Genomic DNA, 56,995 nt, shown 5'->3' on the forward strand with positions numbered 1-56,995 from the left:
GGGGGGAGGGGAGGGGAGGGGAGGGGGCGGGGGTCAGCCGTTTACGCCTCGGAGGGCCATCCCCACCGCAGCCTCCGTGATCGTCTCCGGGTCCTCGGCCGCGCCGAGTTCGATGCGGCGTACGGCGGCGTCGACGATGCCCTGGAGGAGCATCGCCGCCATGCGGGGCTGTTCATGGCCGAGCGCTTCGAGTGCTTCGCCGATCATGGCGACGAGGCCGCCGTGTGCGGCGCGGATCTTCTCGCGGGCGCCCGCGTCGAGTTCGCTGGACGAGATGGCGACGACGGCTCGGTGGCGGCGGTCGCCGACGAGGGCGAGTTGGGCCCGTACGTACGCCTCGACCTTGTCCTCGGGTCCTTCCGCGGCCTGCATCGCCGATTCGACCTCGGCGGCCCAGACGGGAAAGTCGACTTCGCAGAGCTCCTCGACGACGGCGGCGCGGGAGCGGAAGTACTCGTAGACGGAGGATCTGGCCAGCCCGGTGCGTTCGGCGAGCGCGGGGAAGGTCAGCGCCTCCGTTCCGCCCTCGGACAGCAGGGACCGGGCGGCGTCAAGGAGGGCGCCGCGCTGCATCGACCGGTGCTCGGCCACTGAGGCCGCTCGAATCCTTGGCACGTACCCACTGTACGGAGCGGACGTCCCGTACGGGAGTCGGCTCGGGCGGGTATCCGCCGGGTGCGGGGTGGTCGTGGGCGCGTTGTCCGTGTGTGCGTCGTTCGTACGTCGTGTCGCCGCTGCCGCGGTCCGGCCGGCCGGGTGGGGGCTGTTCGGCGTGGTCGTGGGGGCAGGACCGATTCAGCGTCCGAAGCCGGCGAGCTTGGCGCGGAGCTGGAGGACGGACTTGGTGTGGATCTGGCTGACGCGGCTCTCGGTGACGCCGAGGACGTTGCCGATCTCGGCGAGGGTGAGGCCTTCGTAGTAGTAGAGGGTGACTACGGTCTTCTCGCGTTCGGGCAGCGTGTTGATGGCGCGGGCGAGGAGTCGGCGGAGTTCGCGGTCCTCGGCGATCTCGACGGGGTTCTCGGCGGCGGTGTCCTCGAGGGTGTCCATGAGACTGAGCCGGTCGCCGCTCTCGCCGCCGACGTGGAGGAGTTCTTCCAGGGCCACGACATTGGCGAGGGACAACTGGCTGAAGACCGCGTGGAGTTCTTCGAGTGCGATGCCCATCTCCGCGGCGACTTCGCTTTCGGAGGGTGTGCGGCGGAGTTGGGCTTCGAGGGTCGCGTAGGCGCGTTCGACGTTGCGGGCCTTTTGGCGTACGGAGCGTGGGATCCAGTCGAGGGCGCGGAGTTCGTCGATCATGGCGCCGCGGATGCGGGTGATGGCGTACGTCTCGAATTTGATTTCGCGGTCGATGTCGAACTTCTCGATGGCGTCGATGAGTCCGAATACACCGGAGGAGACGAAGTCCGCTTGTTCGACGTTGGGTGGCAGGCCGACGCTGACGCGCCCGGCGACGTATTTGACGAGGGGCGAGTAGTGGAGGATCAGCTGTTCGCGCAGTCGTCCGTCGCCCGTTGCCTTGTACGACCTCCAGAGTTCGTCGAGCGACGAGGGTGCGGGTGGCCGCGCGCCGTCACGTGCGGCGGGGGGGATGGCCGCTGCCCGGTCGGACCCTGAGGTGTGCTGGGGCATTCGTTGCCTTGAGCCGTTCTGCTGTGGATCGAGTACGTGCGCATCGGAGTCGGAAGCTTTGTGAGCGTAGCGTGACTGGAGTGTCGCAGTGTGCGAAGAGTAGGGGATCTCGTGGCCGCTGGATGTTCAGTTGGGGTTGCCGTACCTCGTTCTCGTCGGGTGTGCGAGTGCCGCTTCCGGGGTCGAAATCACAGAATCTGCCAAGGTCATCGGGGATCGTCCGGACGGCGCAACGTGACGGTTCAGGTGTCTTCGGGTTTGCCTTCGCGTCGCGGAAAGTCGGTTCGGGTGCTCTGGCGTGTCAACTTCCAGTTGTCGCCGTGTCGTTCGACGAATCCGAGGGATTGAAGTTCGTACAGGCCGGCGACGGTGTCGTCGGTGGTGGTGGCCGCGTCGGTGGCGATGGTGGCCACGGGTACGGGGCGGCCTGCGGGGAGTGCGGCGAGTACGCGGGCGGCGAGGGGTTTGAGGAGGTCTCTGGGGATGACGGGCCCGCGGTGTTCGGGGGCGAGCTGGCCCATCTCCCCAATGAGCTCGATGACTTCGGCCGCGTCGGTGACGAGGGTGGCTTCGCCGCGCAGGAGTTGGTGGACGCCCGCTGACTGACTGCTGGTGGCGGGGCCGGGGACGCCCATGGTGTGGCGGCCGAGGCGGGTGGCGTTGCGTGCGGTGACGAGGGCGCCGCTGCGGTGGGCGGCTTCGATGACGAGGGTGCCGCGGGTGAGGGCGGCGATGATGCGGTTGCGCTGGATGAAGCGGTAGGCGGTGGGGTGGGCTCCCGGGGGTAACTCGGCGAGGAGCAGGCCTTGTTCGGCGATGCGTTGGAGCAGTCCGGTGTGGCCGCGCGGGTAGGCGGTGTCGACTCCGTTGGCGAGGATGGCGGCGGTGGCGCCCCCTGCGGCGAGGGCGGCGCGGTGGGCTGCTCCGTCGATTCCGTAGGCACCGCCCGAGACGACGACCCAGCCGTGTTCGGCGAGGCCGGTGGCGATCCTGGCGGCCATGTGTGCGCCGTACTCGGTGCAGGCGCGTGCGCCGACGAGGGCGACGGAGCGCAGGGCCCATATGCGCAGGTCGGCGTTGCCGCGGACCCAGAGGCCGACGGGTTGGGTGTCGCCGAGGTCGCGGAGTTGGCCGGGCCATTCGGGGTCGCCGGGGATGAGGAAGCGGGCTCCGGCGGTGTGTGCCGCATGGAGGTCGGCGTCGGGGTGGGTGGTGGTGGCGCGGTTGCGGAGCCCTGCGAGGCGTTGGGCGGTGACACCGGGCAGGGCGGTGTCTTCGTGGGTGAGGCGGTGGAGGAGGCCGGTGGCGCCGTAGGTGCGGAGCCAGCGGCCGGTGTTGTCGTCGCCCGGTTCGAGGATGCGGGTGAGGGCGATGCGGGCGCGGCGCTCGTCTTGCGAGGGCGAGGGCGAGGACGGGGTCGGGAGCGGGGGCGGGGGCGGGTTGGTGGTGGGCATGGGTGGGGGCTTCCTGCCAAGGGGGTCGTGGCGGTGGGGAGTTGAGGGGCGGTGGTCAGGGCGCGATGGCCATGGGGGTGCCGCGGGGGATGCCGGTGCGGAGGTGCAGGGCGAGGTTGACGTCGTTGGCGTCGGGGCGGTCGCGGCCGCTGAGGTCGGCGACGGTCCAGGCGATGCGGAGTACGCGGTCGAGGCCGCGGGCGGTGAGCAGTCCGCGTTCCAGGTCGTGTTCGGCTTCGTGGAGGGCGCCGGGGGCGGGGTGCCAGCGGGTGCGGAGTTCGTGTCCGGGGATGTGGCTGTTGGTGGTCCAGGGTGTGCCGGTGAGGCGTGCGGCGGCGCGTTCTCGGGCTTGGCGTACGCGGTCGGCGACCTGGCGGGTGGATTCGCCGCGGTGGACAGTGGCGGTGAGGTCGGCGCGGGTGACGGGTTCGACCTCGACCTTGAGGTCGACGCGGTCGAGGAGTGGTCCGGAGAGTCGGCCTTGGTAGCGCCGGATGGCTCCGGGTGTGCAGCTACTCGTCTCGCCGAGGAGGGTGCAGCGGCCGCAGGGGCAGGGGTTGGCGGCGAGGATCAGCTGGAATCGGGCGGGGAGTTGGACGACTCCGGCCGCGCGGGCGACGACGATGTGCCCGGATTCGAGGGGTTGGCGTAGGGCGTCGAGGGCTTTGGCGCTGAACTCGGGGGCCTCGTCGAGGAAGAGCACGCCGCGGTGTGCGAGGGAGACGGCGCCGGGGCGTGGGAGGCCTGGGCCGCCGCCGACGAGGGACTGCATGGTGGCGGAGTGGTGGGGTGCGCAGTAGGGCGGGGTTTCGACGAGGGGGCGGCCTGGCGGGAGGGTTCCGGCGACGGAGTGGACGGCGGTGACTTCGAGGGATTCCTTCTGGGTGAGGGGCGGCATGATCGAGGGCAGGCGTTCGGCGAGCATGGTTTTGCCGGCGCCTGGTGGGCCTTGGAGGAAGAGGTGGTGGCCGCCGGCCGCGGCGACTTCGAGGGCGGTGCGGGCGGCGATCTGGCCGACGACTTCGGAGAGGTCGTGGTGGGCGGCTGTGGTGTCGGGGGCGCCGATGGTGGCGAGGGTTCCGGCGAAGCCGCCGGGGTTGGTGTGTGTGGTCCGGTCGGTGTCGGGGTCTTCTTCGGGTACGGGTTCGTCGGTGAGTACGGCGATGAGCTGGCGCAGGCTGCGGACGCCGAGGACGGAGATGCCGGGGACGAGTGCGGCTTCGGCGGCCGCGTGTTCGGGGACGACGACCTGGTCGTAGCCGGCGTCGGCGGCGGCGAGGACGGCGGGCAGGACGCCTCGTACGGGCAGGACGCGTCCGTCGAGGCCGAGTTCGCCGATCATGACGACGTCGGCGAGGGTGCGGGGGTCGATGCGTTCGGCGGCGCCGAGGACGGCGCAGGCGACGGCGAGGTCGAAGCCGCTGCCGCCCTTGGGTACGGAGGCGGGGCTGAGGCCGACGGTGAGCTTTTTCTGGGGCCAGGCGTTGCCGGAGTTGACGACGGCGGCGCGGACGCGGTCGCGGCTTTCGGTGAGGCTCTTGTCGGGAAGGCCGACGAGAGTGAAGGCGGCGACGCCGGGTTCGAGGTCGGCCTGGACTTCGACGACGACGCCTTCGACGCCGACGAGTGCGACGGAGCAGGTGCGGGCGAAGGCCATCAGGCCACCCCCTGTGCGTATTCGACGACGGGGGCGCCGCGGCTGGGCAGGAGGACGCCGACGAGGTCGATGCGGACGCCGCCGGGTGGTGGGCCTCCGTGTTGGTGGAGCCAGCGTTCGGCGAGGGTGCGCAGGCGGTCGGCCTTGGCGGGGGTGATGGCCGCCATGGGGTGTTGGAAGGGCCGGTCGGCGCGGGTGGGGTCGGGGTGTCCTCGGCGGGTTTTGACTTCGCAGAGGACGAGGGTGTCGTGGTCGAGGGCGACGATGTCGATCTCGCCGCCGGGTCCGGATCGCCAGTTGCGGTCCAGGATCGTCATTCCTGTGGCGGCGAGTTGTCGGGCGGCGAGGTTTTCGCCGTACTTGCCGAGTGCTCCGCGTGCGTTCATGGGGCACCACCTCCGGGTTCGAAGGTGGCGTATCAGCGTCGCGGTTGTGGATCTTGGTGGATAACCGGCCGGTTGTGGATAACTCCGTCACCCACAGGGGTCACTCCCCCACCACACCAGGGCACGCGGGCGCCTGGCCCACGGGACGGAGGCCGGGCGTGCAGCAGGCCCGCGCCGCCGCTCCGGTCTAGCTTCCCGGCAGTTCGAGGTCGCTCTTGTTGAGCTCCTCGATGTTCACGTCCTTGAAGGTGAGGACGCGGACCTGCTTGACGAAGCGGGCGGGCCGGTACATGTCCCAGACCCAGGCGTCGGCCATGGACACCTCGAAGAAGACCTCGCCCTGGACGGAGTGCACCTGCATCTCGTAGTCGTTGGTGAGGTAGAAGCGCCGCTCGGTCTCGATCACGTATTTGAACAGCCCGACGACGTCGCGGTACTCCCGGTAGAGCTTCAGCTCCATCTCGGTCTCGTACTTCTCGAGGTCCTCGGCGCTCATGGCATGTTCCCCTTCAGCCGTGCGTCCCCCTATTGTGCGCCAGTCCGGTCCGTCGCTAGACGATTTCTGTGTCGAGGACGGTGGGACTGGCCGGAGGTCCTTCGTCGAGCAGCGTCTTCAGCAGCCCGGCGAGCTTGGTCGGATACACCGTCTCATGGGTGGCGGAGAGTTCTTCACAGGTCCACCACCGCATTCCGGACACGCTCCGCTGTTCAAGCTCGGTGAGGCCCGGCATGTCCGCCGCGGTCCCTGCGGTGGGGGCGAGTTGTCCCGTACGAGCGAGGAAGTACCACTCGTCCTGGTTCCAGCGGCGGCCGGCGAACGGGAACGAGCAGCTGCGCCGCCACAGCACCGGGCCGAGTGCGGCGTCGGTGATGCCGGTCTCCTCGGCGAGTTCGCGCAGTGCGGCCTCTTCGCGGGTCTCGTCGCCCTCGAGGCCGCCACCCGGCGTGAACCACCAGGTGTCGCCGGAGGCGTCCGGGTCGTCGGGCTCGTGCCCGTACAGGAGCAGGATGCGGTCCTCGGGGTCGAGGAGTACGACGCGGGCGACCTTCCGCACCTCGTCCGCTGCGGGAACGGCGTCAGTGGACACCGGCGGGCTCCCTGCGCCGTCCCTGCTGCTTGCGGGAGGTGCCGCGCTTGGCGAACGAGCCGGATGCCGCGCCGCCGAGGATGAGCACTGCTCCGAGGCCGATCGCGCCGACGACGAGCCGCAGCGGTCCGGGTTCGGAGAGCCCGCCGGGCAGGTCCGCGAAGCCGCTGGGCCGCTGCAGCATGCCGTCCAGGGGCCAGGCGACGGCGTCGACGCGGGCGGCGACCGCGTCACGCGGTACGGAGCCCTTGCCGGCCTCGTCGAGGTGGACGCTGGAGTCGAGCGACGTGCTGCGTTCGTCGCCGAGGAGGAAGAGGCGGCCCTTGGGCACGGTCGTCGGCGGGATGCCGGTGTCGGAGGCCTTGACCCCGTCGGGGAGGTACGGCTCGTCGATGGCCTTGCCGTTGACGGTGAGGCGGCCCTGGTCGTCGCAGCAGGCGATCTTGTCGCCGCCGACGGCCACAACGCGCTTGACCATGGGCAGGTCGCCCCAGGACTCCTCGTTGAAGACGACGACGTCGCCGCGGTGCACCTCGCTGCCGTCGATGCGTTCGGCGAGGACGCGGTCACCGGCGCCGATGGTCGGGGTCATCGACTGGGTCGGCACGGTGTACGGCTGGTAGAGCAGCGCGCCCCAGGCGAAGCCGCCGAGGAAGAGCACACAGCCGAGGGCCACGGCCAGGTTCGACAGTCTGCTGCCGAGCCCGCCGCGGCCCTCGTCCGTACGTCGTGTTCTGCTCATCCCAGCCCCACCTCGGTGAATCGACCCGGTGCCGATCGGTCACGCGTGGGCGTGACCGGTCACACACAGAAGATCGGTGATCTGGGACCGCACCCTACCGGGCGGTACTGCCGCCAGAAACCCTGGAGTTGCTGCCGTCGGAAACCTTGGAGTTGCTGCCGCCGGAAACCTTGGAGTTGCTGCCGTCGGCAACCCTCCGCCGCCGCCACAGCACCAGGGGCACGGCCCCGGCCACACCGAGCGCACCCGGAACCGCCGCCGCCGCGGAGTTGAGGCCCGGCTGGTCGAAGGTGTCCGGGACGGGCAGCGTGCCCCAGCGGTTGATGGGCCAGGCCTTGACGAAGGCGCGCCCCACGACGTTGTCGACGGGCACGAAGCCGCCGCCGGGGTCCTGCTGGTGGTAGCGGGAGTCGAGGGAGTTCTGGCGGTTGTCGCCCATGACCCAGATCTTGCCGTTGGGCACGGTGACCTTGAACTGGCCGCCCTGGTCGTCCTCGCTGCAGGGCGTGGCCTTGAACTCGCCGAAGCTGTGGTTGACGTAGCTCCGCTCGTCGAGCGCCTTGCCGTTGACCTTCAGCGGGCCGGTGCCGTTGCACTCGACCGTGTCACCGGCGACTCCGACGACGCGCTTGATCAGGTCCTTCTCCTCGGCGGACGGCATGAGGCCGATGAAGCTGAGGGCCTGCTGCAGGAAGTTCGGCTGGGGGGTGGGCTCGCCCTGCAGCCAGTTGCCCGGGTCGTGGAAGACGACGACCTCGCCGCGCTCGGGCTCGGAGCCGAACCAGGGGGTCAGCTTGTCCACGAGCACCCGGTCGCCCTGCTGCAGGGTGTTCTGCATGGAGTCCGAGGGGATGGAGAACGCCTGCACGAGGAACGTCTTGATCAGCAGGGCGAGCACCAGCGCGATGCCGATGAGGAGCGGGAGTTCCTTCCAGAACGAGCGGTGCCTGCTCTGGCCCGGGCGGCCCTCGCCGGAATTCCGCTCGGAGCTGTCCTCGGGGTCCGTCGCGCCTGGGTCGGTGCCTCCGGAGCCGCCGTTGATCACGTCGCGTTCATCCTCGGGTTCGTCGTGTCCGGATCGTGCGCCGACGGCCAAATCCCCCACATCCACTCCTCGTTCCGTGCCGCCGCCTGATTCGTACGAGATGTCGTACGCGATGCAGGCCTACCACTCCCATAACGAGCGGGAGTTCCGCAGGGCTCGGGAGGGGGACATTCGCGTTCAGATTGTCGGGGGCCACCCTATGCGACCTGCTGTCCGCGGCATCCGAGCCGCCTTGCGGGTCCACAGCGTCGGGAACGGAGGCGTAGGTCTCGCGCTGCTCCAGCCCGCTCCAGTGGTCGACGGGCCAGGCGATGACCTTGGCGGTGCCGACGACCTCCTCCTGGGAAACGGTGCCCTGGTGGGGGCTGTCGAGGTGGTAGCGGGAGTCGGCGGAGTCGGAGCGGTGGTCGCCCATCACGAAGAGGCGGCCTTCGGGGACCTTGACGTCAAAGCTCCGCTGGGAGGGTTTGTTGATGTCGTCGGGGTGCAGGTAGGGCTCGTTGAGGGCGACGCCGTTGACGGTGACCCGGCCGTCCTCGCCGCAGCATTTGACGCGGTCCCCGCCGACGGCGACGACGCGTTTGATGAGGTCCTGTTCGTCGGCGGAGGGCAGCAGGCCGATGAAGGTGAGCCCCTGCTTGAGCTGTTTGACGCCGACGGGGTCGTCCTGCGTTCTGGGCTGCTGTTCGGCGCGCAGCCAGCCGCCGGGGTCCTTGAAGACGACGACGTCACCGCGCTGTGGTTCGGCGCCGAACCAGGGGGTGAGTTTGTCGACGAGGACACGGTCGCCGATCTTGATCGTCTGCTCCATGGAGCCGGACGGGATGACGAAGGCCTGGACGAGGAACGTCTTCAGGACGAGGGCGATCAGCACGGCGACGCCGATGAGGAGAGGTATCTCCTTGATCGCCGAGCGCCGCCTGCGGCGTTTGACCTTACGGGCCAGCTTGCGGCGTTCGGCCCGGCCGGGGCTGGGCGGGCCAGGGGTGCCGGTGGCGGAGCGGGTGCCGGTGGTGGAGCGGGTGCCGGTGGTGGAGCGGGTGCCGGTGGTGGGGCGGGTGCCGGTGGGCAGGCCGGTGTCGGTGCGGGCGCCGCCTTTCGGCAGGCCGTGACTGCCCTTCGGTATGCCGCGCCTACCCATGGGCACCGCCCGGCTCCGGCACCTTGGCGAAGACGTCGGGCCGTCCGAGGGAGCCGGACCGGTCGAGGGGCAGCCCTATCCAGTCGGCGCGGCCGATCACGCTCTCGACGGGGACCATGCCGCCGCCGGGTGAGCCGAGGTGGTCGCGGGAATCGCTGGAGTCGCTGCGGTGGTCGCCGAGGACGAACAGGGTGCCCTCGGGCACGACCACGTCGAAAGGCACCGTGGACGGTGCGTCCCCCGGATACAGATAAGGCTCGTCCACCGGCTCCCCGTTCACCTGAATCCGCCCCTGCTCGCCGCCTCGCCCGCCGCGCCCGGCCACCCGGTCACCGCCGACGCCGACCACGCGCTTGATGTAGTCGGAGTCGCCGAAGTAGCCACTGCCGTCGAAGACGACGACATCCCCGCGTTGCGGCTCGTTGCCGAAACGGTACGCCAACTTGTTCACCAGGACACGATCCCCGGTGCTCAAGGTGGGCTCCATGGAGCCGCTGGGGATGAGGAACGGCTGCAGTACGAAGGTGCTGACGAGGAGCAGGAACACCAGACACAGCGCGACGAGCACTCCACCGCGGCGCCAACGCCGGCCGGAAACAGCCGCGGAGCGCGACCCCTCCTCCTCCCGCTCGGTGTCGGCGGGGTGGGAGGAGCGATCGCGCTCCGCGTTCTGTGCTGCTTCGGTGTCCATCGGGGTCAGAGCCTATCCGGCCCGCCCCGAGGCGCCGGATCCGCGTGGGGATCCGGTACGCGAGATCAGTTCTCGCGCTTCTCCTTGATCTTGGCGGCCTTGCCGCGCAGCTCACGGAGGTAGTACAGCTTGGCGCGACGCACGTCACCCTTGGTGACGAGCTCGATCTTCTCGACGATCGGGGTGTGCACCGGGAAGGTGCGCTCGACGCCGACGGAGAACGAGACCTTGCGGACCGTGAAGGTCTCGCTGATGCCCGCGCCCTGGCGGCGGATGACTACGCCCTTGAACTGCTGCACACGGGAGCGGTTGCCCTCGATGACGCGCACGTGGACGTTGACGGTGTCACCCGGGCGGAAGGCCGGGACGTCGCTGCGCAGCGAGGCGGAGTCGACGGAGGCGAGCAGGTTGCTCATGATCGTCTGCTTTCTTCGCCGATGCCACAGGTCATCGGCGGGAGGTATGCGATGAGTTTCGGTAGCTGATCGCGTCGGGCCTAGCGTCTTTCCCCCTGTGGCAGGGGCGCAGGCTGGACGTACAGCAGCGGCCTATTGTTCCACGGCCTCGGGCGTTGGCCCAAATCGCCCGTCGGGGCCGGGCCGCCAGCCCAGGATCGAGAGCATTTCGCGGTCCTTCTTGTCGAAGGCGGCGGGGTCGGTGCGCTCGATGAGGTCGGGGCGGTTGCGCACGGTGCGGCGCAGGGCCTCGTCGCGGCGCCAGCGGGCGATCTTGCCGTGGTGGCCGCTGAGCAGGACGTCGGGGATGTCCCGGCCGCGCCACTCGGGGGGCTTGGTGTAGACGGGTCCTTCGAGGAGATCGGCCATGGCGCCGGGGGCGAAGGAGTCGTCCTGGTGCGAGGCCGCGTTGCCGAGGACGCCGGGCAGGAGGCGGGCGACGGCCTCCGTCATGACGAGGACGGCGGCTTCTCCCCCGGCGAGGACGTAGTCGCCGATGGAGACCTCGTGGACGGGCATGCGGGTCGCGTACTCGTCGATGACGCGGCGGTCGATGCCTTCGTAGCGGGCGGGCGTGAAGATCAGCCAGGGCCGCTCGGAGAGTTCGACGGCGAGTTCCTGGGTGAAGGGGCGGCCGCTGGGTGTGGGGACGACCAGGGCGGGGCCGTGCGCGCCGTTCTCGTAGCCGTCGGCGAGCGCGTGGTCGAGGGCGTCGCCCCAGGGCTCGGTCTTCATGACCATGCCGGGTCCGCCGCCGTACGGGGTGTCGTCGACGGTGTTGTGCCGGTCGTACGTCCACTGCCTCAAGTCGTGGACGTGGACGTCGAGTTGGCCGCGGGCGCGGGCCTTGCCGACGAGGGAGACATGCAGCGGTTCGAGGTACTCGGGGAAGATCGTGACGACGTCGAGGCGCATTACGAGTCCTCGCGGTCCTCGCGCGAGGAGGCGATCTCGGCGCGGTCGTCGATGAGGCCGGGCGGCGGGTCGATGGTCGCGCGCTGTTCCTCGAGGTCGATCTCGGTGACGATCTCCTCGACGAACGGGATCATGACCTCGGTGCCGTCGGGCCGCTCGACGATGAACAGGTCCTGCGACGCGAGGTGGGAGATCTCCGTGATCCGGCCGACCTCTTCGCCGTCGACGGTGACCACGTCCAGGTCCATGAGCTGGTGGTCGTAGTACTCGTCGTCGCCCTCGGGGAGTTCCTCGGGGTCGACGTCGGCGATGAGCAGGGTGTTGCGGAGGGCCTCGGCGCCGGTGCGGTCGCGTACGCCCTCGAAGCGCAGCAGCAGCCGTCCGCTGTGTACGCGGCCGGTGGCGATGGTGAGGGGCCCGGTGGTGGCCGGGTCGGTGGCGAGTACGGCACCGGGGGCGAGGCGCAGCTCGGGTTCGTCGGTGCGGACCTCGACGGTGACTTCGCCCTTGATGCCGTGGGCGCGGCCGATGCGTCCCACTACCAACTGCACGTTGCGTTCTCCTTCGTACGACGACGGGCCGGGGCGGGCCAGAAGCCCTCCCCGGCCCGTGCCGGTGTTGCCTTGCGGTTCAGCGAACCTGGTCGACGTCGACGAGGTCGACGCGGACTCCACGGCCGCCGATGGCCCCTACGACGGTGCGCAGGGCACGAGCGGTGCGGCCGTTGCGGCCGATCACCTTGCCGAGGTCGTCGGGGTGGACCCGGACCTCGAGGACGCGCCCTCGGCGCAGGTCGCGGGAGGCGACCTGCACGTCGTCGGGGTTGTCGACGATGCCCTTCACGAGGTGCTCGAGAGCCTCCTCGAGCATGCTCAGGCCTCGGTCGACTCGGCCGCGGACTCAGCCGGAGCGTCGTCCTTCTTCTCGGCCTTCTTCTTCTGCGTGATGGCCTCGCCCTTGGGCTCGTCCTCGGCGCCGACGGCCTCGAAGGTCGGGCGCGCGGCCTTCGGCTCCGGCTGCAGCAGCGGGGCCGGGGCGGGCTCGCCCTTGAACTTCTGCCAGTCGCCGGTCTTCTTCAGGATGGCGAGCACGGGCTCGGTCGGCTGCGCGCCGACACCCAGCCAGTACGCGACACGCTCGGCGTCGACCTCCATGCGGGAGGGGTTCTGCACCGGGTGGTACAGACCGATCTCCTCGATGGCCCGGCCGTCACGGCGGGTACGGGAGTCGGCGACGATGATGCGGTAGTGAGGCGCGCGGATCTTGCCCAGACGCTTCAGCTTGATCTTGACTGCCACTGGAGTGGTGTCTCCTGGTCTTGACGTGGGTGGGCACAACGAAGATGCCGCGTGGGGTTGCGGTACTCGAGTGCCCGATGGACGCGTCAGCCGGAGGAGAGAGGGGTCCTGTGCGGCTGTCGAGTACAGCTAGCCATTGTGCCATACCTCGCTGGGGCGGGGTTCCTCGGTCCTGGTCCCCGGCTTGCAGGTGGGCGTCGACCCGCTCAGGACTCGGGGGCCAGCCCCCGGACCCCCGCTCCTCAAGCGCCGGAGGGGCTGATTTTAGACGCCGGAGGGGCTGAGTTGCGCCTCCGGGATGCGGAACGGCTTGCCGCAGCCGCCGCACATGATGGGGGCCTGGGCGAGGACCGAGGGGACCACGCGGACGTTGCGGCCGCAGTCGCAGACCGCCTTGACGCGGACGCCGCCGCCGGACGAGCCGTGCCGGGCGGCGGGGCCGCGGAAGCTGCGGGCCGTGTCGTGCGCGGTGGCCGCGGTGTGGGCCTTGAGGGCGCCTTTGAGGCGTTCGATCGTCGCGCGGTACCGCTTTCTCGCCTCCGGGTTGAGCGTCACCAGCGAGAAGCCGCTGCTGGGGTGCGGCTCCTCGGGGTGGTCCAGGCCCAGCTCCTCGGCGATCGCGAGGAAGCGGCGGTTGTGGTAGCGGCCGGCGCGGGAGGTGTCGCGGATGCCGCGGGCGGCGGCGATTCCGTGGACTGCCTCGTGCAGCAGGCGCTCGAAGGAGAGCTCGGCGCCGCAGGCGGACGAGGACTCTCCGATCAGGGACTCGGGCGCGGCAAGGCTCGGCAGCTCGGGGTGGTGCCGTTGAATGTCGGCCCACGCCTGCGCCAGCTCTGCGGCGAGTACAGGTGGTGTCGTGCTCACGTCGTGACAACGAGCCGGGGGCCCTCGGTGTTCCTATTACGGGGCATCCCAAATAATTTGCACGTACCAGTCAGTTGCCGCTGATACGTCCCGACGAGGGCGGGTGCGCTGATCTGCGGCGGAACACACACAGCTCACGCCAAGGTGATACACAGCGGCACGTATGTCGCAGGACGGCCGGGTCCGCCCTGATGCGTAGCGAGGTCCGTACGGCGAGGGTGACGGCGAGGGTGACCGTACCGCGTCAGTCTGTGTGCTTGGTGAGGCGGGTGATGCCCGCCGCGCGGTACGCGTCGGCCTCCTCCAGGGTCTCGTTGGCCAGGAGGGCCTCGGCGAGGGCGTCCAACTGGTCGCGGTGGTCGCGGAGTTGGCGGCAGGCGCTCTCGTAGCACTCGTCGACGATGCGGCGCATCTCGCCGTCGATGGTGTCGAGGGTCTCGGGTGCCGCGGAGAGGCCGTAGGCCTGCTGCGCGTCGCCCGGGAGGGCGGAGAGGCGGCCGACGCGTTCGCTCATGCCCCAGCGGCCGACCATGCCGCGGACGATGCTGGTGACCTGTTCGAGGTCGCTCTCGGCGCCCGTGGTGATGACGCCGAAGACGACCTGCTCGGCCGCCATGCCGCCGAGCGCGCCGATGACGCGGCCGCGCAGATACTCCTCGGTGTACGCGTACCGGTCGGCGTCCGGGGTGGAGAGGGTGACGCCGAGGGCGCGGCCGCGGGGCACGATGGTGATCTTGCGGACCGGGTCGGCGCCGGGCTGGAGCATGCCGAGCAGGGCGTGCCCGGACTCGTGGTAGGCGGTCCGGCGGCGCTCCTCCTCGGGCATCACCAGGGGCCGTTCGGCGCCGAGTTGGACCTTTTCCAGGGCGTCGGAGAGGTCGGATCCTGTGACCTCGGGCTGCTGGCGTTTGACGGCGAGGAGGGCGGCCTCGTTGGCGAGGTTGGCGAGGTCGGCGCCGGTCATTCCGGGGGTGGTACGGGCGACCTGGGCGAGGTCGACGTCGGGTGCGAGCGGAATGTCCCGGGTGTGGATCTTCAGGATGGCCTCGCGGCCGTTGCGGTCGGGCGGGCTGACCATGACCGTGCGGTCGAAGCGGCCCGGCCGGGTGAGGGCGGGGTCGAGGACGTCGGCGCGGTTGGTGGCGGCGATGACGACGACGCCCTCGGAGCCGGTGAAGCCGTCCATCTCGGTGAGGATCTGGTTGAGGGTCTGCTCGCGCTCGTCGTGGCCGCCCATGCCGGAGCCGCCGCCGCGGGCCCGCCCGATGGTGTCGATCTCGTCGATGAAGATGATCGCCGGGGCCACCTTGCGGGCCTCGGCGAAGAGTTCCCGTACGCGGGAGGCGCCGACGCCGACGATCATCTCGATGAACTCGGAGGCGGAGGCGGAGAAGAACGGCACCCCGGCCTCGCCCGCGACGGCCCGCGCGAGCAGGGTCTTGCCGGTGCCGGGCGGGCCCGCGAGGAGGACGCCGCCGGGCATGCGGGCGCCCATCTTCCTGTAGTTGTCGGGGTTCTTGAGGAAGTCGACGACGTCGTTGAGTTCGCCCTCGACCTCGTCGATGCCCGCGACGTCCGCGAACGTGGTGCGCTTGCCCGCCTCCAACTCGACCGGTTTCGGCGGCTGTTTGCGCCCGAGCATGCCGCCCGCGCCGCCGCCCAGGCCGCCCGCCGCCATCCGGCGGGCCATGAACACCCACAGGGCGACGAGCAGCAGGATCGGCAGGAGGGAGATCAGCAGGTTGGTGAGGAGGCTGGGCTCCTTGTAGACGGGCTCGGCGGTGACGGTGACCTTCGCCTTGGTGAGCTCGTCCCAGAGCTGGTCGTCGGCGAAGCTGGGCCGCTGCGTGGCGAACTTGTCGTACGTGCCCTTCTCGCCCTCGGGTGCGTCCACCGCCTTCTTCAGGTCGCCCTGGATCTGGTCGCCCTTGGCGTAGATCTTGGAGACGTTGCCGGCCGTGACCTGCTTGCTGAACTCGGTGTACGAGATCTTGGTGGGCGGCTCGTCCCCGAAGAGCGACAGCAGCAGGTTGGTGAGGAGGAAGACGAGTAGCGCGGTCCAGATCAGGCCGCGCCAGCTCACCTTCTTCTTCGGTGGCGGGGGCGGCGGTGCGCCCTCCGAGCGCCACGGCTGGTCGGTCCGGTCGCGGGGAGGCACAGGGCTGGTCACGCTGGCCATTATTGGCGGAGCGGACTTACCGGGCATGTCGAGCTTTCCGCCCGCAAGAGCCGGGGTTTCCGGGATCCTGGCTGCCGTCGCGCTTCCGCCGCATCACTGGGGGCTTCATGGACGAACCGCTCGCGCTCCGCATCCGGTTGTTCCGTGACACCGGCCAGGTCCGCCCCGAGGTGGCGGAGTTCGTGACGGCCGAGCTGGCGGGGCTCGCGGCCGAGGGCCACACCGTGAGCGAGGAGAGCGCGGGGCTGCTCACCAGCCATCTGCTGCTCGCCCTGACCCGGCTTCTCGACGGCGAGCCGATCGCGGAGTTCCCCACGGACGAGCAGGTCGCGGCGGAGCTGGCCGCGCACCCCGAGGCGGTCGCCCTGGCCCGTGCCGTCGGCGTGCGCGCACAGCGGGAACTCGGGGCCTGCCTGCCCGAGTCGGAGGTCAACTTCCTGGGGCTGCACCTGGCCGTGCTCGCCCGGCACTCCATCCACCGATCGTGAAGGGGCTCCCCATGGCGAAGATCCTCACCGGCGGCGTCGGCAAGACCGAGGTGGCCGAGGCGGTACGGCGGCTCGGCCTGGACGGTGTGGAGGTGACCGTATCCAGCGACATGGACGCCGCGCTGCTGCTGCGGGCCGGCCGCGCCGACTACTACCTCGGCACCTGCCACACCGGCGCCGGCGCCTCCCTCGGCGTGCTCGTCGGCCTGATGGGACGGCCCGCCTGTCACACGTTCGGCCGTGGCGTGCCGAGCGCGGACGAGGTGGCGGCGCTGCTCGCCGAGGGCAAGCGGGTCTTCGGGTTCGCGCTCGACCGGATCGATGCGGTGGCCCCGGTCCTGGCCCGCGCGCTCGCCGTACGACCGGTGTGATCCGTGGCCACCGTGACCGCGGCCGGCCTCGCCCTCTCGCTGCCGCAGCAGCTCACGGTCGTCGCGCTCTGTGCGCTGACCGCGTTCGTCGCGCATCTGGCGCTCGCCGTGTTCAACGACGGCGTACGCCCGTTCCTGCTCGACTTCGTCCAGGGCCGCAGCACCCGCGCCGCGACGACGGCGGTGGCGTTCGGCCTGTCGGCGGGGTTCGTGTTCGGGCTCGGGGCGCCGATGGCGCTGGCGTCCGGGGTGCTCAACCCGTGGCTGCTGTTCCTGCCCACCGACGTCCTCGGCATCCTCGCGCCGAAGAAGTGGCTGGCGCCGCTGCTCGGGGCGGGCTGGGGCGCGGTGGTCGTGTTCGGTCTGGGCGGCGCGAACGAGTGGGCGCACGATCTGCCCGTCGACTTCCTGACCGCGATGCAGGAGATGTCGACGCCGATCCTGTTCCTGTTCACGCTGTTCCCGGTGCTCGCCGTGACCCGGCAGTTCGGGCGGTGGCGCGGCGCGGTGGTCGGGGTGGTCGAACTCGCCCTCGTCGTCCTGACGTTGAAGCTGTGGCCGGGCATGTTCGCCGGTGCGCTCGCGATGGCGGTGGGGGTGCTGCTGCTGATCGGCTTCGCCGTCGCCAAGGACGTACGGGAGAGGGGAGCGCGGGAGGCGCACACGGGCGCCGCCGACGACCCCGTGGCCTCGCTGTTCAGCGCCGGTGCGGCCCGGCTCCGCCGCCATCTGCCGCTGTTCATGCTGCTCGGCGCCGGGATCTGCGTGCTCGCCCAGCTGAAGGTGTTCGGCGGCGGCGAGGCGACGAGTTTCCTGATCGCGAAGGGGCAGTACGCGGAGGCCGCGCAGGTCGACTTCTACCGGGCGTTCGGCTTCGTCCCCCTGATCGCGACGACCGCGCTCGCCTCGGGTGCGTACGGCATCGCCGGGTTCACGCTCGCGTACCCGATCGGCTATCTGATGCCGAACCCGCTGCTCGCGGCGGTGGCGGGGGCCGCGGTGTTCGCCGTCGAGGTGCTGGCCCTCGCGTCGATCGGGCGGGTGCTGGGGCGGCTGCCGAGCGTGCGGGACTCCTCCGAGCAGGTGCGGGCCGCGATCGGGGAGGCGCTGGGGCTCGCGATCCTCTTCGGCTCGCTGCTGGCCGCGCACACGATGGGCGGCGGGCTCGGCATCCTCGTCTGCGGCGGGCTCTATCTCCTGAACGAGGCGATGGGCCGCCCGGTCGTACGGATGGCGGCGGCGCCGGCGGCGGTGATCGTGGGCGGTGTGCTGCTCAATCTCCTGTACTGGCTGGATCTGTTCACGCCCCTCGCCCGGGTCAAGGGGTGACCGGCGCCGTGCGGCCCTTGCTGCGGACCGTCCTCGGCCCCCTCTCCCCCGCCGACGTACGCGGCCCCGTCCTGCCGCACGAGCATCTCGCCGTCGACCTGGACCGCGCCGGTGACCGCGCCGCCGTCCTCGACCCGGCCGCGCACGGCCCGTACGTCACCGCCGAACTGGCCTCGCTGCGCGCCGAGTTCGGGCTCGGTCTGGTCGTGGACCTGAGCTGCCGCGGGATGGGCCGGGACCCGCGGGCCCTCGCCCGGATCTCGACGGCCGCGCAGGTGCCGGTCGTGGCGGCCACCGGCTGGTACTACGAGCCGTTCCACCCGCCGGAGGTCGGCGGCTACGGCGTCGAACAGCTCACCCGGGTCCTGCTCCAGGAGATCGACGAGGGGATCGGCACCCGCGCCGAAGGAACCCCCGCCGAAGGAACCCGTCCCGACGGAACCCGCGCCGCCGGAACCCTCGTCCTCCCCGGTGTCATCGGCGAGGTGGGCAGTCACGGCGACTCCCCGAGCCCGCCCGAGGCCCGCTGTCTGCGCGCCGCCGCCGCGGCCGCCCGTGCGCGGGGCCTGTCCGTGGCGACCCACGCCCAGCTGGGGCGCGGCGGCCCCGCCCAGCTGGAGCTGCTCACCGGCGCGGGCCTCGACCCGCACCGCGTCGCGATCGGCCACCAGGACCTGCTCGACGAGCCTTCCGTGCACCGGGAGTTGGCGGCGGCGGGTGCGTACGTCGCGTTCGACACCGTCGGCAAGGAGCGCTACCGCAGCGACAGCGACCGGCTGCGGCTGCTGCTCGCCCTGCTCGACGCCGGGTACGCGGACCGCGCACTGCTCAGCTGCGACATCTCCCGGCACGCGTACCTGGAGTCGGCGGGCGGGCACGGCTACGGGCACCTGTTCCGGTCGTTCCTCGGCCGGGTGCGGGCGGCGGGCGTAGGCGAGGAGCTGATCGATCTGATGACCCGGCGCAATCCGCTGCGGTTCCTGACCGGGGAGAGGGGTGGGTCGAGAAAATGACGACACACGGTGACATCACTTTTCCGAAAGGGCTCCGGCTCCCGGCCACGCACCCCCTCCCCACGATCCCCCTGGACGACGCGATCGCCCGCCAGTTCCGCCTGCTGGAGTGCACGGCCGCGCACTTCGACGGCCGGGAGCTGTTCGCGTCCGACGTCGGAGTCGTACCGGAGCTGGGGCGTCCGCGTACCACCGCGCGCGTGGAGGCGGTGCTCGCGGACTTCTTCGGCGCCGAGGACGCGGCCCTGGTGCAGGGCGCCGGTACGGGCGCGATCCGCGCCGCGCTCTCCCAGGTCACCGGCCCGCTCCTGATCCATGACGCGCCGCCGTACCGCACCACCGAGGTGACCCTGCGCGCCCTCGGCACCGAGACGGTACGGGTCGACCTCAACGACCCCGGCGCACTCCGACTCGCCCTGTCCGGCTCCCGGTTCACCTGGGCGTACGTCCAGCACACCCGGCAACGCCTTGCCGACTCGTACGATCCGGGAGCGGTGCTCGCGGCGTGCCGGGCGGCCGGGGTGCGGAGCCTGGTGGACGACAACTACGCCGCGCTCCGGGTGCCGCGCTGCGGGGTCGAGCTCGGCGCGGACGCCTCCTGCTTCTCGCTCTTCAAGCTGCACGGGCCCGAGGGCGTGGGGCTCGTGGCGGGGGCGGGCGACCTGGTCGGGAAGGTGCGGCGCGACAACTACTCGGGCGGCGGCCAGGTCCAGGGCCACCAGGCGCTCGACGCGCTGCGGGCCCTCACCCACGTACCGGTGATGTGGGCCCTGCAGTCGCAGGTCGGCGCCGAGGTGGCGGCGCGGCTCGCGGCGGGCGAGGTCGAGGGGGTCGCCGAGGTGCGGATCGCCAACGCGCAGGACCGCTGCCTGCTGGTCCGGCTGACGGCTCCGGTGGCCCGCGCGCTGCCGGAGACCGCGGCCCGGCACGGGGCGGCGCCGCATCCGGTGGGCGCCAACTCCCGTTACGAGATCGCCCCGTTGTTCTACCGCCTGTCCGGCTCGTCCCTGGCCGACGCCCCGGAGCTCGCCGACTGGACGGTCCGCATCAACCCGATGCGCGCGGGCGCGGACCTGGTCGTGGACATCCTGCGCCGCGCCCTGGCCGAACTCATCACCTAGCCGCGCAGGAGGCCGCCCGTGTTCCTGAACTCCGTGCTCGCCCGCAACCCGGCCCTGGTGGACGCCGCCGTGGAGCTGCACGGCGGGGGTGCGATCCCGCCGGACACGTATGTCGTCGACCTCGACGCGGTCGAGGCGAACGCCGCGCTGCTCGCCGCCGAGGCCGGGCGCCTGGGGCTCGGGCTGTGGTTCGTGGTCAAGCAGGTCGGCCGCAACCCCGAGCTGATCAGGGCGATCGCCCGGCACATCCCGCGGTACGCGGCCATCGACGCGCCCGAGGCCGACGCCCTGCACGCGGCGGGCGCCCGCGCGGGCAACCTCGGCCATCTCGTGCAGATCCCGCGCCGCGCCCTGCCCGCGCTCCTGCCCCGGCGGCCCGAGGCGGTCACGGTCTACGACCTGGACAACGCCCGCGCGGTCGCGGACGCGGCCCGCGAACTCGGCTTCGTCCAGGACGTGTTGGTACGGATCGCGGGTACGGAGGACGCCACGTTCCCCGGCCAGGAGGGCGGTGTTCCGCTCGCGGGGCTTGAGGCGTTCGCTGCGGCGGTGGAGCACCTGGACGGGCTGCGGATCGCGGGCGTCACGGCCTTCCCGTGCGTACGCTGCGACCTCTCGTCCGGCACCCCCGCTCCGACTCCGAATCTCCAACTGGCCCTGGAGGCACGGACGTTACTGTCCGCGCGAGGCCATCACCCACTCAAGCTGAGCGCCCCCGGTGTGACCTGCGCGGCCACGCTCCCCCTGCTCGCCGCGCACGGCGCCACCCACGGCGAGCCCGGCCACGCCCTGACCGGCACGACCCCGCTGCACGCCGCGGACCCGCACCAGCCGGAACGGCCCGCGTACGTGTACGTCACCGAGGTCGCGCACACGCTCGCCGACGGCCGGCCCGCCCTGTTCGGCGGCGGCTTCTACCCGCGCGGCGGCGTCGAGTCGGCCCTGCTCCCGCGCACCGGGGAACGTCTCACGGTCCTGGACGCGCCGCCCGGGCACATCGACTACTACCGGCTGCTCGCCCCTGGTCGCGCCGCGTCCCGCCCCCGCCTCGGCGACACGGCGGTCCTCGCGTTCCGCACCCAGATGTTCGTCACCCGCAGCACGGTCGCGGTCGTCGCGGACCTGTCCCGTGCCGCGCCCCGCCTGGTCGGGCTCTACGACTCCTACGGGCGCCGCGTCGCGTACGGACGACAGAGTCCGGGCCGCCGTGCAGGCGACCCGGACCCGTAGGACTGAACTGTTCAGTGGGCTCAGCCCATGAACTTCTTGAACTCGTCGGGCAGTTCGAAGTCCTGACCGTCCTGGCCGCCGGCCGGCAGGCCGAACGCGCCGCCGCCCTGCTGCGCCTGCTCGCGCCGCGCGGCGGCCTCCTGCTCCTCCTGCTTGCGCTTCATCGGGTTGCCCGACTTCCGCTTGCCCTTGGCCTGCTTCTGCTTCTTCTTCTGCTTGCCGGGGCCGCCGCCCATGCCCGGCACGCCCGGCATCCCCGGCATGCCGCCGCCCTGGGCCATCTTCGACATCATCTTGCGGGCCTCGAAGAACCGCTCCACGAGGTTCTTCACCGCGCTGACGTCGACACCCGAACCACGTGCGATACGGGCCCGGCGCGAGCCGTTGATGACCGTCGGCTCGGCGCGCTCGTGGGGCGTCATCGACTTGATGATCGCGGCCGTGCGGTCGACGTCCCGCTCGTCGAGGTTGTTGATCTGGTCCTTGATCTGGCCCATGCCGGGCATCATGCCGAGCAGCTTGGAGATGGAGCCCATCTTCCTGACCTGCTCCATCTGGGCCAGGAAGTCGTCGAGCGTGAACTCCTTCGGGCCCTTCTGGAGCTTGGCCGCCATCTTCTCGGCCTCGGCCTGGCTGAAGGTCTGCTCGGCCTTCTCGATCAGCGTGAGCATGTCGCCCATGCCGAGGATGCGGGACGCCATGCGGTCCGGGTGGAACGCGTCGAAGTCGTCCAGCTTCTCGCCGTTGGAGGCGAACATGATCTGCTTGCCGGTGACGTGCGCGATGGACAGCGCGGCACCGCCGCGGGCGTCGCCGTCGAGCTTGGAGAGCACGACGCCGTCGAAGCCGACGCCGTCACGGAAGGCCTCCGCGGTGTTCACCGCGTCCTGACCGATCATCGCGTCGACGACGAAGAGGACCTCGTCCGGCTTGACCGCGTCCCGGATGTCCGCGGCCTGCTGCATCAGCTCCTGGTCGATGCCGAGGCGGCCGGCGGTGTCGACGATGACGACGTCGTGCACCTTCTGCTTGGCGTACTCGACGGAGTCCTGCGCGACCTTGACCGGGTCGCCCACGCCGTTGCCCGGCTCCGGGGCGTAGACCGCGACACCGGCGCGCTCGGCGACGACGCTCAGCTGGTTCACGGCGTTGGGACGCTGCAGGTCACAGGCGACGAGCAGCGGCGAGTGGCCCTGGCTCTTCAGCCAGAGGCCGAGCTTTCCGGCGAGCGTGGTCTTACCGGCACCCTGCAGACCCGCGAGCATGATCACGCTCGGCGGGTTCTTGGCGAACCGGAGGCGGCGGGTCTCGCCGCCGAGGATGCCGACGAGCTCCTCGTTGACGATCTTGATGACCTGCTGGGCCGGGTTCAGGGCCTGCGAGACCTCGGAGCCGAGGGCCCGCTCCTTGATCTGCTTGATGAACGCGCGGACGACGGGCAGCGCGACATCTGCCTCGAGGAGGGCGATGCGGATTTCCCGTGCCGTGGCGTCGATGTCCGCCTCGGAGAGACGCCCCTTGCCGCGGAGGTTCTTGAAAGTCGCTGCGAGGCGATCGGAAAGAGTGTCGAACACGGCGGTCGCAGATCCTCAGGGTCGGGGGCGAAGACAGTCGCCCTCCAGGGTATCGGGCTCGGCAAACTGCTCCGGCGGGCGACTGTGTTTTCCGTCCTGCCGGACGGGCCTCCGCAACCGCCGGAGGGGCCGAATTCTCAGCCCCGCAGCGCCTCCTCCACCCCCCGAGCCACCTCCAGCGCCGCCCGCGCGGGCAACGGCTCCCCGTCCACACCCGTCACATAGAACGCGTCCACCGCATTCGCCCCGAGTGTCGAGGCGTGCGCGCTCCGTACCCGTACCCCCGACGCCTCAAGCGCCCGCCCGATGCGATGGAGCAGGCCCGGCGCGTCCTGGGCGCGGACCTCGATGACCGTGGCGCGGCGGGACCCCGCGGCCGCGACCGTCACCCGGGGCGGCGGGGCCGGTGCTCCGCGCCTGCGCGGGTACGCGGCGTCGCGCTCGGCGAGGCGGGCCGGGATGTCGAGTGTGCCGTCGAGGGCCCGGACCAGGTCGGCGCGGAGCCGGGCGGCCTGCGGCAGGGAGCCGAACTCGGTGGCGACCCGCCAGTCCAGGAAGAGGAGGGAGCCGTCGGCCGGCACCTCGTCGGGCAGGTCGAGGATGCTGACCTCGGCCGTACGGACGGTGAGCCGGTGCAGGGCGAGCACCCCGGCCACGGCGGGCAGCACGCCCGGCTGGTCGGGCACGGCGATCTGCAGCTCGACGCCCAGCGGCTCCTCACCGTCCGCGTCGGCCCCCTCCGTCTGCGCGCGCAGCGCGAGTACGGGCCCGCCCGTGCGGTGGGCCTCGACGACGAGGCGTTCCTGTTCGGCGGTGGTGGGCGCGGCGGCGGGCTGCGGCGGCGGATCGCCCGCGAGGACGGCGCCGACGCGGGCGACGAGGTCGGCGACGAGCGAGGCACGCCACGCGGACCAGGCGGCGGGCCCGGTGGCGAGGGCGTCGGCCTCCGTCAGGGCGTGCAGCAGTTCAAGGGCCGAGGCCGAGCCGACGGACTCCGCGACGGACTCGACGGTCGCCGGGTCGTCGAGATCGCGCCGGGTCGCCGTCTCGACGAGCAGCAGATGGTGCCGTACGAGCCGGGCCAGTACGGCCACGTCGTCCGTGTCGAAGCCGATCCGCGCGGCCACGTCCTTGGCGATCACCTCGCCCGCCACGGAGTGGTCACCGGGCCAGCCCTTGCCGATGTCGTGCAGCAGCGCGGCGACGAGCAGCAGGTCGGGGCGGCCGACGCGGCGGGTGAGGGCGGCGGCCCGTACGGCGGTCTCGACGAGGTGGCGGTCGACGGTCCAGGTGTGCACGGGGTTGCGCTGCGGCCGGCAGCGGACGCGTTCCCAGTCGGGCAGGAGCCGGCTGATCAGGCCTTCGGCTTCCAGGGCCTCCCACACGTCGACGGTCGCGGGACCCGCGCCGAGCAGCGTGACGAGCTGTTCGCGCGCCTCGGCGGGCCAGGGCGCGGGCAGGGGTTTCGCGGCGGTGGCGAGGCGGCGGACGGCGTGCAGGGAGAGCGGGAGTCCGGCCTGGGCGGCGGCCGCGGCGGCGCGCAGCGGCAGCACGGGGTCGCGGTCGGGCCGTGCGGTGCGGGCGAGGACGACCTCGCCGTCCTGCTCGACGACGCCCTCGGCGAGCGGGGTGCGCTCGGGCGCGGGCTTGCCGCCGCCGCGCCCGCCGAGGAGGGAGCGCAGGCGGGGCCGGGCGGAGCGGGCACGCAGCACCCGCCCGACCTCGCGCCAGGTCACGTCACTCGCGTACGAGAGGGTGCGGGCCGCCTCGTACACCTGCCGGAGCAGTGCGTCGGAGTCCAACAGGCCGAGTTCTTCGGCGACTTGGGTCTGTTCCTGGAGGGCGAGGCGGTCGGTGGCGCGGCCGGTGGTGAGGTGCAGGGCGTCGCGTACGTCGAGGAGCCTGCGGCGGGCCTCGGCGAGTCCGGCGCGCGGGGCGTCGGCGAGCCAGGAGGCGGCGACGGCGCGCAGGGCGGTGGCGTCGCGGAGGCCGCCGCGGGCCTCCTTGAGGTCGGGTTCGAGGAGGAACTGCAGCTCGCCCTGGCGGGCGGCGCGTTCCTCGCAGAGTTCGCGGAGCTGCGGGAGGCGCCCCGGCGCCTGGTTGCGCCAGTCGGCGAGGACGGCGGTGCGCAGGGACGCGGTGAGGCCGAGGTCCCCGGCGACGTGCCGGGCGTCGAGGAGGCCGAGCTGGACCTTGAGGTCCTCGGCGGCGGTCTTGCGGGCCTCGGCGGGGGTGCGTACGGAGTGGTCGAGGTCGAGGCCGAGGTCCCAGACCGGGTACCAGAGGCGGTCGGCGAGGGAGGCGACGGCGCCCGGGGCGGCGCTGCCGTCGTGCAGCAGGAGCAGGTCGAGGTCGCTGCGCGGGGAGAGCTCGCCGCGCCCGTACCCGCCGACGGCCACCAGCGAGACCCCGCGCAGCTCGGCAGCGGCGGCCCCGAAGAGCCCGGCGAGCCAGTCGTCCGTCAGCTCGGCGAGGGCCGCACGGCGCGGCGGCCCGGACCGCGCCTCCCCGTCCTGGAGGAGGCGCAGCCGGGCCGCCGCATAGCCGCTGGGTCCGGAGTCTTCCGCTTCGACTGGAACATCCACACTCGTCACCCAGCAGCTCCTTGCCTGTTCGGTCCGTCTCAGAGTGCGTCGGGTCCGCGCTCGCCGGTGCGCACCCGTACGGCCGTGTCGACCGGGACGCTCCAGACCTTGCCGTCGCCGATCTTTCCGGTGCGGGCGGCCTTCACGACGACCTCGACGAGCTGTTCGGCGTCGTCGTCCTCCACCAGGACCTCGATCCGGATCTTGGGGACGAGGTCGACGGTGTACTCGGCGCCCCGGTACACCTCGGTGTGCCCGCGCTGCCGGCCGTATCCGCTGGCCTCGGTCACGGTGAGTCCGTGGACCCCGAAGGCCTGCAGGGCCTCCTTGATCTCGTCGAGCCGGTGCGGCTTGACGACCGCGGTGATGAGCTTCATGCGTCCACCTTCTTGTTCTGCGCCGCCTCTGCGGTCTTGGCGAGGGGTGCGGCCTGGGCGGTACGGGGGGCGGTGCCGCCGCCCGCGCCGCTGAAGTCGTAGGCCGTCTCGGCGTGTTCGATCTGGTCGATGCCGGAGACCTCGTCGTCCTCACTGACGCGCATGCCGATGGTCTTGTGGATGACCCAGGCGAGGATGGCAGAGACGATCAGGGAGTACGCGAAGGTCACGATGACGCCGAGGGCCTGCTTGCCGAGCTGGTCGAGGCCGCCGCCGTAGAAGAGGCCCTTCGCGTCGGACTGGACGCCGCCGGTGGCGAAGAAGCCGACGAGCAGCGAGCCGATGACGCCGCCGACGAGGTGGACGCCGATCACGTCGAGGGAGTCGTCGTAGCCGAACTTGAACTTCAGGCCGACGGCCATGGCGCACAGCACACCGGCGATCGCGCCGACGGCGATGGCGCCGAGCGGGGAGACGGAGCCGCCGGCCGGGGTGATGGCGACGAGGCCCGCGACGGCGCCGGAGGCCGCGCCGAGGGTGGTGAACGCGCCGTGCCGGATCTTCTCGTAGGCGAGCCAGGCGAGCATCGCGGCGGCGGTGGCGACCTGGGTGTTGACGAACATCACGGCGCCGACGCCGTCGTTGTTGCCGAGCCAGGAGCCGGCGTTGAAGCCGAACCAGCCGAACCACAGGAGGCCGGCGCCGAGCATGACGAGCGGCAGGGAGTGCGGCCGCATCGGGTCCTTCTTGAAGCCGACGCGCTTGCCGATGACGAGGATCACACCGAGCGCCGCGGCACCCGCGTTGATGTGCACGGCGGTACCGCCGGCGAAGTCGATGACGCCGAGCTCGAAGGCCCAGCCGCCCTCGCCCCACACCCAGTGCGCGACGGGGAAGTACACGACGGTCGCCCACAGCGCGACGAACAGCGCCCAGGCGGTGAACTTCACCCGGTCGGCGAGGGCACCGCTGATCAGCGCGGGCGTGAGGACGGCGAACATCAGCTGGAAGACGGCGAAGACGTAGACGGGGATGTCGTACGTGCCCCACAGTTCGGTCAGTCCGATGCCGCTGAGGCCGACGAAGTCGGACTCCCAGCCGATGAGCGAGCCCTTGTCGGTACCGAAGGCGACGCTGAAGCCGTAGAGCACCCAGAGGATCGTGACGATCCCGAGGCTGATGAAGCTCATCATCAGCATGTTCAGGGTGGACTTGACTCGGACCATGCCTCCGTAGAAGAAGGCCAGTGCCGGAGTCATCAGCATCACCAGGGCGGAGCAGATGAGCATGAATCCGGTGTTGGCGGCAGAGAGCTGCGGGGCTTCTGCGGCGATCGTGATGCCTGGAGGCATCGGCGTCTCCTCGTCGTGTGCGGCCCGTGCGGGCGGAGCCTGAGCGGTCATGAGGGGTGGGCCGGTTATGCGCCATGAGATTGGCGCAGCGCGGTTTCCGTCGATGCCCCTCGGTGTTTCACCGCAGTGACGAAGAGGTCGTGCGTGTTACGCGTACATGAACTGCCGGATCGTACGGGCGGGGGTTTCTCCCCTGTGGTACGGGCCTGGGCGGTACGGGGACCCGGGAACGGGAGCCGGCCGCGGCGGGCCATCCGGCTGACCTGGCATGGGGGGAGCCGAGTCGGGCAGTCGTGGATGGTCCGGCCGCGGCCGGGGCTGGTGGGTGCGGTCGGCTCTCGTCAGACCGCCTCTGCGGATTCGGGCAGTTGCGCGGCGAGCTCGTCGGTGAGCCGCTCGACCTCGCTGACCTCGCCGAAGGACCGCATCGCGGTGTCGACGGTCTTGCGGAGCCGGTTGTTGACCCGCTCGGAGCGCACCTTCTTGGCGATGCCGAGGGCCTGCCCGGCGAGCACGCAGCTCTGCTCGGGCTCCTTCTGCAGCAGGTGCACGGTGGCCATGCCGATGAGGTTCAGTGCGTACGACCGCTGGTGCTCGGGGTCCTTGCCGAACAGCTCGACGGCGCGTTCCATCACGGGCTGGGAGAGCGAGGCGTAGGTGGGGCTGCGGCCTGCGACGTAGGCCAGGTCGCGGTACGAGTGGGCGTTCTCGCCGTTGAGCTCGGCCTCGGAGAAGAAGCGGATCCAGTCGGGCTCGCGCTCCTCGATGTCGTCCACGTCGGCGAAGGTGTCCTCGGCCATGCGGGCGGCCCGCTTGGTCTTGCTGGGCTGGCCCATGTTGGCGTACGCGCGGGCCTCCATCGCATACAGCATGGCCTGGGTGCGGGCGGTGGCGCAGTCCCGGCTGCCGTACTGCGCGAGGTGGATGAGCTCCAGGGCGTCGTCGGGCCGCCCGAGGTGGATCATCTGGCGGCTCATCCCGGACAGGATGTACGAGCCGAGGGGTTTGTCGCCCGCTTCCTTGGCGGCGTGCAGGGCGAGCACGAAGTACTTCTGGGCGGTGGGCTGGAGTCCGACGTCGTAGCTCATCCAGCCGGCCAGCTCGGCCAGCTCGGCGGCGATCTTGAAGAGGCGGCGCTCGGTGGCGGGCGGCTGGGGCTCCTGGAGCAGGTCGGTGACCTCGTGGAGCTGGCCGACGACGGCCTTGCGGCGCAGCCCGCCGCCGCACTGGGCGTCCCACTGCCGGAACATCGCGGTGGTCGACTCGAGGAGGTCGAGCTCCGGCTTGGAGAGCCGGGTGGCGCGGCGGATCGGGACGGCCGCTTCGGCGGCGCCGGGAGCCGCCCCGGGGGTGGGCACCAGCCAGCGCTGCATGGGCTCGATCAGGGAGGGCCCGGCGGCGAGGGCGAGCGAGGTGCCGAGGAAGCCGCGGCGGGCGAGCATCAGGTCGCTGCGCGAGAACTCGCTGATCATCTCGACGGTCTGGGTGCCCGTCCACGGCAGGTCGACTCCGGAGAGCGAGGCCGACTGGTGGGCGGAGCGGAGGCCGAGGTCCTCGATGGCGACGACGGCGCCGAAGCGCTCGGAGAACAGCTCGGAGAGGATCCGCGGGATCGGCTCACGCGGCTGTTCGCCGTCGAGCCAGCGCCGGACCCGTGAGGTGTCGGTCGAGATGTGGTTGGCGCCCAACTGCCGCGCCCTGCGGTTCACTTGACGGGCGAGCTCGCCCTTGGACCAGCCACTGCGCACGAACCACGAAGTCAGCTGTTCGTTGGGGCGCTTGTCAGCGTTCGCGCCGCTGCCGCCGTTGCCGCCCACTGGAGCGCCCCCATCCCTCAAGCCAGTTGTGCGCCTCATTGCGCCAAGCCCTAACAGAATGCCGTGAGTTCGGGCTGCCGGTCCGCGGATCCTCACCCATCGAACAAGAAACCGAGTTGCCTCCGGCATACCCATGAACGCGAGCGTTCCCGGGCTTCGTGTACTGAAAGTAGTCCTACGATCACCCTCCCGGCGAGGGCGTTCTCAGAAACGCCACCATTCGCCACCCCTTTGAATGAACTCAGGGATCGCTCCACACGATTGACTTGACATCGAACAGCCGGGAGCGGGCGGAACGGAGCGCGCCGGGGCGCACCGATCCGCCCGCACCACCCCCGTACCACCTCTCGCGCCACCGCCGAACGACCAGGCGGAGCCCGCGAGTTCAGGGGGCGGCACGACGGCGACACAGAGTCGCAGTTCCACTGCGCTTCGTAACCAGCGACGCGTCGAACCCGTTGGAGGGGGCATGGGCTTCACGATCGGCAGCAGCCGGGGCATCCGCGAGATCCGGCCTGTGCGCACCGGTTCACGGCGCCGCGGGCAGACGTCCGACTGCACGGCGGTGGCGGAGTTCACCGGCCTGTGGGGCTGGGACGTGAGGCCAGGCGCCCGCGCCGCAGACGGACAGTGCTCCTGCGGCAAGGCCGACTGCCCGGCCCCCGGAGCGCACCCCCTGGACTTCGCCGCCCACGTTCCGGCCGGCGCAACCCTCGGCCAAGTCACCCGCGCCTGGGGCGAGTTCCCCGGCGCCGCGGTGCTGCTGCCCACGGGCCGCACCTTCGACGTCCTGGACGTGGCGGAGTCCGCCGGCCGCCGCGCCCTGGTCCGCATGGAGCGCATGGGCATCCCGCTCGGCCCGGTCACGGCGACGCCCGACGGCCGCGCCCAGTTCCTCGTCGCCCCCGGCTCGGCCGCCGAACTCCCCGCGCTGCTCTACCGCATGGGCTGGGACGACGCCGACCTGGATCTGCGCGGCCTCGGCCCCGGCGCGCACATCACGGCCCCGCCGTCCGACCACGCGGGCCTCGGCCCGGCCCACTGGCTCCGTGCGCCCGCCCTCGACTCGGCGACGAACCCGCCTCCGGCGCGACTCCTCCTCGGCACCCTGGCCTACGTGAGCCACCGCTCGGGCCTGTAGCCCACCCCTCACCCACACCGCGCTCCGCGCTCGTCCTCAAACGCCGGACGGGCTGAAAGATGCGGGCGAGGCCGCAAAATTCAGCCCCTCCAGCGTTTGAGGAGCGGGGTCTGGGGCGGAGCCCCAGTTCGGGAAGGGGCGGGTAGGGGAAAACAGCCGGGCCCGGACGACGCAAGCCGTCCGAGCCCGGTAGCGGGTTCCCGCCGCGACGGGAGCCCCCCGTCAATCCCCGATCAACGCATCCACAAACGCCTCAGGCTCGAACGGCGCCAAATCATCCGCCCCCTCACCGAGCCCGACCAGCTTCACCGGAACCCCCAGCTCCCGCTGCACAGCGACGACGATGCCGCCCTTCGCCGTGCCGTCCAGCTTCGTCAGCACGATGCCCGTGATGTCGACCACCTCGGCGAAGACCCGGGCCTGGACCAGGCCGTTCTGCCCGGTCGTCGCGTCGAGGACGAGCAGCACCTCGTCGACCGGACCGTGCTTCTCCACGACCCGCTTGACCTTCCCGAGCTCGTCCATGAGCCCGGTCTTGGTGTGCAGGCGGCCCGCGGTGTCGATGAGCACCACGTCGACGCCCATCTCCTTGCCCTCCTTCACCGCGTCGAAGGCGACGGAGGCGGGGTCGCCCGCCTCAGGGCCGCGCACGGTGTAGGCGCCCACACGCTCGCCCCAGGTCTGCAGCTGGTCGGCGGCGGCGGCGCGGAAGGTGTCGGCGGCGCCGAGGACGACGGTGCGGCCGTCGGCGACGAGGACGCGGGCGAGCTTGCCGGTCGTGGTGGTCTTGCCGGTGCCGTTGACGCCGACGACCATCACGACGCCGGGGACGCCGCCCGCCTGGTGCCCGGTCTCGGTCTTCACCTCACGGTCGAAGTCCGTACCGACCAGGGTGAGCAGCTCCTCGCGGAGCAGACCGCGGAGCTCGTCGGGGGTGCGGGTGCCGAGGACCTTGACGCGCTCGCGGAGGCGCTCGACCAGCTCCTGGGTGGGGGCGACGCCGACGTCGGCGGTGAGGAGGGTGTCCTCGATCTCCTCCCAGGTGTCCTCGTCGAGGTGCTCGCGCGAGAGCAGCGTGAGCAGGCCCTTGCCGAGCTGGTTCTGCGAGCGGGCCAGGCGGGCGCGCAGCCGGACCAGGCGGCCGGCGGTGGGCTCGGGCACCTCGATCTCGGGCGCCGCCTCAAGAGGCTCGGCCTCCTCGACGGGAGCCTCGGGGGCGGGCGCCTGCGCCTCGGGGAGTTCGACCTCCTCGATGGTGCGGCGAGGTTCTTCGTGTGGCTCCTCGGCCTCTTCGCCGACGTGCGGCTCGGCCGGGGGCTGGGTGATGGTCGGCGTGCTCGACGGGGCCGACGGGGGCAGCTGCTTCTTCTTGCGGCCGCTCACCACCAGGCCGCTGATCGCGCCGATCACGACTACGGCGATGACTACAGCAAGGATGAGGATGTCCATAACCCTGCCAGTATGCGGGAGACGCCCGGCGGGCGTGCGGGTGCGGACACGGGCGGCTGAAGCCCGTAGTACTCGTAGGTTCGACCAAGGGACCTTGGGCCCTATTTGCGATTTTTAGGGCGAACGTACGATAGTTGCGGTTCCCCCTCCCCTCCCCCCACGGAGCTACCGCATGCCCGCGTCCCCCCGTGCCTCCGCCGAGGCAGCCGTCATCGAGACCGAGAGCGCGATAGAGACCCGCGGTCTTGAACCGGTTCCCGACAGCGAGCGCACCGGCAAGGTCCGGGAGCTGTTCCCGACCTGGGTCGCCGCCAACATCAGTGTGCTGCTGCTCACCATGGGCGCGGGCCTGGTGGTCTTCAACGGCCTGAACATCTGGCAGGTGCTGCTTGTCGCGACGGTGGCTCCCATCGTCGCGTACGGGATCGTGGGCCTGATCTCCATCGCGGGCAAGCGCGGAGGCGCTCCCGGTATGGCGCTGTCGCGGGCGGTCTTCGGGCAGCGCGGCAACCTCTTCCCGGGCTCGCTGATCTGGGTGGCCCGCTGGGGCTGGGAGACGATCAACGCGGTCACGGGTGCGTACGCGATCCTGACCGTGCTCGACCTGCTCTTCGGTGTGAAGTCGAACACCGTCCTGATCGTGGTGACGCTGCTGCTCTTCGTGACCGGCACGTTCCTGGTGTCGGGGCTCGGCATCAACGCGCTGCGGGTGTGCAGCAAGTGGTCGACGTACCTGTTCGGCGCGTTCAGCGTGCTCGTGCTCGGCTATCTGATCGCCGAGACCGACTGGTCGGCGGTCCTGGACAAGCCCGCGGGCTCGGCCGCGATGGTGGTCGCGGGCATCGGCATGATCGGCGCGGGCGGCATCAGCTGGGTGCCCTCGGGCCCGGACTTCACGCGCTATCTGCCGCGTACGGCCTCGTCGAAGAAGCTGGTCGGCACGGCGGTCGGCGGCGCCGGCATCGTCGTCCTGCCGATGGTCCTGATGGGCGCCGTGATGGCGGTGTCGACGCCGAACCTGGCGCGTGCGCAGGACCCGGTGGCGTTCATCGGCGAGCTGCTCCCGACCTGGATCGCGGTGCCGTACCTGCTGATCGCGCTGATCGGCATGCTGCTGATCAACTCGATGTCCATGTACTCGGCGGGCTTCACCGCGCAGACCCTCGGCATCAAGGTGCCGCGCGCCGCGGCGGTCAGCGTGAACGCGGTGATCAGCCTGGTCTTCGGCTTCCTCCTGATGGTGGTGGCGACCAGCTTCATCGGCTCGTTCATCTCGTTCCTGACGCTGCTCGCGGTGGCTTTCTCGGCCTGGATCGGCGTCTTCGGCGTCGACATGCTGCGCCGCAAGACGTACGACGGTCAGGCGCTGCTCGACACCACGCGCACCTCCGCCTACTGGTACAAGGCGGGCTTTGCCTGGCAGGCCATGACGGCGTGGGCGGTCGCCCTCGTCACCGGGCTGCTCTTCACCAAGGTCGACTGGTTCGCGGGCCCGCTCGCCACGTCCTGGATCGGCAAGCACGGCCTCGGCTGGGTGACGGGCATCGCGGTGTCGGCACTGCTCTACGCGGTGCTGCCGCGTTCCAAGTCCCGTGCGGTGGAAGCCGATTCGCCCGCGGCGGCCGAGGCGGAGCGCGAGACCGTGTCCGTCTGACCCGACCCCTGTCTATCTGACGCTGCGTCAACTACCGTCCCCCTTCGCAAGGCCACGGTTCCCGTAGTCCGTGTTCCCGGTGAAGGGGGACGTCGTCTGTCATGACCGTCACCGTCGTACGTTTCAATCTGGTCGATCCCGCGGCGACGCCCGAGGCGCTCGCCGCCCGCTATCGCGCCGCGGTCGAGATGGCCGCGTACTGCGACGACCGGGGTCTGGCCACGATCCAGACCGAGGAGCACCACGGCGCCGCCAACAACTGGCTGCCGTCGCCGTTCACGTTCGCGGGGGCGGTGTTCGGGGCGACGCGGCGGATCGCGGTCACGGTCTCCGCGATCATCGGCCCGCTGCACGATCCGCTGCGGCTCGCGGAGGACATCGCCGTACTGGATCTGATCAGCGGCGGCCGTCTGGTGACCGTCGCCGGAATCGGCTACCGGCGCGAGGAGTACCAGGCCTTCGGCGTCGAGTGGGCGCGGCGCGGGGCGCTGCAGGACGAGCTCCTGGAGACGCTGCTCAAGGCGTGGACCGGGGAGCCCTTCGAGTTCCGCGGCCGTACGGTCCGGGTGACGCCGAAGCCGTACACAGAGCCCAATCCGCTGCTTCTGGTGGGCGGTTCGTCGAAGCCCGCGGCGCGGCGGGCGGCCCGGCTCGGCCTGCCGTTCTTCCCGAGCGCGCATCTGCCGGAACTGGAGGCGTACTACCAGGAGAAGCTGCGCGAGTACGGCACCGAGGGCTGGACGATGATGCCGGGCGCCGAGACGCCGCTGCTGCACATCTCCGAGGACCCGGACCGCACCTGGGCCGAGTACGGCGAGCACTTCCTGCACGAGGCGCGGACGTACGCCTCCTGGCAGAACAAGGACATCCACTCGGCGGTGCGCTCGGGCGCGGGCAGCGTGGCCGAGCTGCGGGCCGAGGGCGTGTACCGGGTCCTGACCCCGGACGAGTGCGTGGCCCTGAACGAGGGCGGCCACGACAACCTGATCCTGCACCCGCTGTGCGGCGGCATGCCGCTCGACGAGGGCTGGCGCTCCCTGCACCTGTTCGCGGAAAGGGTCATGCCCCGGCTCAAGGACTGAACCGGGGCACGACCGATCTGGGGAGAGGGGCAGCGGGGGTTAGCCCATCTCCTCCAGAGTCTTGCCCTTCGTCTCGCGGACGAACTTCAGGACGAAGGGGATGGAGAGCGCCGCGAAGGCGCCGTAGATGATGTACGAGCCGGTCAGCGACCACTCGGACATGCTCGGGAAGGTCTTGGTGATCGCGAAGTTGGCGAGCCACTGCGCGGCCGCGGCCACACCGAGCGCGGCGGCGCGGATCCGGCCGGGGAAGATCTCGCCGAGCAGCACCCAGACCACGACGCCCCAGGAGAGCGCGAAGAACAGCACGAAGGCGTTGGCGGCGATGAGCGCGATGATGCCCTGGGCGTCGGGCAGCGAGACGTTGTCACCGGCGCCGGCGCGGTACGAGAACGCCCAGGCCATGGTGAACAGGGCGATCGCCATACCGGCGGAGCCGATCAGGGCCAGCGGCTTGCGCCCGATCCGGTCGACGAAGATCATCGCGATGACCGTACCGATGATGTTCACGATCGACGTCTCGAACGAGTACAGGAACGAGCTGGTCGGGTCGTGCCCGATCGACTGCCACAGCTGGTTCGAGTAGTAGAAGATCACGTTGATGCCGACGAGCTGCTGGAACACCGACAGGCCGATGCCGATCCACACGATGGGCAGGAAGCCGACCTTGCCGAGCAGGTCCTTGAAGGACGGCTTGTGCTCGCGGCGCATGGCGTCCTCGATCTCGGTGGCGCGCGCCTCAGCGTCGATGCCGGTGCCCTCGACCTCGGTGAGCACCTTCTTGGCGTCGGCCACCCGGCCCACGGAGATCAGGTAGCGCGGCGACTCGGGGATCGCGAAGGACAGCAGGCCGTACAGGACGGCCGGGACGACCATCACGCCGAGCATCCACTGCCAGGCCTCCAGGCCCGCCAGCTGTCCGCGCTGGTCGCCGTCGGCCAGGGTGAGGATGCCGTAGTTGACCAGCTGCGAGACGGCGATGCCGATGACGATCGCGGCCTGCTGGAACGAGGCGAGCCGGCCGCGGTACGCGGGCGGGGCGACCTCGGCGATGTAGGCCGGGCCGATCACCGAGGCCATGCCGATGCCGACGCCGCCGATCAGGCGCCACATGGTGAGGTCCCAGGCGGCGAAGGGCAGGGCCGAGCCGACGGCGCTGGCCGCGAAGAGCACCGAGGCGATCTGCATGCAGCGGATACGGCCGATCCGGTCGGCGATCCGGCCCGCGAGGGCGGCGCCAAGGGCACAGCCGAGGAGCGCGGTGGCGATGATCCAGCCGAGCATGTCCGCGTTGACGTCGAACCGGTGCTGGATGGCCACGGTCGCGCCGTTGATCACGGAGCTGTCGTAGCCGAAGAGGAAGCCGCCCATCGCGGCCGCAGCCGTAATGAAGATGACATGGCCGAGATGGTCCGGACGTGGACCCTTGGCCGCCTGCGGGGCCTGCGATGTGCTCGTCACTTGTACTCCTCGGGCGCCACCGGCCACAGCGCCGGGGTGGGGGTAGAGGCACCTTCCAGTGGCGCACAACTTCTTGTCACTCACCACTTGAAGGTAAAAACAACGTTGCAGAGACTATTCCTTCAAGTGTCGAAGTCAATAGGTCTGGAGCTATGACTTTCTGAGCATGCGAAGACAGCAAGAGTTCAATGCTTGAACTTATTAAGGGAGAAACGGGCGGAACGGGTCAGCTCGGCCGCCGGCCCCGGATCAGCTCAACCGCTGGCTGATGACCTTCGAGACCCCGTCACCCTGCATGGACACCCCGTACAGCGCGTCCGCGACCTCCATCGTGCGCTTCTGGTGCGTGATCACGATGAGCTGCGAGGACTCCTGCAGCTCCCGCATGATCCGGATCAGCCGCTGCAGATTGGTGTCGTCGAGTGCCGCCTCGACCTCGTCCATCACATAGAACGGGCTGGGCCGCGCCTTGAAGATCGCGACCAGCATCGCCACCGCCGTGAGCGACCGCTCGCCGCCCGAGAGCAGGCTGAGCCGCTTGACCTTCTTGCCCGGCGGCCGCGCCTCGACGTCCACGCCCGTGGTGAGCATGTTGTCCGGATCGGTCAGGATCAGCCGGCCCTCGCCGCCCGGGAAAAGCCGCGAGAAGACCCCCTCGAACTCCCGGGCCGTGTCGTAGTACGCCTCGGTGAAGACCTGCTCCACCCGCTCGTCCACCTCCTTCACGACCTGAAGGAGGTCGGCGCGGGTCTTCTTCAGGTCCTCCAGCTGCTCGCTGAGGAACTTGTGCCGCTCCTCCAGCGCCGCGAACTCCTCGAGGGCCAGCGGGTTGACCTTCCCGAGCTGCTGGTAGGCCCGTTCGGCCGCCTTGAGCCGCTTCTCCTGCTCCCCGCGCACATACGGCCGCGGCGTGTTCCGCGGATGCTCAGGGTCCTCGGGCAGCTCCTCGCCCTCGGCGGGCGGCGACGGCGGTACGAGCTGGTCGGGCCCGTAGTCCGCGACAAGCCCGGCCGGTTCGACGCCCAGCTCCTCCAGCGCCTTCGACTCCAACTGCTCGATCCGCATGCGCTTCTCGGCGCCGAGAACCTCGCCCCGGTGCACCGAGTCGGTCAGCTTGTCAAGGTCGGCCTTGAGGTCCCGGCCGGCGTTCCGCTCCGCCACCAGCTCCTGCTCACGCTCCGCCTTGGCCCGCTCGGCCGCCTCCCGCTCCCGCTCGGCCCGTACGAGGGACACCTCCACGTGCGCGAGCAGCTGCCGGGCGCCCGAGCCGACCGCCTGCGCCACGGCCGCCTCGCGCCGCAGCCGGGCCCGGCGCTGTTCGGCCCGCGCCCGCGCCTCCCGTTCGGCGCGCGCGGCCCGGTCCAGGCCGTCGGCACGTCCGGCGAGACCCTTGACCCGCTCCTCGTGCGTGCGCGCCTGAAGCCGCGCCTCCATCTCGGTCTGCCGCGCATTGGCCCCATCGGCCGCGAGCCGGTCCCGTACGGAGGTGTCGGGCTCCTCCTCTACGGGCAACTCCTCAGCGACCGCAAGCCGTTCGGCCAGCTCCTCGACCTCTTCGAGGGCACGGTCCAGGGCCTCCTGCGCGCGGGCCGCCGCCGCGACCGACCGCTCCGCCTCGCCCGCGGCCCCCCGCGCCTGCCCGGCGAGCCGCCCGAGCTGCTGCGACACCGCCGACTTCTCCCGGTCCGCGGCCCGCCGCCGCTCCCCCAACTCCTCGACGAGCGCGGCACATGCACGCCGCCGCTCCACCGCCCGCTGCTGCTCATCGGCCAGCGCCTCGCACCGCACCCCGAGCTCCTCGAGGTCGGCCGCGGCCTCGTCCACCGAGGCCTGCACCTCGATCAGGCTGGGCGCCCCGGCCGACCCGCCCTGCGCGAAGTGCGCCCCGAGCAGGTCCCCTTCGGCGGTCACGGCCGTCAACTCCGGACGCGCGTAGACCAGATCCTCGGCGTCCTCCAGCGTTCCTACGACGACGACCCCGCGCAGCAGCCGCCGCACCGAGGGCATCAACTCCTCTGGCCCGCGCACCAGTTCAGCGGCGAACGGCGGCCCCTCCCCCTGCTTCGCCGGTACGTCGTCGGGGGCGCCGCCGAGCAGGATGGCCGCGCGGCCCGCGTCCTGCTTGCGGAGCAGCCGGATCGCCTCGGCCGCCGTCGCCGGGGTGCTCACGGCGATCGCGTCGGCCGCGGCCCCGAGCGCCGCCGCCACCGGCACCTCGAACCCGGGGGTCACGGTGAGCAGTTCGGAGGCAGGACCGAGCAGTCCGGCCAGCTGTTCCCTCGCGGCGAGCAGCGCTCCCGTACCGTCCTTGCGGCGCAGCCCGAGCGCGAGCGCCTCGTGCCGGGCCGCCGTCGCCGCCCGCTTCCGCTCCGCCGACGTGGCCGCCTCGCGCGCGGCGGACTGGGCCGCCTCCGCGTCGGCCAGCTCACGCTTGGCCGCGTCGTGCCGCTCGCCGAGCTCGGAGTCGTCGGCGTCGAGACCGTCGACCTCGGCCTTGAGCTGCTCGTACTCCTCCTGCGCCGCGGCCGCCCGCTCCTGGGCCTCGTCGCGCGCGGCGGCCAGGCGGTCGATCTCGGCCTGCGCCGAAGCGGCCCTGCTGCGGGCCGCGCCCACCTGGCCGTTGAGGCGGGCCAGGCCCTCGCGGCGGTCGGCGATCGCCCGCGCCACGTCCTTCAGGCGCCGCTCCTCGGCCGCCAACTCCCGTTCCAGGTCGGCCCGGTGGGCCACCGTGTCCTCAAGGGCCCGCTCGGCCGCTTCGAGCGCGGCCTCCAACTCGGCCTCCTGCTCGCGGATCCGGGCGGCCTCGCGCTCCATGTCCTCGGGGTCGCGGCCGCGCCGCTCCTCGGCGGGCGCGGAGGTGGCACTCTGCACGCGGGCGTCGGCGAGCGAGACCGTGCCGCGCACCCGCTCCGCCAGCTGCGACAGCTCGTACCAGGTCTGCTGCGCCCGCTGCAGCCGCGGTGCGAGGCGGCGCACCTCGCCCTCAAGCTCGGCCTCCCGCGCGAGGGCCGCCTTGAGCCGCGCCTCGGCCTCCTCCTTGCGCCGCTTCAGCTCCGCCTCGTCCGCGATCTCCGTACGCAGCGCCTCCCGCAGACTGACCAGGTCGTCGGCGAGGAGGCGGAGGCGGGCGTCGCGCAGGTCGGCCTGGATGACGGCGGCCCGGCGTGCGACCGCGGCCTGCCGCCCAAGGGGCTTGAGCTGTCGGCGGAGTTCGTCGGTGAGGTCCTGCACGCGCGCGAGGTTGGCCTGCATCGCGTCCAGCTTCCGCAGCGCCTTCTCCTTGCGCTTGCGGTGCTTGAGCACACCCGCCGCCTCCTCGATGAAGGCGCGGCGCCCCATGGGATCGGCGTGCAGTACGGAGTCGAGCTGGCCCTGGCCGACGATGACGTGCATCTCGCGGCCGATGCCGGAGTCGGACAACAGCTCCTGGATGTCGAGGAGTCGGCAGGTGTCCCCGTTGATCTGGTACTCGCTGCCGCCGTTGCGGAACATGATCCGCGTGATGGTGACCTCGGCGTACTCGATGGGCAGCACACCGTCGGAGTTGTCGATGGTCAGCGACACCTCGGCCCGGCCGAGCGGTGGCCGCCCGGTGGTGCCGGCGAAGATGACGTCCTCCATCTTGCCGCCGCGCAGCGACTTGGCGCCCTGCTCACCCATGACCCAGCTGAGCGCGTCCACCACGTTCGACTTGCCGGAACCGTTGGGTCCGACGACGCACGTGATGCCCGGCTCGAAGCGCAGGGTGGTCGCCGAGGCGAAGGATTTGAACCCGCGCAGGGTCAGGGCCTTGAGGTGCACGCCGCCGGACTCTACCTTTCGGCCTCGCCCCGACTCCATGAACCGCCGCGTCTCACGGCATGAACACGCGGTTTCATCGCGGAAGGTGCAGGGCACATCAGACGGTGAGGGAACGCTTTGACGATCAGGGGGATCCGGAGCGGACGGGCAGCGCCGGCGGGGAGGGGAAGCGGGGGAAAGAAAGAAGGGACGCCGAAGCGTCCCTTGCAGATCTTCTCAAGCGGCTGACAGGGCAGCCCCGAGTAGATGCCTCACGCGGCAGCAACTCAGGTCAGCGCAGGCTCCGCCTGGGGTACGTCGATGCTCTCCAGAAACGAGTCGCCTTCGTGAGAAGCGGCAGCCGTAGCCAGCGCGTCGTTCTCGGCCTGGATTCGTACGAGCTCGGATTCCAGGTCCTGGACGCGCTGCTGGAGCCGTCGCATCTCGGCGAGGAGTCGCGGGTCGGAGCCGCCGACGTAACCGAGAAGCGCCTTTGCCATGATGGATGGTCCTCCACACTGAGTGACCGACCGAATCGGTGTGGGTCGTGAGGGAAGCACCCGCGGTGTATGGCACTGCTTGTTTTGATTGCCGTTCCCACATGCCAAACAGCCGGGGTGCGCGGGGACTTCCAGAGTCTCACCAAAAAGTTTGACGGTCAACACGATCACACCCCGTATTGGCGGGCTGCCCGGGGGCGCGCGGCCTGGGAACGGGCGGCGCTGCTCTCCTTCGGGGCCCTGGGGGGCGTGGTGATCATTGTGCTCCGCGCAGCCTGGCACGACAAGGCTTTATTGGCAACCACCAGGCGCTTTCCGTCCACGGCTGCGCCAGGTGCGGCTCCCGGGCGCCGCGTCGGACGCCCGGGAGCCGCCCTTCCTCACCGGATGGCGAAGGTGTCGTAGATACCACGGGGCGTGTCCCATATCTCAGTGACGCCGTCGACCTGGCCGGGTGTGTCGCCCTCCCTGAGCCAGCCCAGCAGTGCGTCACAGCCGATACGGGTGCCTTCGGCGACCACCTGGACGCGGCCGTCGGCGAGGTTGAGCGCGAAGCCGACCAGTCCGCCGATCTCGAGTGCCTTCGCCCTGGTGAACCAGCGAAAGCCCACTCCCTGTACTTGACCGCGTACCCAGGCGGTGAGCCGTACCTCTTCATTCATGTGGGAAAGCTAACCGGCCGATTGCCCGCAAGGCACTTCGCCCCCACATTCTCTTCACGTACAGTCGCGACAGCCGAGCCTCACTCGTACGGGTGATGCACAGGAACCTCAGGGATCAGGAAGGCCACCAAGATGGGACGCCACCGACGCGTGGGCGCCGCGGGCGCGAGCGACGAGCAGGACCCGGCGGACACCGTACGCACGGGCAACGCCCACTCGCACCGCCGCTCGAAGCGGGGCTCGGTGCCGGTGCGCACCGGTCTGCTCGGCGTCTCCGCTGCCGTGGCGATGGGCGCCGTCGCCGTCGCCTCCGGCCTGATACCCGGCGACACCTTCACGGGCGGCGACGGCCAGGAGTCCAGCCGCGTGCAGTCCGCGAGCAGCCCGACCGACCTGGAGACGCAGGGCGAGACCTCCGCCTCCCCGGACCGTTCGGAGAGCCCCGCGAGCCGTGGCTCCGAGCGCCCCGAGCCGTCGAAGACCTCGTCCTCCCCCACCCCCTCCGCGAAGCCGTCCAAGACCCCGTCGCCCGAGAAGTCCACCGCGGACACCGGCGCCGGCGCCCGCGCCGGCGAGAAGAAGACCGCAGAGCCGAAGACCGAGGCCCCGGCGAAGCCCGAGTCGGCCGCGCCCGCCAAGCCGTCGGCGCCGCAGTCCCCGGACAGGGGCGAGGCCGCCGAGGCCGAGGTGCTCTCGCTCGTCAACCAGGAGCGGGCGCAGGCCGGTTGCAGCCCGGTGAAGGCCGACGCCGCCCTCGCCGACCTGGCCGCCGACTTCAGCGAGGACATGGCCGAGCGCGGCTTCTTCGACCACACCGACCCCGACGGCTCCACCCCCTGGGACCGGGCCGAGAAGGCCGGGGTCACCAACCTCGGCGGCGAGAACATCGCCCGCGGCCAGGCCAACGCCCAGTCCGTCATGGACTCCTGGATGGCCAGCCCGGGCCACCGCGCCAACATCCTCAACTGCGACTACAAGACCCTCGGCGTCGGCGCCCACTTCGCGTCCGGCGGCCCCTGGTGGACGCAGGACTTCGGCTTCTAGCTCGGAGTGGCCCGCGGCGGCCGTTGGCAGCGCGGGCAGAAGTAGCTCGACCGGTTCATCCACGGCCGCCGTCGCATCGGGGTGCCGCAGCGCCGGCACGGCTCGTCCTCGCGCCCGTACGCGTCGAGCGCCCGCTCGAAGTAGCCGGACTCGCCGTTCACATTCACGTACAGGCTGTCGAAGCTGGTGCCGCCCACGGCGAGCGCGGCGTTCATGACGTCGCGGATGTGGCCGAGGAGTTCGGTGGTGCGGGGGCGCGTGAAGGTGGCGGTGGGGCGTTCGTAGTGCAGCTTGGCGCGCCAGAGCGCCTCGTCCGCGTAGATGTTGCCGACTCCGCTGATCAGCGACTGGTTGAGCAGCGCCCGCTTGATGGTCGTACGGCTGCGGCGCAGGCCCTGGTGGAAGGCCTCGTCGTCGAAGGCGGGGTCGAGCGGGTCGCGGGCGATGTGCGCGATGACGTCGGGCAGCCCGTCGGCGGTGGTGCCGTGCAGCGAGAGCCCGCCGAAGGTCCGCTGGTCGACGAAGCGCAGCTCGGTGCCCTGGTCATCGTCGAAGCGGACGCGGATGCGCAGATGCTTCTCGTCGGGAGCCTCCTCCGGCTGGACGAGGAGCTGGCCGCTCATGCCGAGGTGCGCCAGGATCGCGTTGGGCGAATCGGCGAGCGGCAGCCACAGGTACTTTCCGCGCCGCCGGGTGACGCCGATCCGGTGCCCCTTGAGCCGGGCGGCGAAGTCGGGCCCACCGGCGAGGTGACGGCGTACGGCGCGTGGGTGCAGCACCTCGACCTCGGTCACGACGCGTCCGGAGACCCAGCGCTCCAGTCCGCGGCGGACGACTTCGACCTCGGGCAGTTCGGGCACGGGTCCTCCCCCGGTACGTGGGTGAATGCACGGCCGACGGCCCGCCCCGTGGGATACGGGACGGGCCGTCGTACAGCCTGCGGAAGGCGGCTCGGCGCCAGGCGTCAGGCCTTGGCCGATTCGGGGGCGCTGTCGGCGTCCGCCTCTGTGACCCCTTCGGGCCCTTCGGCTTCGGCCTTGGCGCGCTCGTCCGCGGCGGCGCGAATCGCACGCCACGCGGACTCGGCGGCCTGCTGCTCCGCTTCCTTCTTGCTGCGACCGGTGCCGGTGCCGTACGAGACGCCTCCGACGCGGGCGGCAGCGGTGAAGGTCTTCTCGTGGTCGGGGCCGGTCTCCGAGACCAGGTACTCGGGCACGCCGAGGCCTTCGGTCGCGGTGAGCTCCTGGAGACTGGTCTTCCAGTCCAGGCCGGCACCGAGGTTGGAGGACTTCTCGATCAGTGGGTCGAAGAGCCGGTGGACGAGCTCGGAAGCCGCGTCCAGACCCTGGTCGAGATAGACGGCGCCGATCACCGCTTCGAGGGTGTCGGCGAGGATGGATGCCTTGTCCCGGCCGCCCGTGCCTTCTTCACCTCGGCCGAGCCGGATGAAGGCGCCGAGGTCGAGCCCGCGGCCCACCTCCGCCAGCGCACGCGAATTGACCACCGCGGCCCGCAACTTGGCCAGTTGGCCTTCGGGCAGGTCGGGGTGGGTTCGGTACAGCGTGTCCGTGACGACGAGTCCGAGCACGGAGTCCCCGAGGAACTCGAGCCGCTCGTTCGTCGGCAGGCCGCCGTTCTCGTACGCGTAGGAACGGTGGGTCAGCGCACGCACCAGAAGGGCGGACTCGAGCTTGTACCCGAGCCGCCCTTCCAGAAGCGTGTGGGACGAGGCCGTGTTCTCCGCCTGCTTCTTGGCGTTTGCCGCTTTGGCGTCATCCGCCGTTTTGTGGCTAGACACGGTGCCTCTCACCAGCCGCTCAGACCTCGAGGACCTGGCGCTTGTTGTAGGTGCCGCAGCTCGGGCACGCGATGTGCTGCTGCTTCGGCTCCTGGCAACGCTCACACGAAACCAGGGTGGGGACCGCAGCCTTCCACTGCGACCGGCGGTGGCGCGTGTTGCTGCGCGACATCTTCCGCTTCGGAACAGCCACGGCTACTTCTCCTGCTTCTCGTCGACGCCAGCTTCGGCGCCGCTCATCTCGTCCTTCTCGCCGTCCTGGAGCGAATCAGCGAGTCCCTGCAATGCCGCCCAACGGATGTCGACGGCGTCGTGGTGGTGGTCCGGGTCGTCCGCGAGCCGCGCACCGCATTCGGCGCAGAGACCCGGGCAGTCGTCCTGGCACACCGGCTGCATCGGCAGTGCGAGCACCACCGCATCGCGCAGCACGGGCTCGAGGTCGAAGAGTCCGTCCTCGAGGGGGGTCACGTCCTCGTCCTCGGCGTCGTCGGCCGGTTCCGCCTGCTTGCTGCGGCCACGGTCATCGGCGTCGGGGTACGTGAACATTTCCTGGAAGTCCGCTTCGAGCTCTCGCTCCAGCGGCTCCAGACACCTTACGCACTCCCCCTCGACCCGTGCACGGGCGGTGCCTGTGACAAGCACCCCTTCCATGACGGACTCGAGCCGCAGCTCGAGGTCGACCGGAGCGCCGCCAGGCACTCCGATGACTCCCTTGATGCCGAAGATCGCGTCTCCGGAGGGGGCGTCGATCGTGCGGGTCAGCCGCTGGAGCGCGCCGGGACGCCTCCCCAGCTCGTGCGTGTCGAACACGAGGGGGTTGCGGTGGTCGAGGCGGGCGTTCAGGGCTCTTCCTGCTTTCGATCATTGAAGTCTTGGGGAGGCTGACCCCGCTGTGAGCGGAGAGCCTGGCCGCGGGCGTCAAGAAACGACAGAGCGCACGCGCGACCGAAGAGCCAGGATACTGGACCTTTCGCCGTCGGCCCAATCCGCCCTCTTACAGCTGGCCAGAGCCGTTCACTGCCCCTGCCCGCGCCCCTGCTCGTACTCCCGCAGCTGATCGACGCTGATCATGCTCGTGTCGAACAGACTGGTCTCGTCGAGCGCCGGCGCCTGCTGCTGCGCCGGGTCGGGCTGCTGCCCGCCGCCGTCGTAGAACCCCTGCATCTGCATGCCGTCCGGCCCGGGCCCGAACCCCTGCGGTCCGTAGTCCTGGCTCTGCTGCTGATAGGCGTACGGGTCCTGCTGCTGGTACGCGTACGGATCCTGCTGCGCGTAGTCCGGCGGCATCTGCTGGTACGCGTACGGGTCCTGCTGCTGGTAGCCGTACGGGTCCTGGCCCTGCGGGGCGTACTGCTGCTGGGCGGGGATCGGGGCCGGGGCCATGGGCGGCGGAGGGGGCGGGGTCTGGGGCTGGGCCGGCTGGTACTGCTGGTGGCTGTGGTCCTGCTGGGGCGGCAGGTGCTGTTGCTGTTGCTGGTGCTGTTGCTGGTGCTGGTGCTGAGGCGCGTGCTCGGGGTGCTGTTGCTGCGCCTGCTGTACGTGCGGCTGTGCCTGCTGTGACTGCTGTTGCTGTGACTGCTGTGACTGCTGTGACTGCTGTTGCTGTGGCTCGGCCAGGTCCGCGAGGTAGTCCGCGTCGCTGGCGAGGTGCTGGTGGCCGTGCTCGTCGAAGGCGCCGAGCTGGCCGAGGTCGTCGGAGGCGACGCGGCCCTGGAGCTTCTGGCGGCCGCGGCCGACCGCGTCCAGCGTCTTGGACAGCACGGCCTCAAAGGCGCCGAGCTTCACGTCCACGTACGCGTCCGCGCGCTGGCGCAGGGTCTCCGGGTCCTGGCTGCGCTCGGGGGCCTCGGTGAAGTCCGGGTCCTCGTACCCCTGGGCGTCCAGGCCCTGGCCGGTGCCGAGGAGCTTCTCGCGGCCGCGGCCGACCGAGCCGAGGGTCTTGGTGAGGACGACCTCGAAGTTGGCGAGCTTGGAGTCGACGTACTCGTCGGCCTCCTGGCGGATCTCCTCGGCCTCCGCGCGGGCCTTGGCGAGGATGCGGTCGGCCTCGTCCTGGGACTGGCGGGCGACCGCGGTGTCGGAGATCAGCGAGCCGCGTTCCGCGTGGGCCGACTCGAGGATGCGGTCGGCCTCCTGGCGGGCCTGCTCGACCAGCTGCTCGCCGCTGCCGATGACCTGCTGCGCCTGGGCGAGGGAGCCGGGCAGGGCTTCGCGGACCTCTCCGAGCCGCGCGAGCAGCTCGGCCCGGTTGACCACGCACGAGGCCGACATCGGCATGGACCTGGCACCCTCGACCGCTTCGACGATCTCGTCCAGCTTCTTCTGCACGTCCACCGTGTGCTCGCCACTCTCTGCCTGCTAGAAGTCTCTGCCCGATGGGAGACGGACAAGGCGACTGTAAGGGCAGCGGCCGCTGCGCCGACACCGGGTGACGGAACGTCAGCTCCGCGGGGTCCGTTCTCCCTGGCCGGGGGCTCAGCCGTCCTGGGCCAGGCGCTCGGTCAGCGCCGTGTGCACCAGCGGCGGCACGAGGTGCGAGACGTCACCGCCCCAGGCCGCCACCTCCTTGACGAGCGAGGAGGACAGGAAGCTGTACGTGGGGTTGGTGGGGACGAACAGGGTCTCGACACCGGAGAGGCCGTTGTTCATCTGGGCCATCTGCAGCTCGTAGTCGAAGTCGCTGACGGCGCGCAGGCCCTTGACGATGGCGGGGATGTCGCGCTGCTTGCAGAAGTCGACGAGCAGGCCGTGGAAGGCCTCCACCTCGACGTTGCCGAACTCGGCGGTGACCTGACGGATCAGCTCGATCCGCTCGTCGATCTCGAACAGGCCCTTCTTGGACTGGTTGATCATCACCGCGACGTGGACCACGTCATAGAGCTTGGAGGCGCGGGCGATGATGTCGAGGTGTCCGTTGGTGATGGGGTCGAATGACCCCGGACAGACGGCGCGGCGCAACTGAAGTCCCTCGCTCTCGGGTCCTGACGATGCGTTCATGAGGTGGGTTCCTCGCTGGTCGAGGCGGCGCGACCGTACCAAAACGTGCCCTCGCCGTAACGCCGGGACCTGAGTCCCTCGAAGCCGTCCGGCCAGCCGAATTCACCGCCTCTTGTGCTGCGCTCCACGGTGACGAGCGCTTGCTCAGCGAGCCAGCCCTGAGCGCGGAGTGTGAGCAGAATCTCCCGAAGATCGTCGTCGCTCACGGCGTACGGCGGATCGAGAAACACCAGGTCGTACGGGTCCTGGGGGGCCGCGCCCGCGATGATCGCCGCCGCCTTGCCGGACCGGACCTCGGCGCCGGGCAGGGCGAGCGCCTTGACGTTCTCCCGGATCGTGCGGACCGCCCGGGCGTCCGTCTCGACCAGGAGCGCGTGGCCCGCGCCCCGGGACAGCGCTTCGAGGCCGACGGCGCCCGAGCCCGCGTACAGGTCGAGGACGCGTTCGCCCTCGAGCGGGCCGCCGAGGAGCGACTGCCAGGTGGAGAACAGGCCCTCACGCGCGCGGTCGGAGGTGGGCCGTGTGCCGTTCCCCGGTGGTACGGCCAGGCGGCGTCCGCCGGCGCGGCCGGCGATCACGCGGGTCATCTGCGTCCTTCGGGGGTGAGGGGGGCTCGAGCGGCCTCGACGAGCCGAGGTCACTCAACGATATGTGGGGGCGCGGGGCGGTGGCGCAGCGGCCGTCACGGCGGTGGCGCAGCGGCCGTCACGGCGGTGGCACAGCGGCCTCCCGGCGGTGGCACTGCGGCCGTCACGGGGTGGCGCTGCGGCCGTCACGGGGTGGCGCTGCGGCCGTCACGGCGTTCGCTGCGCCGTCCGGCAGGTCGTCAGCCCTAGTCCAGGTACTCCTCCGGCCGTCAGCCCTTGTCCAGGTACTCCTCCCGGTCCTTGTCGAGGAGGGCGTCCAGGGCCGTGCGCAGGGCGGGCAGACCGGTGAGCTCCGGGTCGGCGGAGACGATCCGGACCGCCTCCTCTCGGGCCTCGGCGATGATCTCCTCGTCGTCGATGACCGCGAGGACCCGCAGCGAGGAGCGCACTCCGGACTGCGCCTGCCCCAACACGTCGCCCTCGCGGCGCTGTTCGAGGTCGATGCGGGAGAGCTCGAAGCCGTCGAGCGTGGCCGCGACGGCGCCGAGTCTGGCGCGCGCGGGGCTGGCCTCGGGCATCTCGGAGACGAGCAGGCAGAGGCCCGGGGCGGAGCCTCGTCCGACGCGGCCGCGCAGCTGGTGCAGTTGGGAGACGCCGAAGCGGTCGGCGTCCATGATCACCATGGCGGTGGCGTTGGGGACGTTCACCCCGACCTCGATGACCGTCGTCGCCACCAGGACGTCCACCTCGCCGGCGGCGAAGGCGCGCATCACGGCGTCCTTGTCCTCGGGCGCCATGCGGCCGTGCAGCACCTCGACGCGCAGGCCCTTCAGGGGTCCGGCGGTGAGTTGCTCGGCGACCTCGACGACGGCGAGGGGCGGGCGCTTCTCCGCCTCGTCCTCGGCGGATTTCTTCTTGGCGGACTTGTCGTCCAGGTCGTCCCCGATCCTGGGACAGACCACGTACGCCTGGTGGCCGTTCTCGACCTCTTCGCGGACGCGTTCCCAGGCGCGGGCCAGGAAGTGCGGCTTGTCGGCGGCGGGGACGACATGGGTGGCGATCGGCGAGCGCCCGGCGGGGAGCTGGTCGAGTACGGAGGTCTCCAGGTCACCGAAGACCGTCATGGCGACCGTGCGCGGAATGGGGGTCGCCGTCATCACCAGGAGGTGCGGCGGCTGTTTGCCCTTGCCGCGCAGGGCGTCGCGCTGCTCGACGCCGAAGCGGTGCTGCTCGTCCACGACGACCAGGCCGAGGTCGTGGAACTGCACCTTGTCCTCGATCAGGGCGTGCGTGCCGATGACGATCCCGGCCTCTCCGGTGGCGAGGTCGAGCAGGGCCTGGCGGCGGGCGGCGGCGCCCATCGAGCCGGTGAGGAGGACGATCTTGGTGGCGTGCTCGGAGCCGCCCAGCATCCCTGACTCGGCCAACTCCCCCATCATCTCGGTGATCGAGCGGTGGTGCTGCTGGGCGAGCACCTCGGTGGGCGCGAGCATCGCGGCCTGCCCTTCCGCGTCGACCACGGCGAGCATGGCGCGCAGCGCCACCATCGTCTTGCCCGAGCCCACCTCTCCCTGCAGCAGCCGATGCATCGGGTGTTCGGTCGCGAGGTCGTCGAAGATCTCCTTGGAGACCCGCTGTTGGCCGTCGGTGAGCGTGAAGGGCAGCTTGGCGTCGAAGGCGTCGAGCAGGCCGTCCTCTGTGGGGCGGCGGGGCGCGGCGGGCAGCTGGGTCTCGGCGAACCGGCGCCTGGCCAGGGCGACTTGGAGGACGAAGGCCTCGTCCCACTTGAGGCGGTCCTTCGCGGCGGCGACGTCCTCCTTGGAGTGCGGCCGGTGGATCTTCAGGAGCGCCTCGGGGAGCGGGACCAGGCGGCGGCCCTGGCGCAGCGAGGGCGGCAGCGGGTCCACGGCGTCCTGCGCGCTGGGCAGCACCGCGTCCACCGCCTTGGCGATCTTCCAGGACTCCAGCTTCGCGGTGGCCGGGTAGATCGGGATGAGCGCTCCGGCCCAGGACTCGACGGCGTCCTCCGCCTCGGCTCCGCTGCCGCCGCGCAGGAGTTGGTACGCGGGGTGGGCGAGCTGGAGTTTGCGGTTGAACGCGGACACCTTGCCCGCGAACATCGCGCGGGTGCCGGGCAGCAGGTCCTGGTGCGGCTTGTGGATGCCGCGGCCGAAGAAGACCAGCTGGAGCTGGCCGCTGCCGTCCGTGATGGTGACTTCCAGGCGCTGTCCGCGGCCGCCGTTGAACTTCAGGACGCGGGCGCTCGCGACCTGCGCGACCACCGTGACGTGCTCGTCCAGGGGCAGGTCGGAGAGCGTGGTGAGCTCGCCTCGCTCCGCGTACCGCCGGGGGTAGTGGTGGAGGAGGTCGCCGACCGTGTGCAGGTCGAGGTGCTCGGCCATCACCTTCGCGGTGGCGGGGCCGAGCGTCTTCTTCAGGGATTCTTCGAGCGCGGGCACGAATCCATTGCACACCACACCACCGACAACGCGCCGAGCCTGTGGATAACCCGGCCGCGCCGAACCGCCGTTCCCGCGCCCACCGCTCCCGGCTCCCGCGCCGCTACTCGACGCCGATCAGCATCAACGGCGACTGCCGCCCGCCTCGGTACACGACGGTGTCGACGGCGAGGTGGTGCTCGCGTACGTGTTCGCCGAGGGCGTCGCCGACCGAATCGGGCAGGTCGTCGCCGAGGACGAGCGTGACCATCTCGCCGCCCGCGGACAGCATCCGGTCGAGGACCGCGGCCGCCGTGGCCCTGACGTCGGCGCCGATCACCGCGACGTCCTCGTCGATCAGGCCGAGCAGGTCCCCGGCCTGGCAGATGCCCGCCGTGGTCCACGACTGCCGCTCGGCGACGGCCAGTTCGGCGTACCGGGTGGCGCCGGCCGCCGACGTCATGCCGACCACGTCCTCGTCGAAGCGCCGGTCCGGCTCGTGCACGGCGAGCGCCGCGATGCCCTGCACCGCGCAGCGCGTCGGGATCAGCGCGACGCGTACGCCCTCGGCACGGGCCTGCTCGGCCGCCGCGGCCGCCGTGTACCGCAGCTCCGGGTCGTTGGGCAGCAGCACCACCTCGCGCGCGTGCGCCCGCCGGATCGCGTCGACCAGCTCGCCGCTCGCCGGGGGCTCCCCCGGCCGCGCGAGCACGGTCGTCGCCCCGGACTCGCCGCACAGCTCGGCCAGGCCCTCGCCGGGCACGACGACGACGATCGCGCGCTGCGTCCGCTCCCGCGGCTGCTTGGGGTGCCCGCCGCTGTGCGCGTCCTGCGCCCCGAAGTGCGTGATCCGGATGCGGTACGGGCGTCCCGCCTCGACGCCCGCCTCGACCGCGGCGCCCGCGTCGTCCACGTGCACATGGACGTTCCACAGCCCGTCGCCGCCGACCACGACCAGGGAGTCGCCCAGGGCGTCGAGGCGGGTGCGGAGCCGGGACACGGCGGCGTCGTCGGCCTCCAGGAGGTAGATCACCTCGAACGCGGGCCCGCCCTCGTCGGCGCCGATCTCGGCCCCGCAGTCGACCGCGTCCGCCGCAGAGCTCGGCCGGCTCACCTCTCCATCGAGCACCGCGTCCGCCACCGCGGCGAACGGTTCGGCCTCTTCCACGCGCGCGTGGTGACCGATTCCGCCTCCCCCGCGCACGGGCCGCCGCGCGGGCGCCCTTCCCGACAGGGTCTGCACGAGGGCGCCGAGTACCGCGACGAGGCCCTGGCCGCCCGCGTCGACGACGCCCGCCCGACCGAGCACGGCCAGCTGCTCCGGCGTCGCCTCCAGCGCCGTGGCCGCGCCCTCGTACGCGGCGGTGGCGACCGCGGTGCAGCCGCCGTCCGCCCGCTGTGCCGCCTCGGCCGCGGCGGTGGCGACGGTCAGGACGGTGCCCTCCACGGGATGGGCCACCGCCTGATAGCCGGACTCGGCGGCCCGACGCAGCGCGAGGCGAAGCAGCGCGGCACCGTCGTCCGCGCCTGAAGGACCGGGTTCGCTGTGATCCGCGCCACGCTCGCCGTCGTCGGCAGCGGCCTCGGCAAGCACCTGAGCCGTACCGCGCAGCAGCTGCGCCAGGATCGTTCCGGAGTTCCCGCAGGCACCGATGAGCGCGCCGTGCGCCAGTGCGCGTACCGCCTCCGCCAGCGAGGGTCCCGCGCCGGAACCCGCCGCTTCGTGGCCCGCGAAAACCGCCTCTACCGCGCGTGCGGCCGATTCCACGGTCAGATACAGATTGGTGCCGGTGTCCCCGTCGGCGACGGGATAGACGTTGATCGCGTCGATCTCCTCGCGGGCCTTCCCCAGTTCGCGGAGCGCCAGTCCGCACCAGGTGCGCACCACCTCGGCGTCGGGGGTCTGGGGCACCGGCTGCCTCCTTGTTCCGGGGTCGTCTCGCAGCGTAGTCCCCGGTGGGGAGGCCGCCCGGGGCAGGCCCCCGGGCGGTCATGGTAGTTTCGTTGTACCGAAGCGGACGTTGTATGCTGCTTCGGTTGCCTGATGAGAGTCAGGCCGACCTTCCCCCTGGCACCGCCAACCAGATCACTTGATCCCGGCATGCCGGGATCAACCGTAAGTGCATCTGAAGTCTTTGGAGTGACCCGTGGCTGCCAACTGCGACGTCTGCGGCAAGGGGCCGGGCTTCGGCAACAACATCTCCCACTCGCACCGCCGTACGCCCCGTCGCTGGAACCCGAACATCCAGCGCGTGCGTGCCGTGATCAGTGGGACGCCGAAGCGGCTCAACGCCTGCACCTCGTGCATCAAGGCCGGCAAGGTCTCGCGCTGACGAACGTGTAGCGCGGCCACCTAGCTGGTTGCTGTAGAAAGCCGGTCCACCCTCGGGTGGACCGGCTTTTTCATGCCCGCGCACGGGTTCATGCCCGCGCACAGGCCGCCGCCCACAGGCCACTAGGAGCGGAACCGCCACCCGTGGTCCACCGGCCCGATCCCCCCGCCGAGCGCGAAGCCCGCGGCGATCGCGCCCGTCACGTACTCCTTCGCCGCGCGCACCGCGTCCGGCACCGTGAGCCCCTTCGCGAGGCCCGCCGCGATCGCGCTGGCCAGGGTGCAGCCGGTGCCGTGGGTGTGGCGGTTGTCATGGCGCGGGGCGCGCAGCCAGTACTCCTCGGCACCGTCCGTGAGCAGGTCCACCGCATCGCCCTCGAGGTGCCCGCCCTTGATCAGCGCCCACCGCGGCCCGAACTCGAGCAGGGCGGCGGCCGCGCGCCGCAGCCCGTCCTCGGACTCCACGCGTACGCCGGTGATCTGCGTGACCTCGTCCAGGTTCGGCGTCGCGACCGTGGCGACGGGAAGCAGCTTCGTACGGACGGAGTCGAGCGCCGAGGCGGCGAGCAGTGAGTCGCCGTGCTTGGAGACGCCCACCGGGTCGATCACGGTGGGCGCGTCCGTGCCGGCGAGCAACTCCGCGACCGTTTCCACGAGTTCGGCCGATGCCAGCATGCCGGTCTTCACGGCCTGCACGCCGATGTCGTCGACGACGCTGCGGTACTGCGCGCGCACCGCCTCCACCGGCAGCTCCCAAGCGCCTTGCACGCCAAGGGAGTTCTGCGCGGTGACCGCCGTCAGGACGCTCATGCCGTGCGTGCCGAGGGCCAGCATGGTCTTCAGGTCGGCCTGGATGCCCGCGCCGCCGCCCGAGTCGGACCCGGCGACGGTGAGCACGCGAGGGGGTGCCGTACGAGCCGTCATGATTCGATCTCCCCGAAGTGGTCCCAGCCGCTCTTGCTGGTCCAGGGCGCGCCGTCGACCGTCACCTGAGGCAGCGCCGAGGGGTTGAGGACCTCGCCGATCACCTTCCAGCGGGCCGGAAGCTGCACGTCCTGCGGGAACGTCGCGACGATCGCGTGGTCCTCGCCGCCGGTGAGCACCCACTGCAGCGGGTCGACGCCGACGGCCTGGCCGATGTCGTTCATCTGCGAAGGGATGTCGATCGAGGCGGACTTGACGTCGATCCTGACCTTGCTCGACTCGGCGATGTGCCCGAGGTCGGCGATCAGTCCGTCGCTGACGTCGGCCATCGCGGTCGCGCCGAGCCCGGCGGCCGCGGGGCCCGCGTGGTACGGCGGTTCGGGCCTGCGGTGCGCCTCCACGAACGCGCGCGGCGAGCGGAAGCCGCGCGAGAGCACCGCGTGACCGGCGGCGGACCAGCCCAACCAGCCGGTGTACGCGACGACGTCACCGGGCTGCGCACCCGCGCGCGTGACCGGCTCGTGGTTGCGCAGATCGCCGAGCGCGGTGATCGACACGGTGATCGTGTCCCCGCGCACGACATCGCCGCCGACCACGGCCGCGCCCGCGACCTGGCATTCGTCGCGCAGCCCGTCCATCAGCTCGCTGGCCCAGGTGACCGGCAGCTCGGCCGGTACGACGAGGCCGAGGAGCAGCGCCGTCGGCACGGCGCCCATGGCGGCGATGTCCGCGAGGTTCTGCGCGGCGGCCTTGCGGCCCACGTCGTACGCGGTGGACCAGTCGCGGCGGAAGTGCCGCCCCTCAAGGAGGATGTCCGTACTGGCCACGACCCTGCGGTCGGGTGCGGCCACGACCGCGGCGTCGTCGCCGGGGCCGAGGCGTACCGCCGGAGTGGTGGTGAGCCGGGACGTGAGCTCTCTGATGAGCCCGAACTCCCCGAGCTCGCCCACGGTGCCCTTCATCGAGTCTCGCCTCTTCCTGTCGTGCCGTCTGCTGTGCCGACTGCCCCAGTGTGCGCGCGGTCGCGGGGGCCCTCGGCCGCGGGTACCGTCAACAGGTACGTCAACTTGGCTGGTCCGTACGCCCCGGAGCGCGCGCCACAGGCTCCGCGGGTCTCCCCGCGACGCACGGTGACGCGATACCGTGGCGCCCCGTCTCCCGTCAGCACCCGTTCACGAGGGCGCTGAACGCTCGCTTTTTCCGTTCCCCACATGATCCTCGTGGCCGCCCTGGAGGTTCCGTGGTACAGGCGTACATCCTGATCCAGACCGAGGTAGGCAAGGCGACCATGGTCGCCGAGCTGATCGGCAAGATTCCCGGAGTGATCCAGGCCGAGGACGTGACCGGTCCCTACGATGTCATCGTGCGCGCCCAGGCGGACACGGTCGATGAACTCGGTCGCATGGTGGTCGCGAGAGTCCAGCAAGTGGACGGCATCACCCGCACCCTGACCTGCCCGGTCGTGCACTTGTAGCCCCCGTCTACGCTTGGCCGGTGAACATTTTCCGCCGCCGGCTGATCTGTCTGTCCGCCCTCGGCCTGCTGTGGGCGACCGCGGGCTGTTCTTCGACGGACGACCGGGCAACGGTCCCGGTTCCCTCCCCCGACGCCGATACGGCACAGCTGTGCCGGAACCTGCACGAACAGCTGCCGGACCGGATCGACGGGCTCGACCGCGAGGATCCGGAGCCGCGTTCCGAACTGACTGCCGGATGGGGAGGCTCGGCGATCATACTGCGCTGCGGTGTACCCCGGCCCGCCGCGCTCGCGGACCCGAAGGCGTACGGCGCCGAGGTCAACGGCGTGGGCTGGCTGACCGAGGAGCAGCAGGACGGTTCGTACCGCTTCACGACGACGCTGCGCGAGGCGTACGTCGAGGTCACGTTCGACCAGGAACACGCGAAGCAGGGCGCGGGCTCGCTCACCGACTTCGCGGGGCCGGTCAGGAAGACGGTGCCGGAGGGCATCGCGAACTGAGCCACGAGAGCCCCAACTACGCAGCAGGGCCCGGCCGTTGGGACGGCCGGGCCCTTCGTGCGTACGGCTGGGGCTAGCGCAGTCCGGTCGGGCGGCGCAGGGCGGCCTGGATGAGGCGGTCCACCAGCTCGGGGTAGCTGACGCCGCTCTCCTGCCACATCCGCGGGTACATCGAGATCGGCGTGAAGCCGGGCATGGTGTTGATCTCGTTGATCACGAACCGGCCGTCCTCGGTGAGGAAGAAGTCCGCGCGCACCAGACCTTCACAGGACGCCGCCTCGAAGGCCTCGACGGCGAGGCGCTGCACCTCGGCGGTCTGCTCTTCGGTGAGCGGGGCGGGCACGATCCCGGAGGCCGAGTCGATGTACTTGGCCTCGAAGTCGTAGAAGGCGTGGTCGGAGACCGGCGGGATCTCGGCGGGCACGCTGGCGCGCGGGCCGTCCTCGAACTCCAGGACGCCGCACTCGATCTCGCGGCCGCGGAGCAGCGCCTCCACGATGATCTTCGGGTCGTGCCGCTGCGCCTCCTCGACGGCCTCGTCCAGGCCCTCCAGGGAGTCGACCTTGGTGATACCGAAGGACGAGCCGGCCCGCGCGGGCTTCACGAAGAGCGGCCAGCCGTGCTCACCGGCGAAGCCCACGATCTTCTTGCGGGCGGCCGACGGGTCGAGCTCCCACTCACGCGGCTTGATCACCACGTACGGGCCGACGGGCAGCCCGAAGGAGGTGAAGACCCGCTTCATGTACTCCTTGTCCTGGCCCACGGCGGAGGCGAGGACGCCCGAGCCGACGTACGGCGTCCCGGACAGCTCCAGGAGCCCCTGGAGGGTGCCGTCCTCGCCGTACGGGCCGTGCAGGACGGGGAAGACGACGTCGACCTCGCCGAGTGCCTTGGGCACCGATCCGGGCTCGGTGACGACCACTTCACGGTTGGCGGGGTCGAGGGGCAGCACCACGGCGCCGTCCGCGGACTCGGCGAGCTGGGCCACGTCCGGAACGGTGCGGTCGGTGATCGCCATCCGCTCCGGCTCGTCGGCGGTCAGCACCCACCGGCCGTCGTGCGTGATGCCGATGGGCAGCACGTCGTACTTCTCGCGGTCGATGGCGCGCAGCACGGCACCGGCCGTGACGACCGAGATGCCGTGCTCGGAACTGCGCCCGCCGAAGACGACCGCGACGCGCGGCTTGCGGGATTCCCCTCCTGGCTGGGAGGGGACCGGGCTCTGGGAGGAGGTCTCGCTGCTCATATCGCGTTGAGCGTACCTGCTGGTAGTGACCGAGTCAGCGCGCGTGCGGCGTCGAGTCGGCGCACGGGCGGGCGGCGGGGCGGGTACGGACGGCCGCGCGCCTCAGCGGCGCTCGGCCTTCGCGCTGCGCCCCATCAGCTCCTTGAGCGCCACCAGCGGCGGCGTGCCGTCGTGCACGATGCCGACGACGGTCTCCGTGATGGGCATGTCGACGCCGTGCCGGCGGGCCAGATCGAGCACGGACTCACAGGACTTGACGCCTTCGGCGGTCTGCTTGGTGACCGCGATGGTCTCCTCGAGGGTCATGCCCTTGCCGAGGTTGGTACCGAAGGTGTGGTTCCGGGAGAGCGGCGAGGAGCAGGTGGCGACGAGGTCGCCGAGGCCCGCGAGGCCGGAGAAGGTCAGCGGGTCGGCGCCCATGGCGTGTCCGAGCCGGGTGGTCTCGGCGAGGCCGCGGGTGATCAGGGAGCCCTTGGTGTTGTCGCCGAGGCCCATGCCGTCCGCGATGCCGACGGCGAGACCGATCACGTTCTTGACGGCGCCGCCGAGTTCGCAGCCGACTACATCGGTGTTGGTGTACGGCCGGAAGTACGGGGTGTGGCAGGCCGCCTGGAGCCGCTGCGCGACGGACTCGTCGGTGCAGGCGACGACCGCGGCGGCGGGCTGCCTGGCGGCGATCTCGCGGGCGAGGTTGGGCCCGGTGACGACGGCGATGCGCTCGGCGGGCACCTTGGTGACGTCCGCGATCACCTCGCTCATCCGCATCGCGGAGCCGAGTTCGACGCCCTTCATCAGCGATACGAGGACGGTGTCGGGGGCGAGCAGCGGCGTCCACTCGGCGAGGTTGCCGCGCAGCGTCTGCGAGGGCACGGCGAGCACCGTGAAGTCGGCGCCCGCCGCGGCCTCCGCGGCGTCGGTGGTCGCCCTTACCCGCTCGGGGAGTTCGACGCCCGGGAGGTAGTCGGGGTTGGTGCGGGTGGAGTTGACGGCCTCGGCGAGTTCGGGACGGCGGCCCCACAGGGTCACGTCGCAGCCCGCGTCCGCGAGCACCATGCCGAAGGCCGTACCCCAGGAACCCGTACCGAAGACGGCTGCCTTCACAGGCGGTGTCACTTG

The 56,995-nt window shown here is 71.2% G+C and carries 55 protein-coding genes (1 of these 55 cut by a window edge); 13 read left to right on the forward strand and 42 right to left on the reverse strand.

Going from position 1 to position 56,995, the window contains the following annotated elements; translation table 11 throughout:
- Positions 1-33: 33 nt before the first annotated feature.
- The 18 genes from RCO28_RS04915 to ftsH all read right to left on the reverse strand — a co-directional run bounded on the left by RCO28_RS04915 (position 34) and on the right by ftsH (position 15,541).
- On the reverse strand, positions 34-591 hold the full coding sequence (locus RCO28_RS04915) for a TetR/AcrR family transcriptional regulator (protein WP_308940284.1): 558 nt from the start codon (positions 589-591) through the stop codon (positions 34-36).
- A gap of 204 nt (positions 592-795) precedes the next feature.
- Positions 796-1,635: an RNA polymerase sigma factor WhiG gene (gene whiG, locus RCO28_RS04920; RefSeq protein WP_308939719.1), complete on the reverse strand. Its 840-nt coding sequence runs from the start codon at positions 1,633-1,635 to the stop codon at positions 796-798.
- Between the two features lie 242 nt (positions 1,636-1,877).
- Complete coding sequence (dprA, locus tag RCO28_RS04925; RefSeq protein ID WP_308939720.1) at positions 1,878-3,089, reverse strand: DNA-processing protein DprA; 1,212 nt, start codon at positions 3,087-3,089, stop codon at positions 1,878-1,880.
- Positions 3,090-3,144: 55 nt separating this feature from the next.
- Positions 3,145-4,746 carry a YifB family Mg chelatase-like AAA ATPase gene (locus RCO28_RS04930; RefSeq protein WP_308939721.1) on the reverse strand — a complete coding sequence of 534 codons (1,602 nt, stop codon included), beginning with the start codon at positions 4,744-4,746 and terminating at the stop codon, positions 3,145-3,147.
- A complete protein-coding gene (locus RCO28_RS04935) occupies positions 4,746-5,132 on the reverse strand; it encodes a YraN family protein (RefSeq protein ID WP_308939722.1) in 387 nt (128 codons plus the stop codon). Before RCO28_RS04935 ends, RCO28_RS04930 begins: the two co-directional genes overlap by 1 nt.
- A 187-nt stretch (positions 5,133-5,319) precedes the next feature.
- On the reverse strand, positions 5,320-5,628 hold the full coding sequence (locus RCO28_RS04940) for a DUF2469 domain-containing protein (RefSeq protein WP_005311352.1): 309 nt from the start codon (positions 5,626-5,628) through the stop codon (positions 5,320-5,322).
- A gap of 55 nt (positions 5,629-5,683) precedes the next feature.
- Positions 5,684-6,220 (reverse strand): NUDIX hydrolase, encoded by a 537-nt coding sequence (locus tag RCO28_RS04945; RefSeq protein WP_308939723.1) that lies wholly within the window; start codon positions 6,218-6,220, stop codon positions 5,684-5,686.
- Positions 6,210-6,962 carry a signal peptidase I gene (gene lepB / locus RCO28_RS04950; RefSeq protein ID WP_308939724.1) on the reverse strand — a complete coding sequence of 251 codons (753 nt, stop codon included), beginning with the start codon at positions 6,960-6,962 and terminating at the stop codon, positions 6,210-6,212. The genes RCO28_RS04945 and lepB (RCO28_RS04950) overlap by 11 nt, the downstream gene beginning before the upstream one ends.
- Positions 6,963-7,056: 94 nt before the next feature.
- The gene (gene lepB, locus RCO28_RS04955; protein ID WP_308939725.1) at positions 7,057-8,067 is read right to left on the reverse strand and encodes a signal peptidase I; all 1,011 of its coding nucleotides are present in this window, start codon (positions 8,065-8,067) and stop codon (positions 7,057-7,059) included.
- The gene (lepB, locus tag RCO28_RS04960; protein ID WP_308940285.1) at positions 8,015-9,148 is read right to left on the reverse strand and encodes a signal peptidase I; all 1,134 of its coding nucleotides are present in this window, start codon (positions 9,146-9,148) and stop codon (positions 8,015-8,017) included. Before lepB (RCO28_RS04960) ends, lepB (RCO28_RS04955) begins: the two co-directional genes overlap by 53 nt.
- Entirely contained in the window at positions 9,141-9,839 is a 699-nt protein-coding gene (gene lepB, locus RCO28_RS04965) for a signal peptidase I (RefSeq protein WP_308939726.1), read from the reverse strand. Before lepB (RCO28_RS04965) ends, lepB (RCO28_RS04960) begins: the two co-directional genes overlap by 8 nt.
- A gap of 65 nt (positions 9,840-9,904) precedes the next feature.
- On the reverse strand, positions 9,905-10,255 hold the full coding sequence (gene rplS / locus RCO28_RS04970) for a 50S ribosomal protein L19 (RefSeq protein WP_282536717.1): 351 nt from the start codon (positions 10,253-10,255) through the stop codon (positions 9,905-9,907).
- A 132-nt stretch (positions 10,256-10,387) separates the two neighbouring features.
- The gene (gene trmD, locus RCO28_RS04975) at positions 10,388-11,209 is read right to left on the reverse strand and encodes a tRNA (guanosine(37)-N1)-methyltransferase TrmD (protein ID WP_308939727.1); all 822 of its coding nucleotides are present in this window, start codon (positions 11,207-11,209) and stop codon (positions 10,388-10,390) included.
- Positions 11,209-11,760 carry a ribosome maturation factor RimM gene (rimM, locus tag RCO28_RS04980; RefSeq protein WP_308939728.1) on the reverse strand — a complete coding sequence of 184 codons (552 nt, stop codon included), beginning with the start codon at positions 11,758-11,760 and terminating at the stop codon, positions 11,209-11,211. The genes trmD and rimM overlap by 1 nt, the downstream gene beginning before the upstream one ends.
- A gap of 79 nt (positions 11,761-11,839) precedes the next feature.
- Positions 11,840-12,079, reverse strand: coding sequence for an RNA-binding protein (locus tag RCO28_RS04985; protein WP_033321114.1), 240 nt, complete (start codon positions 12,077-12,079; stop codon positions 11,840-11,842).
- A gap of 2 nt (positions 12,080-12,081) precedes the next feature.
- Positions 12,082-12,507, reverse strand: a complete 426-nt coding sequence (gene rpsP, locus RCO28_RS04990) for a 30S ribosomal protein S16 (protein WP_308939729.1) — start codon at positions 12,505-12,507, stop codon at positions 12,082-12,084.
- 264 nt (positions 12,508-12,771) lie between these two features.
- The gene (locus RCO28_RS04995) at positions 12,772-13,371 is read right to left on the reverse strand and encodes a hypothetical protein (RefSeq protein ID WP_308939730.1); all 600 of its coding nucleotides are present in this window, start codon (positions 13,369-13,371) and stop codon (positions 12,772-12,774) included.
- A gap of 244 nt (positions 13,372-13,615) precedes the next feature.
- On the reverse strand, positions 13,616-15,541 hold the full coding sequence (gene ftsH / locus RCO28_RS05000) for an ATP-dependent zinc metalloprotease FtsH (RefSeq protein ID WP_308939731.1): 1,926 nt from the start codon (positions 15,539-15,541) through the stop codon (positions 13,616-13,618).
- 116 nt (positions 15,542-15,657) lie between these two features.
- On the opposite strand from ftsH, the gene RCO28_RS05005 reads away from it, so the two are divergent.
- Genes RCO28_RS05005 through RCO28_RS05030 form a run of 6 tightly spaced genes read left to right on the forward strand, consistent with a single transcriptional unit; the run spans position 15,658 to position 21,102 of the window.
- A complete protein-coding gene (locus RCO28_RS05005; protein ID WP_308939732.1) occupies positions 15,658-16,038 on the forward strand; it encodes a PRD domain-containing protein in 381 nt (126 codons plus the stop codon).
- An 11-nt stretch (positions 16,039-16,049) separates the two neighbouring features.
- Positions 16,050-16,409 carry a DUF2620 domain-containing protein gene (locus RCO28_RS05010; RefSeq protein WP_308939733.1) on the forward strand — a complete coding sequence of 120 codons (360 nt, stop codon included), beginning with the start codon at positions 16,050-16,052 and terminating at the stop codon, positions 16,407-16,409.
- Between the two features lie 3 nt (positions 16,410-16,412).
- Positions 16,413-17,738, forward strand: coding sequence for a YhfT family protein (locus RCO28_RS05015; protein ID WP_308939734.1), 1,326 nt, complete (start codon positions 16,413-16,415; stop codon positions 17,736-17,738).
- 8 nt (positions 17,739-17,746) lie between these two features.
- Positions 17,747-18,751, forward strand: a complete 1,005-nt coding sequence (locus RCO28_RS05020; protein ID WP_308939735.1) for a phosphotriesterase — start codon at positions 17,747-17,749, stop codon at positions 18,749-18,751.
- A complete protein-coding gene (locus RCO28_RS05025) occupies positions 18,748-19,872 on the forward strand; it encodes an aminotransferase class V-fold PLP-dependent enzyme (protein WP_308939736.1) in 1,125 nt (374 codons plus the stop codon). The genes RCO28_RS05020 and RCO28_RS05025 overlap by 4 nt, the downstream gene beginning before the upstream one ends.
- Before the next feature lie 18 nt (positions 19,873-19,890).
- A complete protein-coding gene (locus RCO28_RS05030) occupies positions 19,891-21,102 on the forward strand; it encodes an alanine racemase (RefSeq protein WP_308939737.1) in 1,212 nt (403 codons plus the stop codon).
- A gap of 20 nt (positions 21,103-21,122) precedes the next feature.
- Here the strand turns inward: RCO28_RS05030 and ffh are convergent, their stop codons facing one another.
- The 5 genes from ffh to RCO28_RS05055 form a co-directional block, all read right to left on the reverse strand.
- Positions 21,123-22,676, reverse strand: coding sequence for a signal recognition particle protein (gene ffh / locus RCO28_RS05035; protein ID WP_308939738.1), 1,554 nt, complete (start codon positions 22,674-22,676; stop codon positions 21,123-21,125).
- A gap of 137 nt (positions 22,677-22,813) precedes the next feature.
- Positions 22,814-25,270, reverse strand: a complete 2,457-nt coding sequence (locus RCO28_RS05040; RefSeq protein WP_308939739.1) for a [protein-PII] uridylyltransferase — start codon at positions 25,268-25,270, stop codon at positions 22,814-22,816.
- Between the two features lie 29 nt (positions 25,271-25,299).
- A complete protein-coding gene (locus RCO28_RS05045; RefSeq protein ID WP_282544024.1) occupies positions 25,300-25,638 on the reverse strand; it encodes a P-II family nitrogen regulator in 339 nt (112 codons plus the stop codon).
- Positions 25,635-26,990 carry an ammonium transporter gene (locus RCO28_RS05050; RefSeq protein ID WP_308939740.1) on the reverse strand — a complete coding sequence of 452 codons (1,356 nt, stop codon included), beginning with the start codon at positions 26,988-26,990 and terminating at the stop codon, positions 25,635-25,637. The genes RCO28_RS05045 and RCO28_RS05050 overlap by 4 nt, the downstream gene beginning before the upstream one ends.
- A gap of 341 nt (positions 26,991-27,331) precedes the next feature.
- Positions 27,332-28,807: a hypothetical protein gene (locus RCO28_RS05055; protein WP_308939741.1), complete on the reverse strand. Its 1,476-nt coding sequence runs from the start codon at positions 28,805-28,807 to the stop codon at positions 27,332-27,334.
- Between the two features lie 469 nt (positions 28,808-29,276).
- Here RCO28_RS05055 and RCO28_RS05060 point away from each other — a divergent pair, with 469 nt between their 5' ends.
- Positions 29,277-29,948 (forward strand): bifunctional DNA primase/polymerase, encoded by a 672-nt coding sequence (locus tag RCO28_RS05060; RefSeq protein WP_308939742.1) that lies wholly within the window; start codon positions 29,277-29,279, stop codon positions 29,946-29,948.
- A 222-nt stretch (positions 29,949-30,170) separates the two neighbouring features.
- Here the strand turns inward: RCO28_RS05060 and ftsY are convergent, their stop codons facing one another.
- A complete protein-coding gene (ftsY, locus tag RCO28_RS05065) occupies positions 30,171-31,397 on the reverse strand; it encodes a signal recognition particle-docking protein FtsY (RefSeq protein ID WP_308939743.1) in 1,227 nt (408 codons plus the stop codon).
- A gap of 172 nt (positions 31,398-31,569) precedes the next feature.
- Between ftsY and RCO28_RS05070 the strand changes: the two genes are divergently transcribed.
- Both RCO28_RS05070 and RCO28_RS05075 read left to right on the forward strand, forming a co-directional pair.
- Complete coding sequence (locus tag RCO28_RS05070; protein ID WP_308939744.1) at positions 31,570-33,051, forward strand: cytosine permease; 1,482 nt, start codon at positions 31,570-31,572, stop codon at positions 33,049-33,051.
- A gap of 101 nt (positions 33,052-33,152) precedes the next feature.
- Positions 33,153-34,133 (forward strand): LLM class flavin-dependent oxidoreductase, encoded by a 981-nt coding sequence (locus RCO28_RS05075; RefSeq protein ID WP_308939745.1) that lies wholly within the window; start codon positions 33,153-33,155, stop codon positions 34,131-34,133.
- A 39-nt stretch (positions 34,134-34,172) separates the two neighbouring features.
- Here RCO28_RS05075 and RCO28_RS05080 read toward each other — a convergent pair whose 3' ends face one another.
- From RCO28_RS05080 to RCO28_RS05095, 4 genes are all read right to left on the reverse strand, one after another.
- Positions 34,173-35,594 (reverse strand): sugar porter family MFS transporter, encoded by a 1,422-nt coding sequence (locus RCO28_RS05080; protein ID WP_308939746.1) that lies wholly within the window; start codon positions 35,592-35,594, stop codon positions 34,173-34,175.
- Between the two features lie 249 nt (positions 35,595-35,843).
- Positions 35,844-39,395 (reverse strand): chromosome segregation protein SMC, encoded by a 3,552-nt coding sequence (gene smc / locus RCO28_RS05085; protein ID WP_308939747.1) that lies wholly within the window; start codon positions 39,393-39,395, stop codon positions 35,844-35,846.
- A 266-nt stretch (positions 39,396-39,661) separates the two neighbouring features.
- On the reverse strand, positions 39,662-39,874 hold the full coding sequence (locus RCO28_RS05090) for a hypothetical protein (protein WP_161700093.1): 213 nt from the start codon (positions 39,872-39,874) through the stop codon (positions 39,662-39,664).
- 380 nt (positions 39,875-40,254) lie between these two features.
- Positions 40,255-40,536: an acylphosphatase gene (locus tag RCO28_RS05095; protein WP_308939748.1), complete on the reverse strand. Its 282-nt coding sequence runs from the start codon at positions 40,534-40,536 to the stop codon at positions 40,255-40,257.
- Between the two features lie 132 nt (positions 40,537-40,668).
- On the opposite strand from RCO28_RS05095, the gene RCO28_RS05100 reads away from it, so the two are divergent.
- Positions 40,669-41,580: a CAP domain-containing protein gene (locus tag RCO28_RS05100; protein WP_308939749.1), complete on the forward strand. Its 912-nt coding sequence runs from the start codon at positions 40,669-40,671 to the stop codon at positions 41,578-41,580.
- Here RCO28_RS05100 and mutM read toward each other — a convergent pair.
- The 9 genes from mutM to RCO28_RS05145 form a co-directional block, all read right to left on the reverse strand.
- Entirely contained in the window at positions 41,577-42,440 is an 864-nt protein-coding gene (gene mutM, locus RCO28_RS05105; RefSeq protein WP_308939750.1) for a bifunctional DNA-formamidopyrimidine glycosylase/DNA-(apurinic or apyrimidinic site) lyase, read from the reverse strand. The genes RCO28_RS05100 and mutM overlap by 4 nt on opposite strands.
- A gap of 104 nt (positions 42,441-42,544) precedes the next feature.
- The gene (gene rnc / locus RCO28_RS05110) at positions 42,545-43,390 is read right to left on the reverse strand and encodes a ribonuclease III (RefSeq protein ID WP_308939751.1); all 846 of its coding nucleotides are present in this window, start codon (positions 43,388-43,390) and stop codon (positions 42,545-42,547) included.
- 7 nt (positions 43,391-43,397) lie between these two features.
- The gene (rpmF, locus tag RCO28_RS05115; protein ID WP_026165248.1) at positions 43,398-43,571 is read right to left on the reverse strand and encodes a 50S ribosomal protein L32; all 174 of its coding nucleotides are present in this window, start codon (positions 43,569-43,571) and stop codon (positions 43,398-43,400) included.
- Between the two features lie 2 nt (positions 43,572-43,573).
- Entirely contained in the window at positions 43,574-44,221 is a 648-nt protein-coding gene (locus tag RCO28_RS05120) for a YceD family protein (protein ID WP_308940286.1), read from the reverse strand.
- Positions 44,222-44,392: 171 nt separating this feature from the next.
- Positions 44,393-45,712 (reverse strand): cell division initiation protein, encoded by a 1,320-nt coding sequence (locus tag RCO28_RS05125; protein ID WP_308939752.1) that lies wholly within the window; start codon positions 45,710-45,712, stop codon positions 44,393-44,395.
- Between the two features lie 141 nt (positions 45,713-45,853).
- Positions 45,854-46,336 (reverse strand): pantetheine-phosphate adenylyltransferase, encoded by a 483-nt coding sequence (coaD, locus tag RCO28_RS05130; protein WP_282538998.1) that lies wholly within the window; start codon positions 46,334-46,336, stop codon positions 45,854-45,856.
- A gap of 35 nt (positions 46,337-46,371) precedes the next feature.
- The gene (rsmD, locus tag RCO28_RS05135) at positions 46,372-46,962 is read right to left on the reverse strand and encodes a 16S rRNA (guanine(966)-N(2))-methyltransferase RsmD (protein ID WP_308939753.1); all 591 of its coding nucleotides are present in this window, start codon (positions 46,960-46,962) and stop codon (positions 46,372-46,374) included.
- Between the two features lie 269 nt (positions 46,963-47,231).
- A complete protein-coding gene (recG, locus tag RCO28_RS05140) occupies positions 47,232-49,364 on the reverse strand; it encodes an ATP-dependent DNA helicase RecG (protein ID WP_308940287.1) in 2,133 nt (710 codons plus the stop codon).
- Between the two features lie 160 nt (positions 49,365-49,524).
- Positions 49,525-51,312, reverse strand: a complete 1,788-nt coding sequence (locus RCO28_RS05145; protein WP_308939754.1) for a DAK2 domain-containing protein — start codon at positions 51,310-51,312, stop codon at positions 49,525-49,527.
- 235 nt (positions 51,313-51,547) lie between these two features.
- On the opposite strand from RCO28_RS05145, the gene rpmB reads away from it, so the two are divergent.
- Positions 51,548-51,733 (forward strand): 50S ribosomal protein L28, encoded by a 186-nt coding sequence (gene rpmB, locus RCO28_RS05150; protein WP_308939755.1) that lies wholly within the window; start codon positions 51,548-51,550, stop codon positions 51,731-51,733.
- A gap of 122 nt (positions 51,734-51,855) precedes the next feature.
- On the opposite strand, the gene thiD is transcribed toward rpmB, so the two are convergent.
- Both thiD and RCO28_RS05160 read right to left on the reverse strand, forming a co-directional pair.
- Positions 51,856-52,656 carry a bifunctional hydroxymethylpyrimidine kinase/phosphomethylpyrimidine kinase gene (gene thiD, locus RCO28_RS05155; protein ID WP_308939756.1) on the reverse strand — a complete coding sequence of 267 codons (801 nt, stop codon included), beginning with the start codon at positions 52,654-52,656 and terminating at the stop codon, positions 51,856-51,858.
- Positions 52,653-53,618, reverse strand: coding sequence for a thiamine-phosphate kinase (locus RCO28_RS05160; RefSeq protein WP_308939757.1), 966 nt, complete (start codon positions 53,616-53,618; stop codon positions 52,653-52,655). The genes thiD and RCO28_RS05160 overlap by 4 nt, the downstream gene beginning before the upstream one ends.
- 278 nt (positions 53,619-53,896) lie before the next feature.
- Between RCO28_RS05160 and RCO28_RS05165 the strand changes: the two genes are divergently transcribed.
- Positions 53,897-54,130, forward strand: a complete 234-nt coding sequence (locus tag RCO28_RS05165) for an Lrp/AsnC ligand binding domain-containing protein (protein ID WP_308939758.1) — start codon at positions 53,897-53,899, stop codon at positions 54,128-54,130.
- Positions 54,131-54,150: 20 nt separating this feature from the next.
- Complete coding sequence (locus tag RCO28_RS05170) at positions 54,151-54,633, forward strand: DUF3515 domain-containing protein (protein WP_308939759.1); 483 nt, start codon at positions 54,151-54,153, stop codon at positions 54,631-54,633.
- Between the two features lie 73 nt (positions 54,634-54,706).
- Here RCO28_RS05170 and RCO28_RS05175 read toward each other — a convergent pair whose 3' ends face one another.
- From RCO28_RS05175 to RCO28_RS05185, 3 genes are all read right to left on the reverse strand, one after another.
- Positions 54,707-55,879, reverse strand: coding sequence for a D-alanine--D-alanine ligase family protein (locus RCO28_RS05175; protein ID WP_308939760.1), 1,173 nt, complete (start codon positions 55,877-55,879; stop codon positions 54,707-54,709).
- Between the two features lie 102 nt (positions 55,880-55,981).
- Positions 55,982-56,992, reverse strand: coding sequence for an NAD(P)H-dependent glycerol-3-phosphate dehydrogenase (locus tag RCO28_RS05180; RefSeq protein ID WP_308939761.1), 1,011 nt, complete (start codon positions 56,990-56,992; stop codon positions 55,982-55,984).
- On the reverse strand, positions 56,989-56,995 hold the 3' end of the coding sequence (locus tag RCO28_RS05185; RefSeq protein WP_308939762.1) for a lysophospholipid acyltransferase family protein. The gene runs 851 nt beyond the window's last position; only the last 7 of its 858 coding nucleotides appear in the window; the start codon falls outside the window, past its right edge — the gene reads right to left on this strand; it ends in the stop codon at positions 56,989-56,991. The genes RCO28_RS05180 and RCO28_RS05185 overlap by 4 nt, the downstream gene beginning before the upstream one ends.

Origin of the sequence: Streptomyces sp. LHD-70 (assembly GCF_031157275.1) — a bacterium.
In the GTDB taxonomy this organism is placed as follows: Bacteria; Actinomycetota; Actinomycetes; order Streptomycetales; family Streptomycetaceae; genus Streptomyces.

Coding starts and splice junctions, on each gene's coding strand:
- RCO28_RS05050 (WP_308939740.1), bottom strand. CDS start 26,990: ATGCCTCCAGGCATCACGATCGCCGCAGAAGCCCCGCAGCTCTCTGCC.
- lepB (WP_308940285.1), bottom strand. CDS start 9,148: ATGGGTAGGCGCGGCATACCGAAGGGCAGTCACGGCCTGCCGAAAGGC.
- RCO28_RS05010 (WP_308939733.1), top strand. CDS start 16,050: ATGGCGAAGATCCTCACCGGCGGCGTCGGCAAGACCGAGGTGGCCGAG.
- RCO28_RS05175 (WP_308939760.1), bottom strand. CDS start 55,879: ATGAGCAGCGAGACCTCCTCCCAGAGCCCGGTCCCCTCCCAGCCAGGA.
- recG (WP_308940287.1), bottom strand. CDS start 49,364: ATGGCCGAGCACCTCGACCTGCACACGGTCGGCGACCTCCTCCACCAC.
- RCO28_RS05090 (WP_161700093.1), bottom strand. CDS start 39,874: ATGGCAAAGGCGCTTCTCGGTTACGTCGGCGGCTCCGACCCGCGACTC.
- RCO28_RS04940 (WP_005311352.1), bottom strand. CDS start 5,628: ATGAGCGCCGAGGACCTCGAGAAGTACGAGACCGAGATGGAGCTGAAG.
- RCO28_RS05005 (WP_308939732.1), top strand. CDS start 15,658: ATGGACGAACCGCTCGCGCTCCGCATCCGGTTGTTCCGTGACACCGGC.
- ftsY (WP_308939743.1), bottom strand. CDS start 31,397: ATGGACATCCTCATCCTTGCTGTAGTCATCGCCGTAGTCGTGATCGGC.
- RCO28_RS05025 (WP_308939736.1), top strand. CDS start 18,748: ATGACGACACACGGTGACATCACTTTTCCGAAAGGGCTCCGGCTCCCG.
- RCO28_RS05070 (WP_308939744.1), top strand. CDS start 31,570: ATGCCCGCGTCCCCCCGTGCCTCCGCCGAGGCAGCCGTCATCGAGACC.
- RCO28_RS04930 (WP_308939721.1), bottom strand. CDS start 4,746: ATGGCCTTCGCCCGCACCTGCTCCGTCGCACTCGTCGGCGTCGAAGGC.
- RCO28_RS05100 (WP_308939749.1), top strand. CDS start 40,669: ATGGGACGCCACCGACGCGTGGGCGCCGCGGGCGCGAGCGACGAGCAG.
- lepB (WP_308939726.1), bottom strand. CDS start 9,839: ATGGACACCGAAGCAGCACAGAACGCGGAGCGCGATCGCTCCTCCCAC.
- RCO28_RS05045 (WP_282544024.1), bottom strand. CDS start 25,638: ATGAAGCTCATCACCGCGGTCGTCAAGCCGCACCGGCTCGACGAGATC.
- trmD (WP_308939727.1), bottom strand. CDS start 11,209: ATGCGCCTCGACGTCGTCACGATCTTCCCCGAGTACCTCGAACCGCTG.
- thiD (WP_308939756.1), bottom strand. CDS start 52,656: ATGACGGCTCGTACGGCACCCCCTCGCGTGCTCACCGTCGCCGGGTCC.
- RCO28_RS05095 (WP_308939748.1), bottom strand. CDS start 40,536: ATGAATGAAGAGGTACGGCTCACCGCCTGGGTACGCGGTCAAGTACAG.
- RCO28_RS05160 (WP_308939757.1), bottom strand. CDS start 53,618: ATGAAGGGCACCGTGGGCGAGCTCGGGGAGTTCGGGCTCATCAGAGAG.
- RCO28_RS04935 (WP_308939722.1), bottom strand. CDS start 5,132: ATGAACGCACGCGGAGCACTCGGCAAGTACGGCGAAAACCTCGCCGCC.
- RCO28_RS05060 (WP_308939742.1), top strand. CDS start 29,277: ATGGGCTTCACGATCGGCAGCAGCCGGGGCATCCGCGAGATCCGGCCT.
- rplS (WP_282536717.1), bottom strand. CDS start 10,255: ATGAGCAACCTGCTCGCCTCCGTCGACTCCGCCTCGCTGCGCAGCGAC.
- whiG (WP_308939719.1), bottom strand. CDS start 1,635: ATGCCCCAGCACACCTCAGGGTCCGACCGGGCAGCGGCCATCCCCCCC.
- lepB (WP_308939724.1), bottom strand. CDS start 6,962: ATGAGCAGAACACGACGTACGGACGAGGGCCGCGGCGGGCTCGGCAGC.
- RCO28_RS05075 (WP_308939745.1), top strand. CDS start 33,153: ATGACCGTCACCGTCGTACGTTTCAATCTGGTCGATCCCGCGGCGACG.
- dprA (WP_308939720.1), bottom strand. CDS start 3,089: ATGCCCACCACCAACCCGCCCCCGCCCCCGCTCCCGACCCCGTCCTCG.
- RCO28_RS04985 (WP_033321114.1), bottom strand. CDS start 12,079: ATGCTCGAGGAGGCTCTCGAGCACCTCGTGAAGGGCATCGTCGACAAC.
- rsmD (WP_308939753.1), bottom strand. CDS start 46,962: ATGACCCGCGTGATCGCCGGCCGCGCCGGCGGACGCCGCCTGGCCGTA.